The 57,671-nt window shown below is 45.0% G+C and carries 53 protein-coding genes, 3 tRNA genes, 1 other RNA gene and 1 other annotated feature (2 of these 58 only partly in view); of the genes, 24 read left to right on the top strand and 33 right to left on the bottom strand.

Annotated features, from left to right (window positions below; genetic code table 11):
* The 16 genes from dnaX to asnB form a co-directional block, all read right to left on the bottom strand.
* Window positions 1-671, bottom strand: partial view of a DNA polymerase III subunit gamma/tau gene (dnaX, locus tag CHX35_RS02575; RefSeq protein ID WP_091833353.1) — the 5' portion only. Its footprint begins 1,084 nt before the window's first position; the window shows 671 of its 1,755 coding nt (coding positions 1-671); it begins with the start codon at window positions 669-671; its stop codon lies beyond the left edge, outside the window.
* Between the two features lie 136 nt (window positions 672-807).
* Entirely contained in the window at window positions 808-2,310 is a 1,503-nt protein-coding gene (locus tag CHX35_RS02570) for an ATP-binding protein (RefSeq protein ID WP_140413525.1), read from the bottom strand.
* A 251-nt stretch (window positions 2,311-2,561) separates the two neighbouring features.
* An RNA gene (gene ffs / locus CHX35_RS02565) (signal recognition particle sRNA large type) lies at window positions 2,562-2,828 on the bottom strand.
* Window positions 2,829-2,981: 153 nt separating this feature from the next.
* The gene (locus CHX35_RS02560) at window positions 2,982-4,634 is read right to left on the bottom strand and encodes a S8 family peptidase (RefSeq protein WP_245838587.1); all 1,653 of its coding nucleotides are present in this window, start codon (window positions 4,632-4,634) and stop codon (window positions 2,982-2,984) included.
* Window positions 4,635-4,970: 336 nt separating this feature from the next.
* Window positions 4,971-5,063, bottom strand: a tRNA-Ser gene (locus CHX35_RS02555).
* A 58-nt stretch (window positions 5,064-5,121) separates the two neighbouring features.
* Window positions 5,122-5,604 (bottom strand): tRNA adenosine(34) deaminase TadA, encoded by a 483-nt coding sequence (gene tadA / locus CHX35_RS02550; protein ID WP_091833348.1) that lies wholly within the window; start codon window positions 5,602-5,604, stop codon window positions 5,122-5,124.
* A gap of 12 nt (window positions 5,605-5,616) precedes the next feature.
* Window positions 5,617-6,048, bottom strand: coding sequence for a Fur family transcriptional regulator (locus tag CHX35_RS02545; protein ID WP_091833345.1), 432 nt, complete (start codon window positions 6,046-6,048; stop codon window positions 5,617-5,619).
* A 13-nt stretch (window positions 6,049-6,061) separates the two neighbouring features.
* Window positions 6,062-6,928: a metal ABC transporter permease gene (locus tag CHX35_RS02540; RefSeq protein WP_091833342.1), complete on the bottom strand. Its 867-nt coding sequence runs from the start codon at window positions 6,926-6,928 to the stop codon at window positions 6,062-6,064.
* Window positions 6,929-6,995: 67 nt separating this feature from the next.
* Window positions 6,996-7,763, bottom strand: coding sequence for a metal ABC transporter ATP-binding protein (locus CHX35_RS02535; RefSeq protein ID WP_091833481.1), 768 nt, complete (start codon window positions 7,761-7,763; stop codon window positions 6,996-6,998).
* Window positions 7,764-7,913: 150 nt separating this feature from the next.
* Window positions 7,914-9,989: a YhgE/Pip domain-containing protein gene (locus CHX35_RS02530; RefSeq protein WP_091833338.1), complete on the bottom strand. Its 2,076-nt coding sequence runs from the start codon at window positions 9,987-9,989 to the stop codon at window positions 7,914-7,916.
* A gap of 94 nt (window positions 9,990-10,083) precedes the next feature.
* On the bottom strand, window positions 10,084-10,680 hold the full coding sequence (locus CHX35_RS02525; protein ID WP_091833335.1) for a TetR/AcrR family transcriptional regulator: 597 nt from the start codon (window positions 10,678-10,680) through the stop codon (window positions 10,084-10,086).
* A gap of 206 nt (window positions 10,681-10,886) precedes the next feature.
* Window positions 10,887-11,345 (bottom strand): hypothetical protein, encoded by a 459-nt coding sequence (locus CHX35_RS02520; protein WP_140413524.1) that lies wholly within the window; start codon window positions 11,343-11,345, stop codon window positions 10,887-10,889.
* A 134-nt stretch (window positions 11,346-11,479) separates the two neighbouring features.
* Window positions 11,480-12,046, bottom strand: a complete 567-nt coding sequence (locus CHX35_RS02515) for a class I SAM-dependent methyltransferase (protein ID WP_091833329.1) — start codon at window positions 12,044-12,046, stop codon at window positions 11,480-11,482.
* Window positions 12,047-12,257: 211 nt separating this feature from the next.
* Window positions 12,258-12,333, bottom strand: a tRNA-Arg gene (locus CHX35_RS02510).
* A gap of 158 nt (window positions 12,334-12,491) precedes the next feature.
* Window positions 12,492-12,635, bottom strand: a complete 144-nt coding sequence (locus CHX35_RS17380) for a hypothetical protein (RefSeq protein WP_176391833.1) — start codon at window positions 12,633-12,635, stop codon at window positions 12,492-12,494.
* 230 nt (window positions 12,636-12,865) lie between these two features.
* Window positions 12,866-14,710 carry an asparagine synthase (glutamine-hydrolyzing) gene (gene asnB, locus CHX35_RS02505; RefSeq protein ID WP_091833326.1) on the bottom strand — a complete coding sequence of 615 codons (1,845 nt, stop codon included), beginning with the start codon at window positions 14,708-14,710 and terminating at the stop codon, window positions 12,866-12,868.
* Window positions 14,711-14,931: 221 nt separating this feature from the next.
* On the opposite strand from asnB, the gene CHX35_RS02500 reads away from it, so the two are divergent.
* Both CHX35_RS02500 and CHX35_RS02495 read left to right on the top strand, forming a co-directional pair.
* On the top strand, window positions 14,932-15,411 hold the full coding sequence (locus CHX35_RS02500; protein ID WP_091833323.1) for a glutathione peroxidase: 480 nt from the start codon (window positions 14,932-14,934) through the stop codon (window positions 15,409-15,411).
* Between the two features lie 15 nt (window positions 15,412-15,426).
* Complete coding sequence (locus CHX35_RS02495; RefSeq protein WP_091833320.1) at window positions 15,427-15,876, top strand: MarR family winged helix-turn-helix transcriptional regulator; 450 nt, start codon at window positions 15,427-15,429, stop codon at window positions 15,874-15,876.
* A 415-nt stretch (window positions 15,877-16,291) separates the two neighbouring features.
* Here the strand turns inward: CHX35_RS02495 and CHX35_RS02485 are convergent, their stop codons facing one another.
* On the bottom strand, window positions 16,292-16,780 hold the full coding sequence (locus CHX35_RS02485; RefSeq protein ID WP_091833313.1) for a cysteine hydrolase family protein: 489 nt from the start codon (window positions 16,778-16,780) through the stop codon (window positions 16,292-16,294).
* Window positions 16,781-17,183: 403 nt separating this feature from the next.
* Here CHX35_RS02485 and CHX35_RS02480 point away from each other — a divergent pair, with 403 nt between their 5' ends.
* Complete coding sequence (locus CHX35_RS02480) at window positions 17,184-18,350, top strand: hypothetical protein (protein WP_091833310.1); 1,167 nt, start codon at window positions 17,184-17,186, stop codon at window positions 18,348-18,350.
* Window positions 18,351-18,393: 43 nt separating this feature from the next.
* Window positions 18,394-19,566, top strand: coding sequence for a hypothetical protein (locus CHX35_RS02475; RefSeq protein ID WP_091833307.1), 1,173 nt, complete (start codon window positions 18,394-18,396; stop codon window positions 19,564-19,566).
* Window positions 19,567-19,617: 51 nt separating this feature from the next.
* Here CHX35_RS02475 and CHX35_RS02470 read toward each other — a convergent pair.
* From CHX35_RS02470 to guaB, 6 genes are all read right to left on the bottom strand, one after another.
* Window positions 19,618-19,707 (bottom strand) — tRNA-Ser (locus CHX35_RS02470).
* 189 nt (window positions 19,708-19,896) lie between these two features.
* Window positions 19,897-21,177 (bottom strand): serine--tRNA ligase, encoded by a 1,281-nt coding sequence (serS, locus tag CHX35_RS02465; protein ID WP_091833304.1) that lies wholly within the window; start codon window positions 21,175-21,177, stop codon window positions 19,897-19,899.
* Between the two features lie 44 nt (window positions 21,178-21,221).
* Window positions 21,222-21,445, bottom strand: a binding site (T-box leader).
* 11 nt (window positions 21,446-21,456) lie between these two features.
* Window positions 21,457-22,044: a pyridoxal 5'-phosphate synthase glutaminase subunit PdxT gene (pdxT, locus tag CHX35_RS02460; RefSeq protein WP_091833300.1), complete on the bottom strand. Its 588-nt coding sequence runs from the start codon at window positions 22,042-22,044 to the stop codon at window positions 21,457-21,459.
* A 19-nt stretch (window positions 22,045-22,063) separates the two neighbouring features.
* Window positions 22,064-22,963, bottom strand: coding sequence for a pyridoxal 5'-phosphate synthase lyase subunit PdxS (gene pdxS / locus CHX35_RS02455; protein WP_091833297.1), 900 nt, complete (start codon window positions 22,961-22,963; stop codon window positions 22,064-22,066).
* A 96-nt stretch (window positions 22,964-23,059) separates the two neighbouring features.
* Window positions 23,060-24,295, bottom strand: a complete 1,236-nt coding sequence (locus CHX35_RS02450) for a D-alanyl-D-alanine carboxypeptidase family protein (protein ID WP_140413523.1) — start codon at window positions 24,293-24,295, stop codon at window positions 23,060-23,062.
* A 135-nt stretch (window positions 24,296-24,430) separates the two neighbouring features.
* Window positions 24,431-25,888: an IMP dehydrogenase gene (gene guaB, locus CHX35_RS02445; RefSeq protein ID WP_091833291.1), complete on the bottom strand. Its 1,458-nt coding sequence runs from the start codon at window positions 25,886-25,888 to the stop codon at window positions 24,431-24,433.
* A gap of 247 nt (window positions 25,889-26,135) precedes the next feature.
* On the opposite strand from guaB, the gene CHX35_RS02440 reads away from it, so the two are divergent.
* The 4 genes from CHX35_RS02440 to CHX35_RS02425 all read left to right on the top strand — a co-directional run bounded on the left by CHX35_RS02440 (window position 26,136) and on the right by CHX35_RS02425 (window position 29,370).
* Window positions 26,136-26,852 (top strand): hypothetical protein, encoded by a 717-nt coding sequence (locus CHX35_RS02440; RefSeq protein WP_091833289.1) that lies wholly within the window; start codon window positions 26,136-26,138, stop codon window positions 26,850-26,852.
* A 17-nt stretch (window positions 26,853-26,869) separates the two neighbouring features.
* Window positions 26,870-27,289 carry a GntR family transcriptional regulator gene (locus CHX35_RS02435; protein WP_091833286.1) on the top strand — a complete coding sequence of 140 codons (420 nt, stop codon included), beginning with the start codon at window positions 26,870-26,872 and terminating at the stop codon, window positions 27,287-27,289.
* Complete coding sequence (locus tag CHX35_RS02430) at window positions 27,282-28,169, top strand: ABC transporter ATP-binding protein (protein ID WP_091833283.1); 888 nt, start codon at window positions 27,282-27,284, stop codon at window positions 28,167-28,169. The genes CHX35_RS02435 and CHX35_RS02430 overlap by 8 nt, the downstream gene beginning before the upstream one ends.
* A gap of 127 nt (window positions 28,170-28,296) precedes the next feature.
* On the top strand, window positions 28,297-29,370 hold the full coding sequence (locus CHX35_RS02425; RefSeq protein WP_091833280.1) for a YaaC family protein: 1,074 nt from the start codon (window positions 28,297-28,299) through the stop codon (window positions 29,368-29,370).
* A gap of 61 nt (window positions 29,371-29,431) precedes the next feature.
* Here CHX35_RS02425 and gyrA read toward each other — a convergent pair whose 3' ends face one another.
* The 7 genes from gyrA to dnaA form a co-directional block, all read right to left on the bottom strand.
* Window positions 29,432-31,891: a DNA gyrase subunit A gene (gyrA, locus tag CHX35_RS02420; RefSeq protein ID WP_091833277.1), complete on the bottom strand. Its 2,460-nt coding sequence runs from the start codon at window positions 31,889-31,891 to the stop codon at window positions 29,432-29,434.
* 30 nt (window positions 31,892-31,921) lie between these two features.
* Complete coding sequence (gene gyrB / locus CHX35_RS02415; RefSeq protein WP_091833274.1) at window positions 31,922-33,838, bottom strand: DNA topoisomerase (ATP-hydrolyzing) subunit B; 1,917 nt, start codon at window positions 33,836-33,838, stop codon at window positions 31,922-31,924.
* Between the two features lie 10 nt (window positions 33,839-33,848).
* Window positions 33,849-34,145 (bottom strand): extracellular matrix regulator RemB, encoded by a 297-nt coding sequence (gene remB / locus CHX35_RS02410; RefSeq protein WP_091833271.1) that lies wholly within the window; start codon window positions 34,143-34,145, stop codon window positions 33,849-33,851.
* Window positions 34,146-34,149: 4 nt separating this feature from the next.
* Complete coding sequence (gene recF / locus CHX35_RS02405) at window positions 34,150-35,268, bottom strand: DNA replication/repair protein RecF (RefSeq protein ID WP_091833268.1); 1,119 nt, start codon at window positions 35,266-35,268, stop codon at window positions 34,150-34,152.
* 18 nt (window positions 35,269-35,286) lie between these two features.
* Window positions 35,287-35,502, bottom strand: coding sequence for a S4 domain-containing protein YaaA (yaaA, locus tag CHX35_RS02400; protein ID WP_091833265.1), 216 nt, complete (start codon window positions 35,500-35,502; stop codon window positions 35,287-35,289).
* A gap of 78 nt (window positions 35,503-35,580) precedes the next feature.
* Window positions 35,581-36,717, bottom strand: coding sequence for a DNA polymerase III subunit beta (gene dnaN / locus CHX35_RS02395; protein WP_091833262.1), 1,137 nt, complete (start codon window positions 36,715-36,717; stop codon window positions 35,581-35,583).
* A 315-nt stretch (window positions 36,718-37,032) separates the two neighbouring features.
* A complete protein-coding gene (gene dnaA, locus CHX35_RS02390) occupies window positions 37,033-38,379 on the bottom strand; it encodes a chromosomal replication initiator protein DnaA (protein WP_091833259.1) in 1,347 nt (448 codons plus the stop codon).
* A 559-nt stretch (window positions 38,380-38,938) separates the two neighbouring features.
* Between dnaA and rpmH the strand changes: the two genes are divergently transcribed.
* From rpmH to CHX35_RS02340, 9 genes are all read left to right on the top strand, one after another.
* Entirely contained in the window at window positions 38,939-39,073 is a 135-nt protein-coding gene (gene rpmH, locus CHX35_RS02380) for a 50S ribosomal protein L34 (protein ID WP_091833253.1), read from the top strand.
* Between the two features lie 97 nt (window positions 39,074-39,170).
* Window positions 39,171-39,548 (top strand): ribonuclease P protein component, encoded by a 378-nt coding sequence (rnpA, locus tag CHX35_RS02375; RefSeq protein ID WP_091833249.1) that lies wholly within the window; start codon window positions 39,171-39,173, stop codon window positions 39,546-39,548.
* A complete protein-coding gene (gene yidD, locus CHX35_RS02370) occupies window positions 39,545-39,754 on the top strand; it encodes a membrane protein insertion efficiency factor YidD (protein WP_091833246.1) in 210 nt (69 codons plus the stop codon). The genes rnpA and yidD overlap by 4 nt, the downstream gene beginning before the upstream one ends.
* A 137-nt stretch (window positions 39,755-39,891) precedes the next feature.
* Window positions 39,892-40,587: a membrane protein insertase YidC gene (gene yidC, locus CHX35_RS02365; protein ID WP_091833478.1), complete on the top strand. Its 696-nt coding sequence runs from the start codon at window positions 39,892-39,894 to the stop codon at window positions 40,585-40,587.
* A gap of 5 nt (window positions 40,588-40,592) precedes the next feature.
* A complete protein-coding gene (gene jag, locus CHX35_RS02360; protein WP_245838586.1) occupies window positions 40,593-41,213 on the top strand; it encodes an RNA-binding cell elongation regulator Jag/EloR in 621 nt (206 codons plus the stop codon).
* 203 nt (window positions 41,214-41,416) lie between these two features.
* Complete coding sequence (gene mnmE / locus CHX35_RS02355) at window positions 41,417-42,793, top strand: tRNA uridine-5-carboxymethylaminomethyl(34) synthesis GTPase MnmE (RefSeq protein ID WP_091833241.1); 1,377 nt, start codon at window positions 41,417-41,419, stop codon at window positions 42,791-42,793.
* A 13-nt stretch (window positions 42,794-42,806) separates the two neighbouring features.
* A complete protein-coding gene (mnmG, locus tag CHX35_RS02350; RefSeq protein ID WP_091833238.1) occupies window positions 42,807-44,693 on the top strand; it encodes a tRNA uridine-5-carboxymethylaminomethyl(34) synthesis enzyme MnmG in 1,887 nt (628 codons plus the stop codon).
* A gap of 112 nt (window positions 44,694-44,805) precedes the next feature.
* Window positions 44,806-45,525 (top strand): 16S rRNA (guanine(527)-N(7))-methyltransferase RsmG, encoded by a 720-nt coding sequence (gene rsmG, locus CHX35_RS02345; RefSeq protein ID WP_091833236.1) that lies wholly within the window; start codon window positions 44,806-44,808, stop codon window positions 45,523-45,525.
* 258 nt (window positions 45,526-45,783) lie between these two features.
* Window positions 45,784-46,434 carry an NAD(P)-dependent oxidoreductase gene (locus CHX35_RS02340; protein ID WP_091833233.1) on the top strand — a complete coding sequence of 217 codons (651 nt, stop codon included), beginning with the start codon at window positions 45,784-45,786 and terminating at the stop codon, window positions 46,432-46,434.
* A 190-nt stretch (window positions 46,435-46,624) separates the two neighbouring features.
* On the opposite strand, the gene CHX35_RS02335 is transcribed toward CHX35_RS02340, so the two are convergent.
* Both CHX35_RS02335 and CHX35_RS02330 read right to left on the bottom strand, forming a co-directional pair.
* Window positions 46,625-48,328, bottom strand: a complete 1,704-nt coding sequence (locus CHX35_RS02335) for a hypothetical protein (RefSeq protein WP_091833228.1) — start codon at window positions 48,326-48,328, stop codon at window positions 46,625-46,627.
* 162 nt (window positions 48,329-48,490) lie between these two features.
* Window positions 48,491-49,684, bottom strand: a complete 1,194-nt coding sequence (locus CHX35_RS02330; RefSeq protein ID WP_091833225.1) for a ParM/StbA family protein — start codon at window positions 49,682-49,684, stop codon at window positions 48,491-48,493.
* 1,604 nt (window positions 49,685-51,288) lie between these two features.
* Between CHX35_RS02330 and noc the strand changes: the two genes are divergently transcribed.
* The 6 genes from noc to CHX35_RS02295 all read left to right on the top strand — a co-directional run bounded on the left by noc (window position 51,289) and on the right by CHX35_RS02295 (window position 56,574).
* Window positions 51,289-52,110 (top strand): nucleoid occlusion protein, encoded by an 822-nt coding sequence (gene noc / locus CHX35_RS02320; protein WP_091833218.1) that lies wholly within the window; start codon window positions 51,289-51,291, stop codon window positions 52,108-52,110.
* Between the two features lie 56 nt (window positions 52,111-52,166).
* Window positions 52,167-52,931 carry a ParA family protein gene (locus CHX35_RS02315; RefSeq protein WP_091833215.1) on the top strand — a complete coding sequence of 255 codons (765 nt, stop codon included), beginning with the start codon at window positions 52,167-52,169 and terminating at the stop codon, window positions 52,929-52,931.
* Window positions 52,921-53,784: a ParB/RepB/Spo0J family partition protein gene (locus tag CHX35_RS02310; protein WP_091833212.1), complete on the top strand. Its 864-nt coding sequence runs from the start codon at window positions 52,921-52,923 to the stop codon at window positions 53,782-53,784. Before CHX35_RS02315 ends, CHX35_RS02310 begins: the two co-directional genes overlap by 11 nt.
* 126 nt (window positions 53,785-53,910) lie before the next feature.
* A complete protein-coding gene (locus tag CHX35_RS02305; protein WP_245838575.1) occupies window positions 53,911-55,059 on the top strand; it encodes an aminotransferase class V-fold PLP-dependent enzyme in 1,149 nt (382 codons plus the stop codon).
* A gap of 51 nt (window positions 55,060-55,110) precedes the next feature.
* Window positions 55,111-55,653: a DUF4446 family protein gene (locus CHX35_RS02300; protein WP_245838585.1), complete on the top strand. Its 543-nt coding sequence runs from the start codon at window positions 55,111-55,113 to the stop codon at window positions 55,651-55,653.
* Window positions 55,654-55,689: 36 nt separating this feature from the next.
* Complete coding sequence (locus tag CHX35_RS02295) at window positions 55,690-56,574, top strand: diacylglycerol/lipid kinase family protein (protein WP_091833202.1); 885 nt, start codon at window positions 55,690-55,692, stop codon at window positions 56,572-56,574.
* 176 nt (window positions 56,575-56,750) lie between these two features.
* On the opposite strand, the gene yyaC is transcribed toward CHX35_RS02295, so the two are convergent.
* Window positions 56,751-57,341, bottom strand: a complete 591-nt coding sequence (yyaC, locus tag CHX35_RS02290) for a spore protease YyaC (protein WP_091833198.1) — start codon at window positions 57,339-57,341, stop codon at window positions 56,751-56,753.
* 96 nt (window positions 57,342-57,437) lie between these two features.
* Between yyaC and CHX35_RS02285 the strand changes: the two genes are divergently transcribed.
* Window positions 57,438-57,671, top strand: partial view of a YkvI family membrane protein gene (locus tag CHX35_RS02285; RefSeq protein ID WP_091833195.1) — the 5' portion only. The gene runs 819 nt beyond the window's last position; 234 of the gene's 1,053 nt are visible here — the first part of the coding sequence; it begins with the start codon at window positions 57,438-57,440; its stop codon lies beyond the right edge, outside the window.

Raw genomic sequence — 57,671 nt, 5'->3', positions numbered from 1 at the left:
ACCTGATCCAACAAACTAAGTGCATCCCGCATTCCACCATCAGCTGTTTGCGCGATGGCAGCCAAGGCTGCATCCCCCGCCTCCACTCCTTGTGCTTCACATACCCGGTGAAGGCGAGCAAGCAGGTTCCCCAAAGTATGGCGGCGGAAGGAAAACCGTTGACAACGGGAAAGGATGGTTGCTGGTAACTTATGAGGTTCTGTCGTTGCCAGGATGAAGACCACATGATCCGGCGGCTCTTCTAACGTTTTCAATAAAGCGTTAAAAGCCTCTGTCGTTAACATATGAACTTCATCAATAATATAAACTTTATACCGCCCTTCACTCGGGGCATATTTCACCTTGTCCCGCAAATCTCTGATCTCGTCTACCCCTCGATTAGAAGCCGCGTCAATTTCAACGACATCCATCAGAGATCCTTCTGTAATTTTGCGACACATCTCACATTCATTGCAGGGCATGGGTCCTGGACCGTGTTGACAATTAATTGCTTTTGCCATGATTTTAGCAGCACTTGTTTTTCCTGTTCCACGTGGGCCGCTAAAAAGATAGGCATGAGAAATATGCCCTTCAGAAAGAGCATTTTCTAATGTAGTTGTCACATGCTCCTGCCCCACAAGATCTTCAAATGTTTGAGGCCGCCACACGCGGTAAAGCGCCCGATAAGTCACGAGCAACACTCCAAATCCTCGAACCGACACCTACAAAGGGACGATCTGGGACAGTTTGATACTCCCATCATACTACAGTTTTAACCGATTTTCCAAAGGCCTCTTCCAACAAAAAAACGCCGCAACAGCGGCAAAATTACTTCACTAAAGCAGGGATAAGTACGGTAAACGTCGTTCCCCAATCACCCGAGGATACATGAATGGTTCCCCCCATGTCATGTACTATTCGCTGACAAACGGACAGACCCAGTCCTGTCCCCGTTTCTTTCGTAGTAAAGAAGGGATCAAAGATCTTCTCCAAGGCATAAGTCGGGATTCCGGGGCCCACATCAGCCACTTCAATCCCTAATTGCTCTTCTTCTTTTAACCACCGGATACGAATGGTAAGAACTCCTCCATCCCCCATTGCTTCAATTCCATTTTTGCATAGATTAAGAAATACCTGTTTCAATAATTCTCCATCAGCCATAATTTTAGGGAGATCATCTTCAAGCTCTTCATAACGTACTTCTGTATTATGTAAAATGGCTTCATTTTCAATCAAAGGAAGGAGTTCTTGCAATACATCGATTACCTGGACCGGATACATTCGCGCACTACGGGGCTTAGACATGAGAAGGAATTCACTCAACAAGTCGTTGATTCGATCAATCTCTCGCAGCATGATTTCTGTATATCCCTGCTCTTTTAGATCCCCTTTCTCACGAAGAGCATGTTTCATTACTTGCAAAAACCCTTTAATCGAAGTCAGTGGATTGCGAATTTCATGGGCCGTTCCCGCGGCAATTTGACCAATCATCGCCAAACGATCCGTTCGCCGTAATTGCATTTCCAACGTATGAAGGTCGGTAACGTCGCGAATCATCAAGTAGGATCCCACTCTATCGCCTGAAGTATGATCGATGGGCTGATAATCAATAACCGCTTCAATGTGATTGTCAGCCACTTCCCAAGCCGTTGAAAAATTCCGGAAAAATTCTCCCTGTGTGCATTGATCAAAAAGTGTTGATTGAGATGCTACAGGATTCACATTACAAAAAAGGTCACGCACGGTTTCACCGAGTACTTGTTGCCGCCGAATCCCTAGCAACTCGCAAGCAGCTAAGTTAATTTCCACTACAGAGCCTGCTCGATCAAACACCACAACCCCTACACACAAATCAGATAAAAGCGCCTCAGCGTGTTGTTGCACAATCGTTAAAGGCTGTGACTCAAACGTGAACAGGAGAAGATGATACCATCCACTCCGACTCCGTCCACTGATCAATTGTATGACCACTGGAGGCGGAGGGGATAATCCCTTGACTTGAAGGTTCCCATGAACCGAAAGCATTCGATTCTCTATATCGGTTGTTCCCTCTGTTTGAGTAATATACTTCTCCACTTCCTGTGGCAAAGTAACGAAGCGGGTGCAAGGCCGCCCCAGGATCTCATCCCGTTCAGACCGAAGAGTATTCACCAACTGGTGATTAACTGCCACCACCCCTCCCTGGTCATCCACGAGCATGACAGCTTGAGGCATCCGTTCCACCCAGGATGTCAACTGATCGAGCTCCATGTCGAGATGAAACGCGATGGGCACTTTGTTATCGCCTCCGTCCTCCTCAAACTTTTCCCCAGCACCCTCTCCACCAATCATCCTCTATTACTACGCGATGGTAGAAATTAGCTGATGATCCAATACACCGACATCTTCATCCATATTTTCACCCTTGATTTTTTATTCGCGTTTATCCTTTGCTCTTCCTCCCCTCTCTTGGAAATTTTCTATAAAGATAGGTGGTTTTTTTAAATTTTAACAAATTAAAAAGAACCGATGCCCCTTCTCTACAAGGCTTCGGCTCTTATGCTAAAACGTTCCGTTAACGTTTGAAATGTATGTATAGGATACCGTGCACCTGCCATCGACACGATCTCCCCGGGTGGGCTCCATGTGGTCAGCTCAGATCAGGCGCCCCTGCGGCACACGGAAAACACTCCTTAGTGCTGCTTCCGTCAGGACCTGACACGGTTCAAAGGTTCCCGTTGCGCAGGACCTGTTCGTCAACACCTTCCACATGGACCAAACCCCGCAAAGATCGAACCTCGGGCAGGAATTCAATCCCGTTATAGCGGATTACGGGTTACAGGGCACCGCTAACTCCCCATCTAGCACGGTTCATTCATTGTAACATAGAGCAAACTAGATTTACAAGGAATGGGTTGACAGCCTGGTGACAACACAGTACTCCCTTTCACCTCATCAATGCTAGAGGAGCCATCGCATTTGGATGGCTCCTCTGATGGCTACTTCACTTCGATCTGACGATCTTATTGATCGTCTCCAACCAGATCAAAGGGATAACTATAGGCACTAAGATCAATATTGTAGTTTCCACTTCCTGAAGTGGTCGTTACCTGCGCTTTATATTCGCCCTTTTCCGTTGGCTGATAAACCAAATTCAGCTGTGGACTACTACTTGAACTACTCTTGACCAACTTGCCAGATGGATCATACAGATTGACACGGTAAGTGGTAGAGGAAGATGTCCAGTTCGGCACAATGACCGTCAAGGAGATCGGAACCCCTTCTTCTAACTTTTGTACATTCATTCTCCATGTATCTATTTTTCCTGTAGCCGGGATATCCTCTGCACCAAAATGTAAGTTGGTTGAGAAGAGTCCCTCCGTCTCTTTGCCATATTTGGCAACTTGGACGGCACCAAAGGAATTTACTTTCCCACCACCGTAATAGATATCGACCCCTTTGGGTCCCATATCGTGGGCCGTGGACATGAGAATGGATTTTACTTCCGCAGGGGTCAGCGAAGGATTTGCAGCAACCATCAACGCCGCTGTTCCCGCTACATAAGGAGAGGACATACTCGTTCCACTATAAGCAACATACTTATCATGGGAATTCGCCTTTGGAGCGATGATACCCACACCCGGCCCACTCACATCGGGTTTAATGCGACCATCTGCGGTCGGTCCACGACTCGAGAAGGTGGCCAATGTAAAACCACCTCGGGTAGGATCAGACATGGCTCCTACAGTGATGGCGTCCTTTGCTGCTGCAGGTGATCCGATGGTTTTTTCACGGGAGCCACTATTCCCTGCGGAAACTACAGGAACGATCCCCGCTGCTGCTGCACGATTGACTGCGAGTGAAATTGAATCTTGACCATTTGAGCTACCAGCTAAGCCCAAACTCATGTTAAGCACATCAATCCCATAGGTATCCTTATTGGAAATGACCCAGTCAATCCCTGCAAGTACTTGGTTCATCGAGCCACTCCCAAAGGCGTTAAGCACTTTAACCCCTACAAGGGATGCACCTGGAGCTGCGCCTTTATTTTGTTCCCGAGACCCCTCACCTGCTGCAATTCCTGCCACATGAGTTCCATGCCCCTGATCATCATAGGGAGCCGTACGACCATTTACCGCGTCGTGCCAACCAATCACTTTCCCACCATCGAGATTGATATGGGTATTATCGATTCCCGTATCAATAATGGCAACGGTTGCATCCTCTTTGGAATAATGGGTGGGATCCCCATCTCCATCGCCAGTAATATTGAGGCGATTGGCTTTATTTACTTCATGAGAGCCAAACCAAATGGTCGATTTATACATATGTGCCTTTACCGTCTCATCATAATCAATGCGCTTTACATTGGACATCGCAGCCAACTGATTCACTTGATCCGCCGTTACATTCGATGCAATGGAAGGAAGATTCTTATATGCCTTTCCTCCAGAGAGGCGAGAAACTTTCTCCTTCTGATCTCTAGAGTTTTTCTTCAGAGTGATAATTACGGAAAGCTTACCATTTTTGCTTTTTTCCTTCATTTTTGCTTGCAAAACCTTGGAAAGCTTTTGTTGCGGTGTTGCTGTTTTGACAGTTGATGCAAAGGTGAAGTTCGTAAAGGTGAGTCCAAATACCAACAACATGACTGCGCCAATCCACAACGTACGACCCATCTTCAAAATTATCACTCCTTTTCAATTTCCCTGTTTACCCTATGAAGACAAAAAGCTTGTTATTCAATATTTTTTTAAAAATTAAAAAATATTAAATAACAGAAGGCGACCTTTCAAGGGAAACCACCCGTGAAAAGTCATGCCGTTATTAGGAAGCAAAGGGCAGGCAGGACCTAATATTCCGTGTTTGTAACCATCATTAGCTAAGACCATCCTTTTAAAAACTGCCAATACACCACTAGCAAGTCATCCACAGCACTTATTACAACCCTAATATAATAAGAAGCCGCCCAAAAATTTGGACAGCTCTCTCTTTTTAACCTAGACCCCTTGATTTGGCAGAGAGGGTGGGATTCGAACCCACGGTACGGGTAAACCCCGTACAACGGTTTTCGAGACCGCCTCCTTCAACCACTCGGACACCTCTCCATAATTATCCTCACAAACTCCATTGTAACCAATCCATTATAAATCGTCAAGATTGATATCAAGGGGATTCACTCGCGTCCTTTGCCTTTCTCTGGGATCGCAAGTGGCGAAAAAAATTCCTCAATAACACGCCACATTCTTCTTCCATCATGCCATCCATCACAGTAACTTGGTGATTAAAACGGGAGTCGGTCAGTAAATTCATCAACGTTCCTGCACATCCACCTTTAGGATCATAGGCTCCATAGACCAAGGTTTCGATCCGAGAGAGCATGATGGCCCCTGAGCACATTGGACAAGGTTCTAAAGTGACATACAACTGACAGCCAGACAAGCGCCAATCCCCTGTATGCTCTGCAGCTTGACGAATAGCAATCATCTCTGCATGGGCGGTAGGGTCATGATCCGTTTCGCGCAAATTGTGTCCGCGGCCAATAATTTCTCCATCCTTTACCACGACCGCTCCAATGGGAACTTCTCCGATTAACTCTGCTTTCTTGGCTTCTTGTATCGCCTCTCGCATATAGATCGCTACACTCATCGACTCACCCCCCTACGCTTTAATTTCTCCCTTGGATTCACAACGACCACAGAATCCATAGATTTCAAATTTATGACCCGTAATACGAAAGTCCTCCGTCTCATTCAACAACTCATTCATTGGACATTGATGGAGGGGTCTTGTCTTCCCACACTCGCGGCAAATCAAGTGGTGATGGTGATTCTTTCCTCCGCAATGTAAGCGATAACGGCGTTCCCCTTCCCACTCGGTTCCTTCCACAATCTCCAATTCCTCAAACAGTGATAAATTCCGATATAACGTATCCACCGATAAACTAGGGTACTCCCCTTTCATTTCTGCCAATACCTCTTTTGCAGAAAGATAGCGATCCTGCTCGCTAAAAATTTCTACCATCTTCTCCCGCTTCCCCGTGTATTTAAATCCTTTCGCTTTTAATCGATCCAAGGCTTGTTGCAAATCCATCACAATCGCCCCACTATCCTGTAGTCAGATTGTCTTGTCGCTTTCGCATCCAAATAATTAATCGCTTCATCCCCATCACACAAAGCAGGATCCCTACAGCCACTAATACAATCGTTCCACCCGATGCCCAGTCAAGATAAAACGCTGCCACCAATCCTGCAAGCACCGAAATTTGTGCAAAAATCACGGCATAAACGATCGCTTGTTTAAAGCTATTGGCTAATTGAAGACTTGCTGCGACAGGTAGGGTGATTAGCCCAGAAACCAGTAGAATTCCTACCACGCGAATTGATGCGGTTATCACTAGGGCGACAGCAAGACTAAACAAAAGGTTAATCCCATGACGAGGAATCCCTGCATAAACCGCACTTTCTTCATCAAAGGAAAGAGCAAATAGTTCTTTATAAAAAAGAAACACAATGACCAGTACAAAAAGACCTGCACCTACAATCGCCAAAATTTCCGATTTCCCTACGGCAAGAATACTTCCAAATAAATAACCCGCTACATCCACATTAAACCCATTCGCCGCACTGATCAATACAACCCCTAAACCGATTCCACCGGATAAGATAACAGGAATTGCTAACTCTTGATACGAACGATACAAGCGCCGTAGTTGCTCGACAAAGACTGAGGCCACCATGGAAAAAGCCATCCCCATATATAATGGACTCACCATCGCAAAGGCGGCTACATATTTTTGCAGCAACAGGCCAGCCGCCACACCCGAGAGGGTAACATGAGCCAACGCATCGGCAATGAGAGACAAGCGGCGAACCACTAAAAACACGCCCACAATTGGCGAAATTAAGCCGATGATCACCCCTGCAATTAATGCCCGTTGCATAAATCCATAATGCAAAAGAATTTCAACCATAGCTGAATCGACACCCTCGGTGCCTCCGTCCCCCTTCCTTCCATCTCTCTCCTATCCACTTTCATGTTTAATGATCATGCTCGACCACTTGAACTTCATGACCATAGGAGTCCGAAAGAATCTTTTGTTGTTGCGCGACAAATTCCTGGGAATCTCCATGGAAATGAATTCGTCGATTTAAGCAAGCCACTCGATCAATATAGGTGGTCACAGCACCTACGTCATGAGTGACCAGTATTAAAGAAAGGCCCTGTTCACGATGGTAATGGGAGAGCAGTTTATAAAACTGTTCCGCCGAATGAGCATCTACCCCAACAGTCGGTTCATCTAAGATCAACAGTTCGGGATCAGAGACAAGTGCTCTAGCGATAAATGCCCGCTGTTGTTGACCCCCAGAAAGCTTTCCGATGTTACGACTGGCATAAGGGGTTAATCCTACCTTCTCAATCACTTCATCCACCTTGATACGATGGGCTTTATTGAAGCGCCGGAATAATCCCATCTTGCCATAAAGGCCAGATGCCACGACTTCCCATACCGTTGCTGGAAATCCCAAGTTAAAGCTATTCGCTTTTTGTGAAACATAGCCAATCCGAGACCATTGGCGAAATCGACGGATCGGCTGCTCAAAAAGACGTACTTCCCCGCGATCCGGGCGATAAGAGCCGAGAGCAATCTTAAGCAAGGTGGATTTCCCTGATCCGTTAGGCCCAACTAAGCCTAAAAATTCCCCTCGTTGCAATGACAAGCTCACATCTTCCAACACCGTTTGGTTTTCATAGGAGAAGTAAATACCCGTTAATTCCAACACGTTTTCGATTGATTTCACCCCCATCCATGTAGCCAATATCCATTCCTTCTGTTTATTCCATCGTGGATTAGAATGCCCTAATTATAGCGAAGGCCTCCACCTTTGTAAATCGAAAAGATTACGTTTTGTTCCCCTCCAAAAAAAAGCCGACCTGAGGTCGACTTTAGCCATCTTTTATTTTTCTTCGGTACGAAAACGAAGGCTGACTCGATCTTTTAACCAATCGAAAAGGATCTTTATCCCATAGGCACTCGTTGCGTATCCGATCAAAATCCATAGATTATGCGTTAGGATCGCTTGACCATGAGAGGAGACCGCTTCCCTCAACCCTTCAACAGAGTACGTCATTGGTAAAATGGTGTGAAGAGACTGGAAGAAATCAGGTAACATCTCAACTGGATAGGTTCCTGCACTCGATGTGAGTTGAAGCATTAGAATAATAATGGATATCATCCGTCCTGCATCCTTAAATACCGTGACAAGAAGATGGTTAATTGCTGTAAAAGTAAAGGCGGTAATAACCGTAAAGAAATAGAACCATCCCGTCTGTTCAGGTTGAATTCCTACTAGATAAATGAGCGCTGTCACCAACAATAATGCTTGGATGGTTGCCACAGCCAATGCCGATCGTATCGCAAGTGGCCGTTCGTCATTTAGCACGGGTCGTTTTAGATCAACAACAGTAAAGAACAACATGGCGCCTACCCAAAGGGAGAGCGAAACAAAGTACGGTGTAAAACCAGTTCCATAATTGGGTACATGGTCAATTTCTGATTGATCCACAGTGACAGGGTGTGACATCTGATCCGCTTTGTTATCTTTCCCAACAAGGGCGTCCTTGGTTTCTTGTACACCCTTCCATAATCCCTCTGCCAGTTCACCCTGACCATCTTTAATTTTGCCAAGGCCGGGCTCTAACTTCTGAAGTCCCTGATCAATTCGCGTTAATCCATCAATCAAGGGTCCTGGTGCTTTAGCAAGCTCCTTAATCCCAGAATTTAATTGCTTCGTTCCATCAAGAAGGTCATGCTGGCCTTGATTGAGACGATCAAGACCATTTGCCATCTTATGTGCACCGGCAGCTAACCGATTAACACCGTCGACCATCTTATCGAAATCAAGTAGTTTTTGATATAAGTCGTTTACTTTCGAACGAATCGCATCCCAGATATCATCGAGTTTCCCAGCCGCATTGAAAAGTGATTGATTTAAATCTTTTTTATCTTCAATTTTTCCACGGATCGCTTTAATTTCTGGATTGTCCTTCAACTCTGGATTTTTTTGTACCAACTGATCCAAGTGATCTTCAATCTGATTATCCTTTTGGTCAATTTTATCAATGCGATCTTTTAGTACATCAGAGGGCTTTTTCCACCCAGGTTCATCTAAAATATCTTTCAGTTTTTTTATTTTATCTTTAATTGGTGCCAGTTTTTTTTGCACCTTTTTCACTTCTGTTTGCAATGTACCGAGGCCAGAATCAATCTCATCGGCTCCATCTGCCAATTGACTGGTGGCTTGCGTGGCTTTCTTTTGCCCCTGTAGTAATTGTTCACTCCCCTGGTCTAACTTGGCGATACCCGGCGCAAGCGGTTTAACCGCCTTTAAAATCTTTGCCGTACCGTCCTCCAGCTTACCAGTCGCCCCCTTTGCTTTCCCTGAGGCATCTTCCAATGTATCGGCTCCATCTGCTGCCTTAGCTAAATCCTTTGCGGATTTACCCATTCCTTCAAACACCTTCATGGCATAAGTACGGCTCAATTCACGCTCTATTTTGGTCTGTAATGAAAGAATTGCTCGTTTGCCAATTTGTGATGAAAGATAGTTCGAACCCTCGTCCGCATAGTATTGGATTCTGCCTTTATGGGGGTGAGGTTGATCGACACTGGCTGCATTCTTGGAAAAATCTTCAGGAATAACAATTCCCATATAATAGCGATTCTTCTTAAATCCATCACGCATTTCTTCTTTATCCACGAAGGTCCACTTTAATTTATGATCATCTTTTAACTCATCCACCAGGTCTTTCCCAACGTTTAACTTCTCATGATCAATGGTTGCCCCCTCATCCTCATTGACAACCGCAACCGGTAAATCGTCCATTCGATCATACGGATCGAAAAACGCCGTGAGATAGATCCCACTATATATGAGGGGGACGATAAGAATCCCGATCATAACACTGATCAAGGGTCGGTGCTTTACAATGTCGTAGAGAGCAAGTCGTGTACTCCTCTTCCGTCTCAACATCTTTATCGTCTCCTTTCCACCAAAACTAAACTGACCAGTCAGTATAAAAATGATTATACTTACTTCATGCCACTTTGGAAAGCCTACTTTTGACCTAGTTCTTTAGAATGCCTTGATGTAATAACATTTCTAACATATCGACAACAGGAGTCGTTCTTGTGTTAGCCAATTCCTCGCCGGAAAGGTGGATATCTCGAAACACTTCCTGCAAAACGGTTACACTCATCGCTCCAAAAATGGCGATGGAGGTCTCTGTGGCATTGATTTCACGGAAATCACCCTCTTGAATACCCACTTCCAGCACTTCACGAATAATGGATTCAAGTTCGTGGATATGCGCGCGAAATTCATATTGGCGTTCGTTGGAGCTCCACACTTCAGCCAGAAGAAGCTTTGCAAAGGTACCGTGTTGAAATAAGTACGACACTTCTGCTTCTAATAGACCTCTTAATTTTAACGTGGGCTGTTTTACTTCATCCATTCGCCGTCGAACATATTCCTTCATCTTCTGCAACCCATGATTCATTAACGCAGTAAAAAGTTCATCTTTGCTAGTAAAATGGTAATAAATCGTCCCTTTTGCTACTCCTGCCTCACGAGCGATATCATCCATTTTTGCCCGATCGAATCCCCGTTCAGCAAACACTTTTACAGCCGCTTCAAAAATCATTCCCACTGTTTCACGACTCAAAACCAGTTCCTCCTCTTTTATCTACCATAAAAAACGTCCTCCCCCCGGATATTGCTTAGGGAAGACGTTTTGATCGCTAATAAAAGAATGCATACCTATTTTAAAATGCCTCACGTTCTCAAAACTTGCTCCCATTTATTATATGCACGAAAGGAAAGACGAAGCAAGCACTATCGACTCCCATCCACGTAACCCTACATCGATCGCTACCTCAATTTTCTTACCACTTCTCGACTTTCCTCTCCACGAACTAACAGGGTATTTTCATCCACACGCGTGATCACTGTCGTATGAACGGTTGCCTCTGTTTCTCTTCTTTGGGAAGGAGAAATCGTTCTACGAACATCCGCATCAAAATTAATATAGGTCGATCCAGCTGCTGTTGGAAAATCCCTAGCTCGTTGCGAGGTAAGTGGCTGTGGAGTAGATGACCCAATTAAAAAAGCATTGGTGGTTCGCGCCGCTCGATTCGTAAACGCACGATTTCTTTGTGCTGGTGGTAAATGTGCTGCAAACAGTGCACTCCCCACTAAAAAATAGGACTTTCCATATTGTTGTACGGTTAACGTTAATCCATCCCTTGTTCGATACATCCCCGACAAATTGTCTGTGCCCTGGGAGATACGCAATTTTCGTGATCGGAGATTTTTTTTGTCTGATTTCACTTCATCAGCTCCACTTGTTTTTGCCAGATTATGCACCTCCCTATCATTGGATTGGATGATTACCTAGCAACCGGTAGATTGGATTAGCATGGAAGAATCGATCCCCCACGCCTTATTTAATTAATTAAAACCCTTCAATTATCAAACGGCGTAGGCTTTATCGCATCCACCATTAACGATGCGAATTCCCCTGTTCGTATACGGGGATCCACCGGCAGAGAGCGATAGATCACACCATCCTTTTCATCCCAGGATTGATGATGAAATTGTCCTTGCTCATCGTAGTACTCTAATAACGTGGTTTCAAAACCAGCCATGGTAAACATCGCTATCAAGGTATGATAATTGTATACAATTTGATGGCTAGCAGCAGGATGATCCCGAGGTCCAGGGCCCCCTACCTGCACAGCCTGTTGATATTCGGGATTCGGGCAAAAGGCATCCGGCACAGCACATCGAATATGTCCTCCTGGTTTTAAATACTCAAAACACAACCGTGCCGCTTTGATTCCCTCTTCATAGGTGAGATGCTCCCATACATGCTCCGCTAGAATGGCCGTCACACTCTCCCTTTGAAACTTGCGCGACCAGTCTTCCCGCTTCAGTAAGTTCAAATCCTCCGCTTGGGTGTGAATCCATCCGGGATTATTGATATACGGACCCGCTCCCACCACTACACGAATTTCTTTATCAGATATCATTAAACCATCTCCTTTCTATCACATTAAACCAATATTGGAATTTCATCAAAGAAAAGCATGTCATAATATCGTACATGGAACATCGTTTTCTCAGTATTCAGGCGCGTTGTTTCTCCTACCTTCAAGCGCCTAAACTGATAAAGAGATCAACTGAGACAACACCAAAAAATCACCCTCCATTAACACATGAAGGGTGATTTCACATAAAAAGTGGCGCACCCGAGAGGAATCGAACCTCCGACACGTGGTTTAGGAAACCACTGCTCTATCCACTGAGCTACGGGCGCATAAGGTTACTTCGTTTACTCTTCATTGTATCGTAGCCTAAGTGAAAGATCAATCATTCCCCCGTCTGAATCGTAGTGATGGCCCCGATCGGTTCATTAAACCTTTCTTCTCGATCTGAAAAGGCCCTCCGTCCTTCATGGATGACCTTTCCTTCATGTTATGACGCATTCTTTTTTTTGCGCCGCCCACTTCTTTTACGCTGACCAAGCTGTTTTTTCCATCGCATCAGAACGTCTGGGAGCTCCATCAGTAATCGCAACAGTGAGGCGACAGCAACGATCATTTGCACCCACTTTTCCATCGGTATTCCCCCTTTTTAAGAGGCGGCTTACGGGTGGGTAGGTGAAAGGCCGTCCGTTATGAGTATTATAGAACATACGTTCTGTTTTGGGTAGGTATTCGACAAAAATAGACCTTCTTCTTCAAGAAAAATTTATAGGGTCCCCAATAACTCTTGGGACCCCTCAGATCGCTTTTTTCTTTATTTTATTTAATGGATAACTTTAAAGGTTGACTTTAAATCGGTAGTCCCTATGTTAACCGTACTCTGTACTCTCTCATCCATTGATCCAATTGCATCACCCACGCAAACAATTGAGGAACATTCATTAATTGGCCGAACCATGGCAAGTGGGCATTTGATAAATCTTGTGAAGCAAATGATTTCACCGCCTGCTTATCGATCAATTGTCGGACAGGTGAATCTCTCTCCGCTAATACATGGAGAGCCTTACTACGAACAGCAGCCAGATAGTCTGGGTTATGGGTTTTTGGATAGGGGCTCTTTTTTCGCTGCAATACATCGTGGGGAAGAATCCCTTGTAGCGCTCGTCGCAACAATCCTTTTTCTCTTCCGTCGATGGCTTTCATCGACCAAGGAACATTCCATACGTATTCCACCAAATGATGATCACAAAAGGGCACGCGAACTTCTAAACCTACTGCCATACTCATACGATCTTTGCGATCCAGCAACGTTGGCATCCACCTCGTAAGGTTGAGATAAAAAATTTCTCGTATGCGCGCCTCTTCCTCCCCTTCTCCATCTAACCGTGGCACCTCATTTAACGCCTGTTGATAACGATCCGCTACATATTCTTCCCCGCGAATCAGCTCCTTGGTTTCCCCGGTGAAAAAGCGCATCCGCTCGTGTAAAAAGCGCGACCAAGGAAATGTATTGGCTCCGACCATCTCGGGTCGATGAAACCAAGGGTAGCCTCCAAAGACTTCGTCTGCACATTCTCCAGATAGAACCACCGTGGACCGTTTTTTAATTTCCTGACAAAATAAATATAAGGAAGCGTCAACATCGGCCATCCCCGGTAGATCCCGGGCCGTTGTTGCCACTGTCAGCGCCTCTACCAACTCTGGAACCTGTACAATCACGTTCTGATGGTAACTACCTAGGTAGGATGTCATTCGTCGGATCCAAGGGGCATCGGGGTTGGGCTGAAATTCATTGGCTGTAAAATAACGCTCATTATCCTGATAATCAACGGAATAGGTATTTAACACACCCCGTCCTGTATTACGATAGTGCTTTGCAGCATATGCGGAAATCGCACTGGAATCAAGCCCTCCAGAAAGCATCGTTCCCAAGGGAACATCGGATACCAGTTGCCGAGTCACCGCATCTTGAAAAAGATATCGCACCCGCTCCACTGTATTATCAAAGGAATCGGTATGGGGACCGCTTTCCAATTGCCAGTAAGACCGAGTGATGCATTGATCCCCATTCGTTTTTAACCAATAACCCGGGCGTAACTCTTCCACTCCTTTAAAAACACCATGACCTGGCGTGCGTGAAGGGCCTAGAGCAAGTACTTCCGCCAACCCTTCCCCATCAACAATCGGTTCTACGGCTGGGTGGGCCAGCAAGGTTTTTAATTCCGAAGCAAAGAGAATCCCGCTTCCTCTACGAGCAAAAAACAATGGTTTTACCCCGATCCGATCCCGTGCCATATATAAACTTTCTTCCCGTTCATCCCATATGGCAAAGGCAAAAATCCCATTTAAATGGGTAGCTACTTCTACCCCCCACTCATCATAAGCGGCCATGATTAATTCGGTATCGGACCGTGTCTGCAAGCGATGTCCACATTCAATCAATTGTTGCCTTAACTCATCCATATTATAAAGCTCACCATTATAAGTAATCACACGATGACGTCCCTCTAAGTGACGCACCATCGGTTGTGCTCCACCCTCAGGATCGATCACACTGAGACGCCGGTGACAAATACCTGCCCGCCTGGAAAGCCAATATCCTTCCGCATCCGGGCCACGGCATACCATCGTTTCATTCATTCGTTCCAACAGCTGCCGCTCTTGGCTAACATCACGTTCCCAATCGATCCAACCGGCGATTCCGCACATGAAAACGACCCCTCCCCATCCGGGTATATTCTGATTCCCAACGCACATGATCCATCCAAATAATTGGATAGATGCCCAGTACAGTCTATGTAAGGATTCAGTAAAGGTGAGTCATTCTCAGTGATCTCACATTGACAACCTGATGAAAATAATACTATACTCTTTGTGCATAATTTAATTTTGCACAAATTATTTAGGGTGGGGAATGGGAGGCTAACTAAGTGAGTGTTCATACTTTTACAGCCACCACGATCAATGGTGAAGAACAGTCCTTATCGATCTATCAAGGTAAAGTACTCCTTATTGTAAATACCGCAAGCAAGTGCGGATTTACTTTTCAATATGCTGAACTTCAAGATTTGTTTTTGACATACCGTGATCACGGATTTCATGTACTCGGCTTTCCCAGCAATCAATTTTTGCGTCAAGAACCCGGTACCGATGATGAAATTGAAGAATTTTGTCAATTAAATTATGGGGTATCCTTTCCGCTATTCTCAAAAATTGATGTAAAAGGACCAAATATGCATCCGCTATACCGTTATCTCGTGTATAATGCACCTGGGGTCTTTAACAAAACAATAAAGTGGAATTTTACCAAATTTCTCGTCGACAAAAGTGGGAGCGTGATTCAGCGCTACTCTCCCATGACTAAGCCGTGGGTGATTCGTGATGATATTGAAAAAGCACTGGCTCAATAGTGAGGTGAACTAGCCATGTCCTCTAAACCGCGTATGCTACTAAGCGACCAACTCTGTTTTGCCATATATGCCTGCTACCGCGAAATTTGTCGAATCTATCGCCCTTTGCTCGACAAGCTGGATCTTACCTACCCACAGTACTTAGTTTTACTTGCGCTATGGGAACATGAAAAGCTCTCCATCAAAGAGCTAGGACAGCACCTTCAGCTCGACTCAGGAACCCTTACTCCGATGCTGAAACGAATGGAGTCTGCAAACCTTGTGATCCGTAAGCGGTGCCTAGAAGATGAACGGAAAGTGTGGATTACCCTCACGGAAAAAGGCATTCAGCTTGAAGAAAAAGTCGCTTGCATTCCTGAAACCCTCATTGAAAAGAGTGGGGTTCCTGAAGAACAGTTTCTACATATGCGAAACCAACTACAGGAGTTACAAGCCCATCTCCATCAAATGAGTAAAAGCGAATAAAGCAAGGCTCTCTATAGCGGGAGCCTTGTTTTTTTAACAACAAGATTATAATGTTACATTACAAGGAGGAAATATTATGAATAACTTTCGGTTGTCCATATGGGGGTATGGTAGTTTTCTTTTTTCAATTATGGTTCTTTCCTTATATCTTATGAATATCATTGCTGAAATGGGTAATTTTTTTGGCACATCGCTTATGATTTTCTCAATCGTGAATGGGTTCTTATTCAGTGGATACAGCATATCTAAAAATAAACAATTATCTCCTTCAATCCTTACCCTACTCATTAATATCTTTTTATTCATCATGCTTGCCTTGGGATTTCTCATTACTTCCATGTAATAAAAGGAGGGGAAGCTTACACGCCCCTCCCTATTGTCTACAACACTAACTTTTCCGTTTACAATACGATATTCATCTCATCATATAATCAATCGCGGTATATGAAAGTACGTGGCGATCCCGATAAGTCTGATCCACTGACTCCCTTTTGGTACTGATGATTCCATTTTGTAAAATTACGGGGTTAAAACCTCTCTCCATCGCACCGTTATATGTAAATAACACACAATATTCAGCAGCGAAACCCGCTACAATCACGAAATGAACCTCTTTCTCAAGTAAATACTGTTCTAATTCCGTTTTCCAAAAAGCATTCGAGTATTCCTTTGTAATCAAGAGATCAGCCGAATCCACCTTTATTTCCGAAACAACATCCTCTCTATCAAAGTCCGTTTGGGCACGCCCTTCCACATCTTGAATGTGAACCACCAGGTGTTCTTTTCCTCGCAATGTGTTCGCCACATGATTTATATACTCACAAGCCGCAGCCACTTGAAGCGCTTCCTTTTGCTCCTCTAAAAATTCCTTTTGCATATCCACAATGAGAAGTGCAACTTTCATTGATGATCCCTCCAAATTATCATTTCTTTCACACTCCTTATTTATTGAGAAGTGTACTTCATTATATCCCATCATTTTAGCAATTTACATTTTAAAATATCTTACACTCTATGGATAGATCAAATAAGAGAACTGTATATCCCCTAATCTTACTTTATTATTCATAAATTTACTCAAACCAGGAAGATTTATAAATTTTTTTATTTTAACTTTTTATGGAAATTTAGTTAATTATCGATTATAATTATTTCCGTTACATTTAAAATACATTGCAAAGGAGACATGAAATTTAAATTAATCAGCTCCATTTTAGCAGGTCCTCTCAAGAAAATTATCTGATAATCAGCGGATAGCAATCAATCTGTATTGTTTATTTACCACCTACCCAAGAAAGGTATTTAATATGAAAAATAAAATAATAGCTGTTATCTCTACCATTATTGTCATTATAATCGGATTTTACTATTTATTTTTAAATAACAATTTTTTAGCTAATTTATTATTCTTAGATGCTGAAAAAATCAAGGACCCCAGCTTTTTAAAAGACAAACAAGCCGTACTTTATTATTCTACACCCAATTATTCATTGATGGGATTTAGCTATGCCATCTTTGTAGACAATAAGGGAGAGACACAAGGAATTAAAATGCACGAACTTGACTGTGGAACTGTGACAAAAGGGAATCATCGTGTATTTCTCGAGGAAGCAGATAGAGTACGAATTATCGGAAAAAACTACAAGGAGTTTCCCATGAAAGTAGGTCAGTATCTTGGTCATCAATCCGGGTATTTAAAAAGGAAGGATCTGTTCTTCAGTCTCTATAATTCAGGATTACATGATTCCTATATACGATATGGAAACGAAAAGGGCTTCCATACAGAAAAGTTCCCAGGTTCTATCGAGGCCTCCGGTCTATTTGATGATCATATTTTTGTAGTAACAGAAAATTTAAATGAAATTGATGATGAAGTTGACAACAGTAAATATGAACTCATTGAATTAAAAATTCAAGACGAGGTAAAGACAAAGCCTATAAAAACGTTAAAATTCAAAGGCGAACTTAACCCCTCAACGATTCATGCAGATGAAAAGTATGTGTATATCATTATGACTGTAGATAAAGACGATCATAATGGAAAAGTGCTCTTGATTCGAATTAATAAAAAGACCCATCATCAAGATCAATTCACTCTTGCCAACTACAAAGGAATTGATGACCTCTATCAAACGACTACATATAATGATCAAAGAGCTGCTCATATGTGGAAGGATGACTTATATTACATTGACGGATTGGGAGATGTTTACACCTTTAACACGAAGACTGAGAAGAGTAAGAAAGAATTTTCACTCCAAGAGTCTCATTTGGGTGAACAAACTGCCTTCCGTGGAAAGTACCTTTACTTATATAAATTGAATGAGAAAACTCATCAGCACAGCATAGACAAGTACTATCTAAAGACGGGAAAATTAGTAAAAAGAATAAGAATCAAAGGGATAGATACAATTTTTTTAACCAATGTTTTTGGTGATGGATTTGGTTTATATGATTTTGAAGTTCTAAAATAATGTGCACGCAATCTCATTCACTCCCATGGAGAGGACGAATTTTATGAATAAAAAGATTACCATAATAATCGCTTCGATAACCATCTTCATTTCTCTGGTTCTTGGTTTGTCCTGGTATGTAGTCCATGCAGATGACGCTTGGATCATCGATGAAGATGCGGTCAAGAAGCCTAATTTCTTAAAAAACCAACGGGCGGTACTTTACTTCTCTCCCCCTGATTATGCCGATATTTTTCAAACGGGTTATCGCTATGCGGTGTTTGTTGACAAACAAGGCGAGGCCAAAGGATTGCGGATTAACGCCATGGATACGGGTACCGTTGTGACAGGGGCACATCGTCTATATGTTGATGAAAGCGACAAAGTACGAATCATCGGGGATCGGTATAAGGAATTCCCTGTTAACGGACAGGGAATGGGTGGCGGAGCCGGTTATTTAACAAAGAAGAAAATGTTCTTTAGTCTGTATCCAGATAACAACAACACCCAAATACGATATGGAAACGAAAAGGGCTTTCACACCAAAACTATTCCCTATTTCGTTTCAGCTTCCGGGTCCTCGGATGATGCTATCTATATTGTCACGGAAAATCCCGATGATGATAAAAATGATCACTATGGGATAAAAGAAATACACCTCGATCAACACGGGATGAAGGTCAAGGCGATCACCACCTTACGGATCAAGAATGAACCCTCCCCCATCACGATACAAGCCGATCACCAATATCTCTATGTGTTAATGTGTGTTGATCATGACGAGCGTAACGGTAAGGTTTCATTAATTCGGATCAATAAAAAAACGCATCAGCACGATCAATTCACGCTGGCCAGCTACAAGGATGTCTCGGATATCTATAACATCACAATGGCTTACGATAGAAAAGCAGCCTACTTAAGGAATAATAAATTAGTTTATGTGGACGATTTAGGTTATATGTACACGTTCAATACAAAGACAGAGAAAATGGAAGATAAAATTTTACTTAAAGATTCCCAATCCGGTGAACTGACCACCTTTCATGGGGACTATCTCTACCTTTATAGTCAAGATGAAAAGACTCGTAAACATAGCATTAACCAGTATCAACTTCAGACGGGTCAGTTGGTAAACCACCAAGAAATCAAAGGGATGGATAAGATTTTTTCAACCAAAATAATTAATTTCTATCGTAATGCCACTTTGTATAGTTATGATTTTGAAATAATTAACTAATTAACACAAAAAAAGAGCTTCCTATTAACTCGGAAGCTCTTTTTTATACGTTGGCAGAGAGGGTGGGATTCGAACCCACGGAGGGCGTGAACCCTCGACGGTTTTCAAGACCGTTGCCTTCAACCACTCGACCACCTCTCCACGATGATCCAATCCTTATGTTACTACTTTTTGCGATCTCTTTATTGATTATACGGGGGATGCTTTTATTCGTCAAGTAGCATGATTACTTTCTAATATTTAAGAGACGATGATCGTACGAATGCCCATTTTACTTATTAAGTAAAAGAAGCTATCCCGTTTCCTATAGCTTCTTTTACTTAAATGGATTTAATCCTTTGTTATTTTTTCAAGTCCTCCCAGATACGGGCGTAATACTTCGGGTATGAGGATACTGCCGTCTTCCTGCTGATAATTTTCAATTAATGCGGCAACGGTCCGACCAATAGCCAATCCAGAGCCATTTAAGGTGTGAATAAACTCCGGCTTACTCCCCACTTCCCTACGGAAACGGATATTGGCACGACGTGCTTGAAAATCTTCAAAATTACTGCAAGAAGAGATCTCACGATAAGTGTCAGAGCTCGGTAGCCAAACTTCCAGATCATATTTCTTAGCTGCTGTAAATCCAAGATCTGCTGTGCACATCATCAACACTTGATAAGGGAGTCCCAAAAGTTGCAGTACTTTCTCTGCATTCTCTACAAGGCTATCTAACTCATTATAGGAATCCTCTGGGCGAACCATTTTAACTAATTCAATCTTGTTAAATTGGTGCGTACGAATCAACCCTCTGGTATCACGTCCAGCAGATCCGGCTTCCGAACGAAAGTTGGCACTGTACGCGGCAAATTTTTTCGGAAGATCCTTGGCGTTGAGAATCTCATCTCCATGAAAGTTCGTCACTGGCACTTCAGAAGTAGGAATCAAAAAGTATTCGGTTCCCTCAACTGCAAAGGCATCCTCCGCAAATTTAGGAAGCTGACCCGTGCCGGTCATACTTGTTCGGTTCACCATATAGGGAGGAATCATTTCAGTATATCCGTGCTCTCCCGTATGAAGATCCAGCATAAAGTTCATCAATGCACGTTCTAGCCGAGCTCCTAATCCTTTGTAAAACACAAATCGCGAACCTGTCACCTTCGCTGCTCGTTCAAAATCAAGAAGGTCTAGCTCCTTGGCCAAATCCCAATGGGGCTTTGCCTCAAAGGTAAAAGAGCGGGGTTTACCCCAATGCCGAACAGGAACATTCTCCTCTTCACTTGCACCCACCGGTACACTTTCATGGGGGATATTTGGGAGCGTAAGCAAGGTTTTATGTAGCGACTCTTCTACCTGTCGCAAATGACCATCCAATTCTTTAATGCGATCCCCAACCGTCCGCATTTCTAAGATGCTCTCTGATGCATCTTCACCGGCTTTTTTCTTTTGAGCAATCTCCTTCGAAACGGTATTTCGCCGACTTTTTAATTCCTCTGTTTCTTGTAAATAACGACGGCGATCCTTATCCAATTGCATGATCGAGTCCAGTCCGCTAATATCTTCACCCCGATGGGCTAATCTTGCTCTGACTGTTTCCATATCACTTCGCAATACTTTGATATCCAACATGGATTCATCTCTCCTTTGATCTAACAACACAAAAACCCCCCATCCCAAGGGACGGAAGGTTCCGCGTTGCCACCCTAATTTAATCGAGGAAACTGCCCTCGATCCTCTTCTGTGCGGGATCACGGTCGCTAACCGGAGACGCTTTAGGGATCGAGCCCTTTCACGCCCAGCTCCGAGAGGGATTCCCCAGTAGAGTAGAACGGTTCACACCAACCACCGTCTCTCTGCACCACCCTCACTGGGTACTAATTCTCATCGATGCTATTCATTGTATATTCATTAAGCACTGCGCTTCCGTTGTGCCGCCTTTACCATTTCGACAAAGTATGAGTGCAACCGTGCATCTTCGGTCAACTCAGGGTGAAAAGATGCCCCGAGGAGATGACCTTGCTTTACAACGACGATGCGTCCATCAATTTCACAAAGAACGTCACTCGCATTCCCTACTTCGGTAATCAATGGGGCTCGAATAAATACGGCTTCAAAGTCTTCAGCGACCCCTTTAATTGCGAGCTTCGCTTCAAAGCTTTCCCGTTGACGACCAAAGGCATTACGCTGAACCGTAATGTCCAATAGGCCAAGGTGAGGGGTATCCGTCCCTTCGATGCGGGCAGCCAGTACGATCAAGCCCGCACATGTGCCAAAGAGCGGTACACCCCGACGCCCCATCTCTTGAATCGGTTCCATTAAATCATACAAATGCATCAGTTTTGCAATGGTTGTCGATTCCCCACCGGGAATGACCAAGCCATCAAGCCCCTCGAGCTGTTCTTTCCGTTTGACGAGAAAGACCTCCGCTCCTGCCTTTTCTAACATTCGTACATGTTCTTGTACTGCTCCTTGAAGAGCGAGTACTCCAATCTTCATACGATACGGCCTCCTTCGCTTACCAGCCCCGCTCTTGCATGCGTGCGGAAGGTTCTAGGGAAGAAATCTCAATCCCTTTCATGGGAGCTCCCAATCCCTTTGATAGTTCAGCGATCAGGGTATAATCTTCGTAGTGGGTAGTCGCTTGTACAATCGCACGTGCAAACTTCTCAGGATGATCCGATTTAAAGATACCCGAGCCAACAAAAACGCCATCGGATCCAAGTTGCATCATGAGAGCGGCATCCGCTGGAGTCGCGACCCCACCCGCCGCAAAGTTTACAACAGGTAATTTCCCTGTTTCATGAATTTGCAATAACAACTCATAGGGAGCACCGATTTTTTTCGCTTCTGCCATCAATTCGTCCCGTGACATTCCTTGAACTTGGCGAATTTGGCTCATCATCATACGCATATGTTTCACAGCCTCAACGATGTTTCCTGTACCGGGTTCACCCTTGGTACGAATCATCGAAGCCCCTTCACCAATCCGACGCAATGCTTCCCCAAGATCCCGAGCTCCACACACAAAGGGAACGGTAAAAGCATTTTTGTCGATATGATAGAAATCATCAGCAGGGGTCAACACTTCGGATTCATCAATGTAGTCCACACCCATCGCTTCGAGGATACGTGCCTCTACATAATGTCCAATCCGCGCTTTTGCCATAACCGGAATACTGACCGCCTTCATGACTTCTTCGACAATTGTCGGATCTGCCATACGCGCAACCCCACCTGCCGCGCGAATATCGGATGGAACCCGCTCCAGTGCCATAACGGCTACAGCACCGGCTTCTTCCGCGATTTTAGCTTGTTCCGCGTTGACAACGTCCATGATGACGCCACCCTTTTGCATTTCCGCCATCCCACGTTTCACGCGATTCGTTCCTGTAGCGATTCCATTAACTTGGCTCATATCTTTCATCCTCTCCCATTCCCTTATATCCGTACTAAAAGGTTTATTTTCATTGTATCGAAATGGTGAATACCTGACAACTCAGTCCCTCTTCCGTCAGTCTTCCCCGAAAAGGGATCGAAACAACAGTCTCCACCAACTTGCTTTTTCGACAGATTTCCCTGCGATCAAATCGATGGATTTCACCGCGGGGATTCCTTTTCCATCATACAAAATCTTTGCCTTTCCGACCACTGTTCCCTTGTTAATGGGAGCTTGTAATTTTTCACGAAAGGTAACCTGTATCCGATACTTCCTTTTCTCTTCAGGGATGATTGGTAAGGTTAACTTTTCTTTGCTAATTGCAGGAACTGACAAACTTTCCCCGTCTTTGATCGGGGCATTGGGATGATTTGTCACAACCTGATGTCGATGGATCATTTCCACCTGCTGATAACGGGAAAATCCATAGTCCAGTAATTTTTTTGTCTCCACAAAACGAGCAGACTTTGAACGGGTTCCCATCACCACAGATACCAAACGGAATCCCTTTTGCTTTGCACTTCCTGCAAAATTATATCCCGCCTCCCGGGTATAACCGGTTTTAAAACCATCCAGCCCCTTATAAGCATAAGCAAATCCAGGGAGCATTCGGTTCCAATTTAGCAACATACGCTCGCCCGTTTCCCCTTGACGAAATACATAACGGGAATGGGAGACGATGGGTAATACCTCCTCATGATCCAGAAGAATTTGTCGTGTTAATCGTGCTACATCTCCTGCCGACATCACATGTTTGCCTTGAACATCTGGGTAGTCGGGATAACTTCGCTTGGGTAGACCCGTACAGTTCGTAAAGTGAGAGGAGGTTAATCCAAGTTTCTTTGCTTGTTGATTCATCAAGGCAACAAACTTCGTTTCGCTGCCGGCAACATGTTCAGCTAAAGCAACCGCAGCATCATTAGCAGAGTATACGGCCATTGCTGTAAACAACTCACGGATACTCCGCTTTTCACCTGCTTTCAAATACACCTGCGCCTCATCGATCCGCTCCGCATTCTTTGAAACCCGCACTATATCGTCCCAGGATAACTTTCCTTGTTTAATCCTGTCCAACACGATGTATTCCGTCATAATCTTCGTCAAACTGGCGGGTGCATACCGTTTTGATGCTCCCTTTTCAACCAGTACACGACCGGAATTTTTATCGAGCAAAATATAAGAGCGCGCCTTGACATCGATGGGAATCGCTGATGAAGCTGCCTGTGCAGTTTCCACCTGCGCAATCCATCCGATACCACCTATCAGCAAACTCAGTAATAGAAGCATCACTTTGTTGTTACGTCGGATCACAAGTGCATCGCTCCGTTCATTCAATCATTAGAAAAATATTCCTGAAGTTATCGCCTTATCAGTCTACTAGAATGGGGTTTTGAAGTAAACGCCCCATAAAAAAACACCGGATCCGACTCCGGTGTCGCCGTGTCATTATATGTTATAGTTAGGCGCTTCTTTGGTGATTTGTACATCGTGAGGATGACTTTCTTTTAACGAGGCATTTGTAATCCGAATAAAACGGGTATTGTTTTTTAATTCTTGTAAATTACGTGTGCCACAATACCCCATACCGGCTCGTACCCCACCCATTAACTGATACACCGTATCTGCCAAGGGGCCTTTGTAGGGGACTCGGCCTTCGATTCCTTCTGGAACGAGCTTTTGTTCGTTCTCTTGGAAATAACGATCCTTGCTCCCCGCCTTCATTGCGCCGATGGAACCCATCCCACGGTACACTTTAAACTGTCGCCCTTGGTAAATTTCCGTTTCACCTGGAGATTCCTTTGTACCAGCAAACATGCTCCCCATCATCACCACATCGGCTCCTGCAGCAAGTGCTTTGACAATATCTCCAGAGAAGCGAATGCCTCCATCTGCAATGATCGGCACGCCATACTGACGCGCAACCGAGGCACAATCATAGACAGCGGTTATCTGGGGAACCCCGATACCGGCTACGACACGGGTTGTACAGATGGACCCGGGACCAATTCCTACTTTTACAACACTCGCCCCTGCCTCAATCAGTGCGCGGGTACCATCGCCTGTCGCCACATTTCCAGCGATAATCAATAGGTCTGGGTACTTTTCTCGGAGTGCGGAGATAGTATTGAGAACACCTTGGGAATGACCATGCGCGGTATCCACAGTGATCGCATCCACTTCTGCCTCGACCAATGCTTCCGCTCGTTCCATCGTATCCGCGGTAACCCCCACAGCAGCTCCTACAAGAAGACGTCCTTGACCATCCTTTGCTGAATGGGGAAAGAGCGTCGCCTTCTCGATATCTTTAATCGTAATAAGCCCCTTCAGATGACCTTCACCATCTACAAGGGGAAGCTTTTCAATCTTATGACGTTGTAAGATCTCCTCAGCATCCTTCATTGTTGTACCCACCGGAGCGGTAACAAGATTGTCCTTGGTCATCACTTGTTCAATCGGAATGGAGTAATCATGGATAAAGCGAAGATCCCGGTTGGTCAAGATCCCGACTAATTTCTCTTGCTCATTTACAATGGGAACACCCGAAATCCGATATTTCGCCATCAAAGACTCGGCGTCATAGACCTGATGATTTGGATGAAGATAAAAGGGATTGGTAATGACTCCGCTCTCTGAGCGTTTCACTCGATCCACTTCTTCGGCTTGCTCATGTATGCTCATATTCTTATGGATGATACCTAACCCACCTTGGCGAGCCATCGCAATCGCCATCGGTGCCTCTGTCACTGTATCCATTCCAGCACTAATCAAAGGGGTGTTCAGGTGTACACGATCCGAAAGGCGGGTGGAAAGATCCGTATCCCGGGGGAGGATCTCCGATTTCGCCGGAACGAGCAGTACATCATCAAAGGTTAAGCCTTCCTTGGCAAATTTATCTTCCCACATAAACGCGCCAATCTCCTTTATCCGCAGGTTTTTTCTAGCACCCCGCTGAGGTTTTTGGAAAGTCTATCAAACGCGAATAACCCTGTCAAGTTGCTACACTACAGGCGTGAAGCCCTTAATTTATTCAGAGAAAAGCCCCTTTTTCAAAAAATGGGGTTGATTGGTAATGTCCACACTGTTAATATCATTATACACAGTATAAACAATGCGGTAAGCAACAGCCGCTACACTAGAGGAGGAAATATGAATGAGCATCCGGCAAGAAATCCTTTATTTGATCCGTTATGAGTTAAAACGCTCCTGGCCAGCTTTAATTGGCACTTTCCTTTTCACATCCATCTTTGGAATAGCAACCATTATTTTATTTAATTCTAATATCAACAGCGGGTTTTCACTAGATTTTATCTTTATTACCGTACTCCCGTATTTTTGCACCCTATATGGAGCGAAGGAATACTGGTCGATCAGCAAATTAAAACAAGATCCCTTTACCCAACAATTAGCTTGGTATCGGACACTCCCCATCTCACTCCATGGTTTCACAATGTCCCGTATGGTACTCAGCCTTGTATTGGTTTTAGTCATGTCCACTAGTTTTTTCCTCTCCATCTACCCATTCTCTAAACCAATTCATTCGATGGACGCCGGTCACTATCTCTCCTTTGCCCTGATGTGGACGGCATATGCCTTTAGCGTAGGCAGTGCTTATACCTATTTGGAATGGTGCAAACGTGGGATATGGATTTTTTGGGGACCGATCATCGTCATGACAGTTATCGTCTGTCCCATTATTTTTTGGTTAAACGTCTTTCGAGTTAATGTTGTCCAATGGACAATTCATCTCTCCATCACTCACCCCATTCTCTCTGTACTCATTGCCTGGATGAGTGCCGCATGCCTCATCATTGGTTGGTTCTTCGTTATCAAAAAACAAATCCATACCCGCGATTTAGCAATTGATTAACAAAGGAGAGTATTCCAATGCCATTACCTATTCACCTCTCCGCTGATACAGCTATACCCATCTATCGCCAAATCACGGATCAGCTTCAAGAACTCATCCTTAGCGGAATCCTCCCCACAGGAACTTCCCTTCCATCCATCCGTACATTGGCTAAGGATCTGGGATGTAGTGTGATAACCACCCGGCGTGCATATCAAGATCTTGAGGGCGAAGGTCTCATTCAGACACGACAGGGATTAGGTACGTTTGTTACCAGGGTGGATCAAGAAGAACAGGATACCCATCGTTTATCCACAGTGGAAAAAGATTTGCGGAAAACCATCGAGAGTGGTTTTCGTATGGGAGTGACCGAAGCGCAATTGACCGAGTTGTTTACACACTTATTAGTGAAAGTGAAAGCCGAATTGACTTCACGAGGAGGAACTCTAGATGAATAATATTCCTGCTATTCAGCTAGATTGCGTCAGTAAGTCCTATAATGATTTCATGTTAGAACCCCTCTCCATCTCCCTAGAAAAGGGACTTTCCTATGCTCTGATAGGTCCTAATGGTTCGGGTAAAAGCACTCTTTTTCGTATCTTAAACGGACTCCTGCAACCCAGTACAGGATCCATCCAGATTGCTGGGCTCACTCCCAAACTAGCGGATGTAGACATTAAGATGAGAGTCGGCTATGTACCCGAAAGCCCTACAGATCACGGACAGGTGCGTGCTTCCGAGGTGATTGACTTTATCTCCCGTCTCTATCCACGCTGGGATGGAAAATTGTGTGCCGATCTTCTGGAACAATGTGAAGTATCTACCGATCAATCCTATAATCGCATGTCTAAGGGAATGAAGAAGAAACTTTCCTTTGTTCTCGCTTTATCCGCCCGGCCTGAGATTCTCCTTCTCGATGAACCCATGGATGGACTTGACTTCTTTGCACAAAAATTTTTCACGGAACAAATCCATCACGTTCTTCAACAAGAAGGAACTTCGGTGTTGATGGCTACCCACCGCGTTGAGGATATCCGCCGGATCTCGGATGTCATCCTTCTTTTGAACAAAGGGCGATTCCTTGGAGAATTTGAAAAGGATCACCTTCTGGATCAGTGGAAAACCCTGTGGATAGACCGGCTACCCCCTCATCCACAGGAAATCGCTGGTGTCGTTGAATGGGAAGAGGGGCCTTTGCATCGTCTCGTTACCCACAATCACATGCAAACAGTGGAATACCTTGCCGCATCCGGTATGTCGATCACACGGTCCACTTCCCTTGAATTGGACGAAATTCTAACCATCATGCTTCGGAATCCCCATATTTGCTCCTCTTAAATTCCCTAGGGAAAAAGTTATCCTATGTTGTCCACAAGTTATCCACAGGTGTGATTAATTGGATTCCCAACTTCTGTCATAAGGAACCCGCTCTTCAAGCAGACTACATAAGAGATGAGGTGATCCTATGGAGATCGGGGGAATCCGACGCATTCCCTGTGAGTTCCCGGAACGAAAAATGTGGAATCTTTTTTTACTGCTAGAGAATGATGCCATGACCAAAGGATACCTGCGGGATAAATATGCACAGGTGGGTTTGGATCACCCGGATCGTGCCGCATTTCGTGCATCCCATGCCATGATGTCTTATGTGCGGCAAGCACGCGAACTCTATCTGGCTGCACGACAAAGTTCACCCTTTGTCAGTCCATTACTGACCTACTATGGCACGATGAGCCTGGCGAAAGTGTGGATGCTTTCCTTTGATCCTGATTATCCCCGCAATACCTTTGTACTTCGACATGGGGCTTCCACACGTCGACGCAAACGGAGTGATTATCGTCTTGCCGAGGATACCATCCGTATCCAACCCGAGGGACTTCTTCCCGAATTGATGAGATCCTCAGGATGGGGAGCCTTATGTAATACATCCTGGTCCATGAAGCAGCTTTTCTCCCTATTGCCGGATATCCAAGATAGTTACCGCCAAGTATTTCGTGAAACCAGCTTGTATCCCATCGCCATCGATTCCAATCCCATCGAAGGGGCTCCATCCATGTCTTTTACCCTTGAAGAGAAGGTATTGGATCAGCTTCACCTTACCCCAAGAGGTTTCGCAGAACGACTCACCCGTACGGTTGTCGAACCCGGTCCACAATTTACTGTGGATAAGTCACCTACGCCCCGTGGATGGATACGATTTCATTGGCAACATTCGGAATCGACCCATGTAGACTGTTGGAATCGAGGATTTGCTCATCCGTGGTTTAGAGAAGATGTACGCGGTGGGTATTACCTCTATCCCCCCAATCGGGGAGACTCCCTAGGCGTAATGCCAGAGATGTTTGTCCACTACCTCCTCTTATTTTCCTTAAGTATGTTGTGTCGCTATGAAGTTCCCTTATGGGGAGAAATTGTGGATGGAACGGCTGCGAAAGAAGCGGTGTTAATTGAGGAATTCCTACAAGTGACACGCCGTAAGTTTCCTAATCTGATTTTAAACACATTGTTCGAAGAAAAAATCCTGTTTGTACGCGAGTAAAAAAAGGGCTGACCGATCGGCAACAACCGAGGTCAACCCTTTTATCAATGGAGCGATCCGATTAATCTTCGTCGCTGTTTTCTTCTTCTTCCGGGACTTCTTCCCGTTCCACACGAGCCAGGGTAGCCACTTCCTCTTCATCCCTAAGATTCATCAACCTCACACCCTGAGCATAACGACTCATCGTTGAGATGCCGGAGATGTTCATGCGAATGATTAATCCCGAGGTGGTCACGATCATCAAGTCTTCCTCTTCGGAAACCACTTTAAGACCGACCACTTTCCCTTTTCGCTTCGTTATATTTTGCGTCTTAATCCCTTTACCACCGCGGGATTGGCTACGGTATTCGGAAAGTGGCGTCCTTTTTCCGTACCCTTTGGATGTCACGATCGCCACATCCCGGCCAGGAACGACCACTTCCATACCGATGACGATGTCCTCATCACCTAGAGCAATTCCCTTTACTCCTGTAGCGGTACGGCCCATTTGACGAACATCCTGCTCAGGGAATCGAATCGACATCCCATTTTTTGTCCCCAAGATAATTTCTTGTTCGCCATCCGTTAAGCGGACACCGACCAGCTCATCCCCTTCACGGAGATTAATAGCAAAGAGACCATTGCGGCGGATGTTTCCGAAATCCTCAAGTGCCGTTTTCTTTACTACCCCAAATTTAGTACCAAAGAAGAGATAGGAATCCGCCGTAAATTCTTTCACAGGGATAATCGCTTCGATGTATTCCCCTTGTTCCACTTGGATCAAGTTGATAATGGCAGTCCCACGGGCTGCTCGTCCTAATTCGGGTACTTCATAGGCCTTCATCCGGTACACTTTCCCTTTATTGGTGAAGAAGAGAAGGTGATTGTGGGAACTCGTGACAAAGAGATGCTGGGTAAAGTCGTCATCCCGCACTCCCATACCCGAAACGCCTCGTCCTCCCCGGCGTTGTGCACGATAACTCGAGGGAGCCATTCGTTTAATATACCCGCGATGGGTAAGCAAAATGGCCACTTCATCCTCTGGAATCAAGTCTTCATCCGCAATCTCTTCCGCACTAAAGGTGATGCGCGTACGCCGCTCATCCGCATATTTGTCACGGATTGCTGTCATTTCTTCCTGGATAACGCCTAAAATCCGCTCCTCTGAGGCAAGGATGGCCTTCAACTCAGCAATCGTTTTAAGCAATCCTTGATACTCATCCTCAATCTTCTCGCGCTCTAATCCAGTAAGGCGTTGGAGACGCATATCGAGGATCGCCTGCGCTTGCTCTTCGGATAGACCAAATCGATCCATCAGACCATCACGAGCATCCTGGGCGGTTTTAGAGGCGCGAATCAATTCAATCACTTCATCGATATGATCAAGCGCGATTCGTAAACCTTCGAGGATATGGGCACGTTCCTCGGCTTTGCGTAAATCAAACTCCGTGCGCCGGCGGATAATGACCTTCTGGTGTTCAAGGTAGTGGAATAACACTTGCTTTAGGTTTAAGACAAGCGGTTTCCCATCGACTAGGGCAAGCATGTTAATCCCAAAGCTTGTCTGTAGAGACGTGTGCTTATACAAATTGTTAAGGAGCACCTTCGGATTAACATCCCGGCGTAACTCGATAACCACTCGCATCCCATTCCGATCCGATTCATCACGGAGATCGGTAATCCCATCGATTTTTTTATCTCGCACTAATTCAGCGATTTTTTCTACTAGTTTAGCTTTATTCACTTGATAAGGGAGCTCTTCGATAACAATCCGCATCTTGCCATTGTTGGCTTCCTCAATACGGGTTTTGGCTTGTAGACGAACACTCCCACGACCCGTATGATAGGCTTTTTTAATACCTTCTCGGCCAAGAATCAACCCAGAAGTCGGAAAATCGGGTCCCTTAATGTACTTCATTAACCCATCCACATCAATATCCGGATCCTCAATCAAAGCAAGGATGCCATCAATCACTTCTCCTAAGTTATGGGGAGGGATATTGGTCGCCATCCCAACAGCAATCCCAGCTGCCCCATTGACGAGAAGATTAGGGAAACGGGAAGGGAGTACGAGGGGTTCTTCCAGTCGACCATCGTAGTTTTCACCAAAATCAACCGTTTCCTTTTGGATGTCACGGAGCAACTCTTGGGTAATCGGTGCCATTTTTGCTTCCGTATAACGCATCGCGGCAGCAGAATCCCCATCGACGGAACCGAAGTTCCCATGCCCATCTACCAACATATACCGATAGGAGAAATCTTGAGCCATCCGAACCATCGTGTCATACACCGAGGCATCCCCGTGAGGATGGAAGGAGGCGAGCACGTTCCCAACCACGTTCGCCGATTTTCGATACCCTTTATCTGGGGTCATGCCTAACTGATGAAGGGTATAAATAATGCGACGATGCACCGGCTTTAGGCCGTCACGAACATCCGGCAGCGCCCGGCTGACGATGACACTCATCGCGTAGTCTAGGAACGAGTTGCGCATTTCCTGACTAATATTAATTTCCTTTACTCTACTTATTTCTTCAGGCATTCGCTTCACTCCGCTCTTTCAGACGTTCCATCAGATATCCAAGTTGCGCACCTGACGGGCATATTCCTGGATAAAGTCCCGGCGAGGTTCTACTTTATCACCCATCAGGGTTTCAAATACTTGGTCAGCATCCATTGCATCCTCTAGGGCCACTTGCAAAAGGGTTCGACTCTCTGGATCCATCGTGGTTTCCCACAATTGGGTGGCATTCATTTCACCTAACCCTTTGTAACGCTGGATCTCGATCTTCCCTTTCCCGGTGAGTTCACTTGTCAACTTCTCTTTCTCACGATCATTAAAGGCATAGAGCTCTGTTTTCCCCTGTGAAATCTTATAAAGGGGTGGCTGGGCAATATAGACATATCCCTCTTCAATCAGCGACCGCATATAACGATAAAAGAATGTGAGAAGCAACGTACGGATATGAGCACCATCCACATCCGCATCGGTCATGATCACAATTTTATGGTAGCGCGCCTTCTCTAAATGAAAATCATCACCAATTCCAGTTCCAAGCGCCGTAATGATGGTTCGTACCTCTTCATTCGAGAGAGCCTTATCCAACCGGGCCTTTTCAACATTGATAATTTTACCGCGCAGGGGAAGAATCGCTTGAAACATCCGATCCCGCCCTTGTTTGGCGGTTCCACCAGCAGAGTCCCCCTCAACGAGATACAGCTCACTAATTTCTGCTTTTCGTGAGGTGCAATCCGCTAATTTACCAGGAAGGGAGCTCACTTCCAGAGCATTTTTCCGCCGAGTGAGTTCCCGTGCTTTCCGGGCAGCTTCCCGAGCCCGTGCAGCCATGACAGCTTTCCCAATCACCTTTTTGGAAACCGTCGGATTCTCCTCTAGGAAGGTAAGGAAACGTTCAGCAAATAATGATTCCGTCGCTTGACGGGCTTCTGAATTCCCTAACTTGGTTTTTGTTTGCCCTTCAAATTGTGGATCTGGAATCTTAATGCTGATAATCGCAGTCAAACCTTCCCGGGTATCATCCCCGGAGAGGTTGTTATCGTTTTCTTTTAAAAGGTTATAACGACGAGCATAATCGTTCACAACCCGGGTCAGCGCTGATTTAAAGCCTGACTCATGGGTTCCACCCTCATGGGTATGGATGTTATTCGCATAGGAATAGAGATTACTAGAATAGCTATCATTATATTGAAGGGCAATCTGAACGATAATATCGTCTTTTTCTCCTTCAAGATAGATCGGTGGCTCATGAAGGGACTGACGGTTTTTATTCAGATGCTCCACGAAGGAGAGGATCCCACCATCGTATTTGTATTCACTCACTTTCTCTTCATCGCCACGGGAATCGGTCAAAATAATCCGTACACCACTATTGAGAAAGGCAAGTTCACGCAAACGTGTGGCGAGGATTTCGTAATCATAGACGGTGGTTTCAGTAAAGATCTCAGGATCAGGCTTAAAGGTCGTCGTGGTTCCTGTCTCGGATGTTTTTCCTACAACAGCAAGATCCTTTTCAGGGACACCTTTAAGATATCGTTGTTGATGGATTTTCCCATCGCGATAAACTTGTACGTCCATCCATTCGGAAAGAGCATTCACTACGGATACCCCTACCCCGTGCAATCCGCCTGAGAATTTATAACCTTCCCCGTCAAATTTACCTCCAGCGTGAAGAACCGTCATCACTACCTCTAAGGTAGAACGGCCCATTTTGGGGTGAATTCCGACCGGAATCCCACTTCCGTTATCTTGTACGGTAATGCTGTTATCTGGGTTAATCGTTACACGAATGGTGTCACATCGTCCAGCAAGGGCTTCGTCAATACTGTTATCAACAACTTCCCAGACCAAATGATGAAGGCCTCGGCTACTTGTTGAACCAATATACATCCCTGGCCGTTTACGTACCGCTTCCAAACCTTCGAGGACCTGAATCTGTGACTCATCGTAATTGGAGTTTTGTTTAGACACTACCTGTCACCTACTCTTGTTCCTTTTTGACTTCCTTTATGCTGGAAATACCTAAAGCCCGGTTCCCTCCAAGTTGTGCACGCTTGAGAAGTGTCAGTGATGAAATGGGTGATGCATAGATGGTTGACTCGGTCACCACATAGGATTTGATCTCCTCCTGGGTAGTAATCCACTCCAGACGGCCCAGATTACGAGCCGTCTCAAGAAAAGGAGCTAATGTAGAGGGAGACCGTCTGGGTCCCGCATCTAAGATGGTGACGACTTCACTGACCCGAATCATCTTGTTGCCGCCTAGATGGATAAACATCGTCTCACCCCTGCTCTGTAATACTTCCTTGCTGAACGCGATAGATGCGGGCTCGATCACATGTTTCTTGATCGATCCCCTCCAACCCGGTTGCAGTGACAAAGGTCTGTACTTTGCCGCGAATCGCCTCTAACAAGTGGGTTTTGCGAGAATCATCCAGTTCAGAGAGAACATCGTCTAAAAGAAGAATCGGATAAGTACCTGTTTCTTGGTGGATCAGTTCAATCTCCGCTAACTTAAGCGATAACGCTGCTGTACGTTGTTGTCCTTGGGAACCAAAGGTGTGGATATCCACATCATTTGCAAACAACCGCAGATCGTCACGATGGGGCCCCGTTAAGGTCGTTCCCCGTCGTAACTCCTGTTCTCGCAAACGAAGGAGTTCTTTTTCAATAGCCATCCGATAGCCTGCTTCATCGGTTACGCCCTGTGTGGGTACTGCCGATTGGTAATCAATCGTAAGGGTTTCCTTTGCCTGTGTGATCGACGTGTGGATATCTTGCGCCCACTGAGTTAATTGCTTAATAAATGTAACCCGTTTTTTCCACAGGCTTGTGGATAAGTCGATCATCTGTTCGTCTAGGACATCAAGGAATGCATTGATCCGCTCACGTCGATTTCCCATGTCTTTTAATAATTGATTTCGTTGGAGAAGCAGTTGATTGTACCGTGTTAAGTCATGAATATACGACGGACTTACCTGACCGAGTTCCATATCGATAAAGCGACGACGCACCTGAGGACTTCCCTTAACAATTGTAAGGTCTTCAGGTGCGAACAGAACTGCCGTAAGTGTACCAATATAGGAGGAGAGTCGACGTTGTTCCAGCCCATTTTTCACAACTTTTTTCCCGCGAGGAGTCAGGCGAATATCCAATCGGTGATTCCCAAACTCGCCACTCACACGCGCTTTAATCTGAGCTGCATCAGCTCCCCACCGGATCAGTTCTTTATCTTTTCGAGTCCGGTGGGATTTACCCAGGGCTAACACATAAAGCGATTCAAGGATATTGGTCTTTCCCTGGGCATTCGGTCCTACAAATAGATGGAGTGACTCTGGGCAATTCAGTGCCAATCGATCAATATTGCGAAACTGGGAGAGTTCCAGTTCTTCTACTTGCACAGTGGAATCCCTCTCTTCTTATGACCGAATCAAGCGGAAGGGTGCCATCCCCTCAATTTCCACAGTATCCTGTGGATAAAGTTTTCGTCCACGCCGTGATTCCTCTTCGCCATTAACCAGTATGGGCGTCTCTGCAAGAAAAATCTTGGCATGCCCACCCGTCTGTACAAGTTCCAATTTTTTAAGCAATTGACCAAGGGTGATCATGTCGGTGTGGATAGAGACGGTTTGCATAGCTGATTCTTCCTCCTTAAGCCTTTCTCCACAGGGGTTTCATCTATATTGTAACCCTCCTCCTCATCCTTGTCCGATTTACCTTGTGCGGATGGGGACAATTAAGTGGAGGGAATCCTCTCTCTCTGCGGGTTGAATGATGAAAGGAGTCATGGTACCGGTCAGGAGAATGCGAATTTCATCAGAATCGACCGTCCGCAGGGCATCTAACATATATTGCGCATTGAACGAAATACTGAGCTCTTCTCCTGTAACTTTTGCGGTCACTTCCTCGAGCACACTCCCCACATCCTGGGCAGCAGAGTGGACCTGAACGGTTCCTTCTTCCTTCATCGTCCATTTTATCACATTGTCGCGTCCATCCCGGCTAATTAAAGAAGCCCGATCAACGGATTGTAACAATTCTTTGGTTGCTAACACAATATCAGTCTTTCCACCTTGGGGAATGACACGATTGGTATCTGGATACGTCCCCTCTAAAATGCGGGAGAAGAAGAGAAGATGATCCGCCCGTACCATGATCTGATTATCTGAAAGAACGACATCGACCCACCCGTCGGTATCCTGCAAAATCTTTGCTAATTCAGACAAACTTTTTCCTGGCACAATGACATTTTCAACGGAGAGATCCTTTGGCGCTTCTACCTCTGCTTTTTTTCGAGACAGGCGATGACTATCGGTTGCCACAAAGGTTAAGGTCCCTTGGGAAAGTGTCCACAGTACACCGGTAAGTACCCCTCTTGCTTCTGAGGCCGATACAGCAAACCCCGTTTGTCGGATCATCGATTTTAACAGCTCTGCAGGGAGACTGAACATCCGGTCTTCTTGAAGTTGTGGAATATGTGGATATTCTTCAGGATCCAGTCCCTTTAATTCAAATTGAGCTTGCTTAGAGCGCAGCGTGGTTTTCCACCGTTCATCCACAGTGACTTCCACATCATCTCCAGGGAGCTTACGCACGATATCTGCAAAAATCCGACCCGGGAGAACGATACTACCCATTGTTTCCATATTTACCAAATTCTTATCATCCTGTTTGGTAGGAATGCAGACTTGGATCGTCAGGTCAGAGGTACTTCCCATCAACCAACATCCTTCTTCGTCCACAGACAAGTGAATCCCTGTCAATATCGGGACCGTCGTCTTTTGCGATACGGCTTTGGAAACAGAGGCGACTGCTTCCGTTAATGCACTTCGAGAAATACGAAATTTCATGATTGTGTTGTCCTCCTCAAAAAGGGATTTTCCCATTCCTAAAGATAAAGAGCCCCCTATGACTGAATGATTCTTAACCTACCACCTACCGACATGAATCTGGTGGAAATCAATGAAGCAAAAGAGTCATATTGGGGCTATCGATACATATCTATATAGTTTAAAAAAATCATAGTCATAGTAATAGGGGCTGTGAATATGTGAATAAGTCCATTTTTCCCATGGTATCAAAGGGAATGGCGCTGTTGACAACCTGTGAAAAGATGAATAGTAGTTGTCCACATTGTTCACAAGACATCCATGCAAACGAAGAAGTTATCCACGTTGTAGTTTTTGTTTAATATCCTCGATGGCCTTTTGAAGACTACGATCCATGGATTGGGTCCGAGTAATCTTTTCATGGGCATGTATAACGGTGGTGTGATCCCGTCCACCAAATTCCTCTCCAATTTTCGGCAGGGAGGAATCCGTGAGTTCGCGTGATAGATACATGGCAATTTGACGGGGAAGGGCTACGGTTTTCGTTCGTTTCTTTCCTTTAAGATCTTCTACGCGCATATGATAGTAGGCACTTACGGTTTGTTGAATCTCTGGAATGCCAACGATTTTAGGCTGTGCATTGCCAATGATGTCCTTTAGTGCCTCAGCTGCAAGCTCCGTGGTCACTGGTTGATTCATCAAGGCAGAGTAAGCCACTACACGAATTAACGCACCTTCCAATTCACGGATGTTGGTGTCGATACGATCCGCGACGAAGGCCATCACTTCACTGTCGATATCTAAATTATCCGCAATCGCCTTTTTTCGTAGGATGGCAATTCGGGTTTCTAGATTTGGGGGTTGAATATCCGTAATGAGTCCCCATTCAAAACGAGAGCGAAGGCGATCTTCTAATGTAGGGATTGCTTTTGGTGGTCGATCACTAGAAATCACGATCTGTTTGGATTCTTCGTGAAGGGCGTTAAAGGTGTGGAAAAACTCTTCTTGCGTTTGTTCCTTGCCTGCTAGGAACTGAATATCATCAATCAACAGGATATCCACATTGCGATACTTGTTTCGAAAGTCATCGGTTCGATTATCCCGGATGGAGTTAATAAATTCATTGGTAAATTTCTCTGAAGAAAGATAAACCACGCGGGTATGTGATGGATGCGATTGTACATAGTTGCCGATGGCATGCATGAGATGGGTTTTACCCAGGCCCACTCCGCCATAAACAAATAGGGGATTATATGCCTTTGCGGGAGCTTCAGCGACAGCGAGGGAAGCGGCGTGGGCAAAACGATTGCCCGATCCAATTACAAAGGTATCAAAGGTATAACGGGAGTTCAGCATGGTTTTCGGAGCCTCTGGCTCCTTTGGGGGCATATCCTGGGGAGTTGATTTTTCTTCATCAACTTCTGGCCGGACGGCAGAGTGTGTAATAAATTGTACACCAATCACTGAACCTGTCACTTCCTGGAGGGTATCCCGTACTAGATTGGCATAGCGAGATTCCAACCAGTCTCGAGCAAATTCATTCGGAGCAGAGATTACGAGGGTGTCTTCGCGATAATCCACAGCTTCTGTTGCTTGCAGCCATGTTTCAAAGCTCGGTTTGGACAACTTTCCTTGGATATGTTCCAGTGCTTGTGCCCATAGTTCTTGAATGTGAGTCTCCATCAGGTGCCTCCTTTCAATCCGATTCTTTTTTCAACAGGGATATCCACATCGTCTCCTGTTTATTTTGGGTGGAACTTCGAATTCTACACAATTTCCACAGGGTTGTGGAAACTTTTTTCCCCAAGAACCTGTGGATTGTCCACACACTTGTCCACAGACTGTGTATAACTTTGTGTCGAAAAAACAGTTATCCACTGTGGAAAACACACATATCTTATCAAATTTATGGAGGGATCACAACGGATCTCGCAATCTTTACCCAGGATCCACAGGGTGTGGGTAACCAATCATTCACAGCCGTGAAAATTGTGGATAATCCGGGGATATTCTTGTGGATGAAAAAAAATAAACGAAGTTATCCACATGTGGATAGTGCGGGAGCCTATTTCTTGACAACCTTTTATTTACACCGCTATAATGAATAAGAATGTCATCCGATGGATTCGGTCTGACGAAATCTGGACACCGGAAAGGAGGCTACCTGGTCTGTAGAGTTGGAAAAGTATCCGGGTAGCGGATTATTTGATCCCATCTACACGAGAGATCAGGTGTAACCATAATGAAACGGACATATCAACCAAGCAATCGCCGTCGTAAAAACGTGCATGGTTTCCGTGAGCGGATGAGCACGAAAAATGGCCGCAGAGTATTGCGTAATCGTCGTCGTAAAGGCAGAAAAGTATTGTCTGCATGAGGCCACTTGTTCATAGTGGCTTTTTTTTCATATGGGTATAGGGTGGACAAGTCCCGCCTTATACTGGTAACGAAGTCCGGCGGAGAGGGGGATTTCCGTGCAGCGTAGGTATCGTTTAAGGCGGCGGAATGACTTTCGGCGGACTTTCCGTCTGGGAACATCGACAGCAAATCGCCAGTTTGTGGTCTACCGAAGTCGAGGAGCAGGTCCTGATTCGATTCGAATTGGGATCTCTGTCAGCCGTAAAGTGGGGAATGCTGTCGTAAGGAATCGCATCAAACGATTGGTAAAAGAGGTTACGCGGCAATGGATCGATCGGTTGCCTAACAACCTGGATTTAATTATTATTGCCCGCAAACCTGCGGCAGAGATGGATTATCATCAGATCGCGTCCAGTTTGCGTCATCTTTTACGTAAAGCACGTTTGCTCAGTAAGGAAAATGAAGCGATGCGAAATCGGGGGGACGATGGATGAAACGTCTGGTCCTTGGATTAATCCGATTTTATCAATATTTCTTATCCCCATTGAAACCACCCAGTTGTCGGTTTGCTCCTACTTGCTCTCAATATGGATGGGTCGCCGTCTCCCGTTATGGAGTATGGAAGGGCGGGTGGATGACAATCAAACGTATTTTAAAATGTCACCCCTTCCACCCCGGAGGATATGATCCAGTACCTTGATGATACAAGTTTACTTATGATCGAGTCGGACGCATATGAAATTATGAAATGTGGAATCGAACGGTTTGAAGGAGGAATCATCATTGCGGAGACGTCGTGTCATCGTGGCGTTGGTGCTAATTGTAGCGGTACTAGCGATGGCGGGTTGTTCGCCAGCCAGCCAGGTACAATATAAACCAATTGATCCTGACAAAGCGGGTTTTTGGCAAAAGTATTTTGTTTACCCGTTAGCCTATACATTAGATGAGGTTTCGAAGTCAATTGGTGCAGGACTTGCTATTTTAGTCGTTACTGTGGGAATTCGGCTAATTCTTCTGCCGCTTACCTTGAAACAAATGAAAAGTTCGAAAGCAATGCAGGCGATACAACCGGAAATGACCAAACTGCGGGAAAAATATAAGAACAACCAACAGAAAATGCAAGAAGAGACGATGAAGCTCTTCCAAAAGCATAACGTGAATCCTCTTGCAGGTTGTTTACCGATTATCGTTCAGATGCCAATCCTAATTGCTTTTTATCAAGCACTCAGTAGTAGTGGAGAGGTCCATGGCGCTAGTTTTCTATGGTTGCATCTAAGTGCTTCTGACCCCTATTACATCTTACCGATTCTCGCTGCGGTTACCACGTTCTTGCAGTCGATGGTTATGGGGATGGGGGACAATCCGCAGGCACGTGCTTTTCTCTTTATTATGCCGATCATGATTTTTGTACTTGCTTTCAACTTCCCAGCCGCACTCGCTCTTTATTGGGTGTATGGTAACTTGTTTACGATGATTCAGTACTACTTCATCGGGGACAAATTTAAGGCGAAACGAGAGGGTGCAGCCGGTTGAAAAAAGTGACCGTGACGGGTAAAACGGTGGAGTTGGCAGTGGAAGAGGCCCTCAGTCGCCTTGCCGTATCGCGGGATCAAGTGACAATCACCGTCCTTGAGGAGCCTAAGAAAGGGTTTCTTGGTTGGATTGGTGCGCGGGATGCAAGTGTGGAGGTGACTCTTCTACCGACTCCATTGGAGGAAGTCGAGGGTTTTTTGCGCGAAGTGCTAGATGCGATGGGGCTTCCTACTGTGCAGTTAGTGGTAAAACAACAGTCGGATTATGTACTCGTCAATTTTGTGGGAGATGAGTTGGGAATTCTGATTGGTCGCAGGGGACAAACCCTGGATGCGCTACAATACTTAACTAGCATTGTTGCCAATAAAGCCCCTGGCACCTATATTCGCTTTATCTTGGATGCAGAGGGTTATCGGAAACGACGAGAGGAATCCCTCTTACGACTTGCTGATCAAGTTGCGCAGAAAGTTTTGCGACTGAAGAAATCGATCACTCTTGAGCCGATGAATCCCATGGAGCGCAAAGTGGTCCATACCCGGATACAAGAGCAAAAGGAACTAACAACCAAAAGCGAAGGCGAAGAACCCTTTCGCAAAGTGGTCGTTAGTTGGAAGAAGACCATGTAAACCCGTTACGGTTCACGAAAAACTCCCACTAGGGGAGTTTTTTTCATAGATGGGGTTTGTTTTCTTTTCCAATAACCGTATGCTATGATAAATTGTTAGGAATGAAGAAATGATGAGGTTGAATGCATGCAATTTCTCTGATCTCGTTGATTCACTGTGGGATAAAAAATAATGATCGTTAGATATGTTTTGAGGTGAAGGAAATGGAAACGGACACCATTGCGGCGATAGCGACGACGGTGGGTGAAGCAAGCATTGCGGTGATCCGGGTAAGTGGTCCAGAATCGATCGTGATGGTGGATCGCCTCTATCAAGGAAAACATTCTTTACAGGAAGTAGAAACCCATACCGTTCGTTATGGACATATCATCGACCCGTTGTCCAACCATTCCATTGATGAGGTATTAGTCACGGTGATGCGTGCTCCACGTACCTTTACGCGGGAAGATGTGGTCGAGATAAGTTGTCACGGGGGCATGATTCCTGTACAAAAAGTGCTGGAAGCACTGCTTGCAGAAGGGATGCGCTTAGCGGAACCTGGGGAATTTACCAAACGGGCCTTTATGAATGGTCGCATCGACCTCTCTCAAGCGGAGGGTGTGATGGATCTCATTCGTTCTAAAACCGATCGAGCGGCCCAGGTGGCAAGTCAGCAAGCGGATGGCCGATTATCTCGCTTAATACAGCGCTTGCGACAGGATATTCTGGAAAGCCTAGCGCATTTGGCAGTGAATGTGGACTATCCGGAGTATGATGCGGAACAACTGACCGCTGAACGAATGTTGGCAAAATCCAGGGAAGTGGAGCAGGCGATTCAAGAGTTGTTGACAACGGCACGTCAAGGAAAGATCCTTCGTGAGGGAATTGCAACGGTGATTATTGGACGACCCAATGTGGGGAAATCTTCCCTTTTAAATGCCCTCGCCCATGAGAATCGCGCCATTGTAACGGATATTCCGGGTACCACTCGGGATGTCATTGAAGAATTTGTGAATGTACGCGGGATTCCCCTGCGTTTAGTGGATACAGCTGGGATTCGTGAGACGGAGGATATTGTCGAAAAAATGGGCGTCGAACGGTCCCATCAAGCGTTAGCGAAAGCCGATTTAGTTCTTTTACTACTCAACCATTCCGAAGAGTTAGAGGAAGAGGATCGAAAGTTGATCGAGTTAGCTCGACAACATGCTACGATTGTCGTTGTCAATAAGACGGATCTCCCCCCACGGCTGGATATGAAGAAGGTCCGCTCCTTTATTGATGATCTTCCCTTGATCACCACTTCGGTGACAGAGGAACAAGGATTATCGGAATTGGAACAGGCGATTGCGGATCGCTTCCTTGGAGGCGCGATCCAATCCGTGGATGCGACCTATGTTACCAATACCCGTCATATTCATCAGTTAAAAGAAGCACAACACCATGTTCGGGATGCCATTGAGGGCATTGAACAGGAAATGCCTTTGGATATGATTGAAATTGATCTAAAGAATGCCTGGGTAGCTCTAGGGGAAATTATCGGTGATGCGGTTGCCGAAGATTTGATTGATCAGATTTTTTCCCAGTTTTGTTTGGGCAAGTAAGGAGGCGATTAGAATGCCTGTTTCCGGAGAGCGTTATGATGTAATAGTGATTGGGGCTGGTCATGCAGGTTGTGAAGCAGCACTTGCCTCGGCGCGTATGGGATGTAAAACCCTGTTATTGACGTTAAGTTTGGATACGATTGCGTATATGCCCTGTAACCCTTCCGTAGGGGGGCCCGCTAAGGGTCATGTCGTGCGGGAAGTGGATGCCCTTGGTGGGGAAATGGGGAAAACGATTGATAAAACCCATATTCAAATGCGGATGCTAAATACGGGGAAAGGTCCGGCTGTGTATGCATTAAGAGCACAAGCCGATAAAGTGCTTTATCAACAAGAGATGAAAAAGGCACTTGAAATGGAGCCGCATCTGACGCTACATCAAAATATGGTGGAGCGCTTGATTGTGGAAGATGGTGTATGTAAAGGAGTCGTTACCCGTACAGGTGCATCGTATTATGGGACAGCTGTCGTGTTAACCACGGGCACTTACTTACGTGGGAAAATTATTATTGGGGATCTCTCCTATGAAAGTGGTCCCAATAACCAACAACCAGCTATCCAGTTGGCCCACCATCTGCTCGAACTTGGATTTCAGACGGTTCGTTTTAAAACGGGGACTCCGCCGCGGGTCAATAAACATACGGTGGATACGGATAAAATGGAACTCCAACCTGGTGATGCAGAGCCGCGCGCTTTCTCCTATGAAACAACGGAATATATTACGGATCAACTACCTTGTTGGCTTACGTACACCAATGAGAAAACCCATGAATTTATCCGTGATAACCTTCATCGGGCACCGATGTATTCTGGCAAAATTGAAGGACAGGGGCCGCGGTATTGTCCTTCTATTGAAGATAAAATTGTTCGATTCGCTGATAAGAATCGCCACCAGATCTTTTTAGAGCCAGAGGGACGCGACACATTAGAGATGTATGTTCAAGGTCTCTCCACCAGTTTGCCTGAAGATATTCAACAGCCCCTTCTGCGGACGATTCCAGGGTTGGAGCAAGCTGAGATGATGCGGACGGGTTATGCGATTGAATATGATGCGATTGTCCCGACGCAACTATGGCCGAGTCTTGAAACTAAAATGATCGAGGGACTTTTCACTGCAGGGCAAATTAATGGCACCTCAGGTTATGAGGAAGCAGCGGCACAAGGGATTATGGCGGGGATGAACGCAGGTCGAAAGGTACAAGGAAAGGAAGCGATCATTCTTGATCGTTCCCAAGCGTATATCGGTGTGTTAATTGATGACCTTGTAACAAAGGGAACCAATGAACCCTACCGGCTGCTGACCTCACGTGCTGAGTATCGGTTGTTGTTACGACATGATAATGCAGATCTACGCTTGACCGAGATAGGAAGAGAGGTAGGTCTGATCTCAGATACGCGTTATGATCGCTTCTTAGCGAAGAGAGAGGCGGTGGAGAAGGAAATTGACCGCTTACGTGTAACCCGGGTGAAGCCCTCTTCTGATGTACTCACATTGTTGGCTGAGTTGGGCTCCAGTCCCATTGATAATGCAGTCGAACTTGCACAGTTAATCAAACGTCCGGAGATTCGCTATGAACATATCCTTCAGATGGCTGCTGCTGAAGTTCCCGTTACGGCTGATGTGGCGGAACAAGTAGAGATTCAATTGAAGTACGAGGGATATATTAAAAAATCCCTCCAGCAAGTGGAAAAGATGCGTAGAATGGAGAATAAGCGGATTCCTGAGGGAATGGATTATACCTTGGTATCCGGTTTATCAACAGAAGCCAAGGAGAAATTGTCCAAGGTTCGCCCGCTCTCTCTAGGGCAAGCCTCACGCATTTCGGGAGTAAATCCCGCCGACATCTCCATTTTGTTAGTTTATATTGAGCAAGGCGTCAAACGTCGTGCGGGTGTTTGACTGATTGAATCGTCCGCCATAGAGGCGGACTTTTTTCGCTAGGTTGCTCTCTTTCATGTAATCAGATGGGTGTATTATCGGTGTTGAAGTTTGGAGTGGAGGGAGTAGGAAGATGGATCGTCGAGAATGGTTACAGGAAGCCGCGGCTTCCCACTTACACATTGCTTTGGATGCGAAGCAACTGGATCAATTTGAAATCTATTTGAACCAGTTACTTACTGTGAATCAACACATGAATTTAACGGCAATTACAGAGGAGAAGGAAGTTTACATTAAACACTTTTATGATTCCCTTTCTCTTGCGGCTCACGTTGAGATGAAGGAGATTACTTCCATGATGGATGTGGGTACGGGAGCGGGATTCCCTGGTCTCGCCTTAAAGATTGCGTTCCCGCATATACGCTTGGTGCTGCTGGATTCTCTCCAAAAGCGGGTTAATTTTCTAAGAGAAGTCGCGGATGCTTGTGAAATGAAAGAGGTAGAGGCCCTTCATGGGCGAGCGGAGGAAGTCGGACGCCAATCGATGTACCGGGAAACCTTTGATTTAGTGACGGCTCGTGCTGTCGCCAAACTAAATGTTCTCTCTGAATACTGTCTTCCCTTTGTGAAAGTGGGGGGGCACTTTGTAGCGATGAAGGGACCCGACATTCAGGAAGAATTGTCAATGGGAAAAAGAGCGGTCACGAAGTTAGGAGGAAGGATTACTGAGGAACATGTGTTAGCTCTACCTGAGGAGAAGGGGGAACGCTCAATCATCCTGGTCCAAAAGACATCCTCTACACCCAAGGCATATCCTCGCAAGGCAGGAACTCCCCAACGGAACCCTCTCTAGGTTCCATTAATTTTTATTCGTAAATTTGTTGATGATAGAGCCGTGTGGGAACAAAAAGTGCTTTGGGCGTTAAGTTTAGTTTGATGAGGCAGAATGTCCAGGGGAAAGATTATTTTTTCTTGTGTGATCCTCTGCTATTTTAGCCGGGTTTGATGAGCAATGAACACGATGATGTAACGATGCACCCATTACGTAGTCGACACGATGGATTGGCTACGTAACGGGTGCATTTGATAACCAGGTTCACTGGAGGGTGTTATGGAACAGAGGAAAAGGATTGTGGTATTTGGAGCAACGGGTCGAACGGGTGAACATGTACTGACGCAGTCATTAGAAGAGGGTTATGATGTGATTGCCTATGTGCGAAATCCAACCAAACTCTCGCTCCAGCATGCGCGTTTAACAATCATGCAAGGGGATATTTTTAATGAAGAACAAGTCCATCACGCGATTGAGGGAAGTGATGCTGTCCTATGTGCTTTAGGTGTTCCTATGGGCTCTAAATTACCGGTTTGTTCTGTGGGCACGCAAAATATCATTCAAGCGATGAAAAGAAATGGTGTGAATAGGCTGATCGTCATTACAGGACTCGGTGTGAAACGGACACGAGGGGATATCAATTGGTTTGAACGAGCTTTCCTTACTCTCTTTTTGTGTTTGGATCAAGCGGCTGCGGATGATAAAGAAATACAGGAGGACCTGATTGAAGAAAGCCAGTTAGATTGGACGATTCTTCGACCGCCATGGTTAACCCATGGTAAAAAAACGAGCCGCTATCGTGTGGGTATGGGAGAAAGTGTCCATCCCACGCTAATCAGTCGCATTTCCAGACGAGATCTCGCCGAATGTATGGTTCAACAAATCACGGACCGGACCTTTATTCGCCAGGCACCCTATGTCATGTATTAACCATCTCGTTCCAACATTTTGATTGGTGAGGATGTGCCTTGAGGGATTGTCGTATCCTTGGTATTTTGCGGAAAGGATTCGGCATATTTCCTGGGAAATAAGTAGAATCGAAACGTGCTCTTTTCGTAAGGGTCTAGAAATGATGAAACCGCCCGATTGTTGTCAAAATGGGCGGTTTCATCATGGGGGATTACCCCAAATTATTAATGAGATTGTGTAGACCTCTAAGTGCGATTTTTCGCTTTTCCAGTTGTTCGGACTGGGGATTATTTTGTGCGAAGGGTTCCAAAAGATCCTCATACGATTGTCCATAGGGATCCTCAATATCGATGCTGTCCCGTTTGAGCTCCGTAGAGTTTTGCAAGATCTTGCGAGCGGCTTCACCCATAAATGGGGAAAGTCCTTTGTTGGATGGGGATGGTTCCAGGGGCTCTTTTTTTTGGTTGGTGGGTGTTTTAGGGTTGTACGATGAATTTGCTGATACGGATGAATCTTGGATAACGGATTCCAATGATTTTTTCCCAGATTTCGGTGTGGGTTGAGTGGAAAGGGGGCCCTTTGCCTGGGAGTGCTGGGAACCTGTTTGGTTTTTGCGATTTCTAGAAAAGGGTTCGTAAGTCATTTTTTGAAATGACGAGGATGACTCCTCAGCTACCGATGTGTTTTTATTGACGGATGACGAGGAACCTGCTGAAGATTCATCCTGATGATCCTCATGTTTTTTCCTATCATGTGGATGGGAAGGTGCTTTCCATACGATCGAACCCGCAATATGTTCTTTATCTTGTGCTGGTAGCGATGATTGTTCTTTTTTACGAGCAAAGGGTTGTAGATTTCCAGTAGGCTTTCGTGGATTGAGCTTAAAAGGAGCCATTTTTTGAACGGGTTCTTTTTGTATTAATTCATCATGGTTCGACTCCATGGAGGTCACCGATGGAGTTTGTGGCTCAGCCTGTCCAGATTGCTTGGGTGACACCTTAGAAGTTTTGGACTCGTTGGTTGGCGGTGTACCCAGTGATGATTTGGTTAACTCCCAATCATCGGAGATGGATTGAGTAGGCGAAACCGGTTTTTCTTTGAGAGAACGCTCTTGGAAAGGAAGAGTCGAGGGACGTTTTTTCTGCTCCCGTTTCCATGTGACTGGTTCATTAGGAAGCTCATCCTTTTCGGATCGAATAGAAAAAGAAGGTTCCTTACGTCGATAGGAGCCAGACATCCGTTTTCGTAAATTAAGCTCTCGTTCCTTAAAGACGGGTTCGGATAATAACGACGTGGTATGGTTTTTGGTATATAAATGATTCGATGGTGCTGATTCTGATAGAGGAGTCTCATTCTGTGTAGGTTCTGCGGTTGACGGTTGTTGGTGATTTTTAGGAGTGCGGTGAATCAACCGACGACGGTTGTGGAGCTCCCTTTCACGTAATAATTCGGAACCGGTCACAGGTGGGATGTCTTCTTCTTCCTGATGTGATTCCGTATTCGTTTCAAGGGAGGTTTTTTCCTCGTGGGTATCTTCGGGTTCCTCGAGGGGAAAGTAGGTTTCTCCCTCTTGTAGAAGATTTTCGAAGCTACGTTCTGTCGATGATTCTGTCGATTGCAAAATATATACAGAATGAGGCGATGTGGTTTCAGTGGAATGCATGGGTGTCGTAGAAACGCTATCGAATTGGGTATCATCGGGCTCGATAAAATAGGCTTCTACTCCCTGGCTGGAAAAATTGGAGATATCGTACCCTTGAACGGGGGTACTACACATTACCGATGCGATCGCCCCGGGATGCAATTGAAGTAATAGTGCACTTTTTCCGGAGAGAGCGGCCTTCTTTGCTGCTTCGACGCCTGTGGAATCGGTGCTAATCACAATTAAATCGTAGTCAGTACCTGAATGAGCCATGATAGGTTCCCCTCCTTTTTTCCAGGGTGTAAAAAAGCGATTCCCCCTGTAACCAAAGGTTAGTGGGGTTCCATGGCATGTCGCCGGAGTAATTCCAATGATGATGGAATCCCCCAGAGCGTATGCCCTGGGGGAATTTAAATATCTCTAGGTGTGGGGCTCTTATTTCTTAACGGCTTGTTTGTCACGTTTTACAGGTTTTTCAGCGGATGCTGGTACCGTAAACTCTTCTTGAATGGTGGAGGCCACTTCTTGTTGAGATTTACTTGGTACGGAGCGGGACTTTGATTGGGTAAATTTGCAGAGTCCAAAAGCATTGGCGAATTGGGCATCAATTCCATAATCCTCAGCAAAGATCAATTTATCTCCAAATTGCTCCCGGTAGTGGGTTTTAAATGGAATGGAAGAGCCACCCGTTAGAATGATATAGGTGATGTCATCTGCATAATCCAATCGAGTCCAAACTTCTTCGACAAGGGAGCTTCCTACTTCTTCGATGGATTCTTTTACGATATCGGATACATCGTAGACGGTCCCTTTAAAACTAATTTCATTGGAGCGTATAATCCGATTTAAACTCCAGATCGGATAATCTTTTCCGGTCTTTTCTGGATCGACATCCCGTGTAAACTCATGGAGTCTCTGGGAGAGAAGTTGATAGACGTTAATCATTGCATGACGGGATGTGAAGCTTTGACGTTTGATGATGGTTTCACCATGAAGCGTTTCCACATCCGAGGTACCAAATCCGAGGTCGTTAATGCTTACTTTCTGGATAAAGAGATCTTCATTCAGAAGCTGACCTTCTCTATCGAGTGCAATGTGGAAGAGGGTTGCCATCGGCTGACTGATTACGTACAAATTTTCACGTTTGATTTCAAATTCAATCTTCCGATACGGAAGGTTGCCTTGCTTAATTTCAAAGCTATGTTTACCGATTAACCGCCGTTTTAATTCTTCTTTATAATCAATGTAACTGTCCGTAGGGAGTGCGACGGAGACGACTGGTTCTGCATCAGGGTTTCCCTGAAGCATTAGCCCGGTGCTGACACGGAACATGATGAGATACTCTTGTTCCCGGAACCATGTTGGGCTAAATAAACGTCGTTCGTGGGAGTCAAATAGTTCGTCGTCAGCCGATTGCTCGATGGCTAGTTTTCCAACAAACCACTCTCTGTCGTTACTATTTTCCCGATACATGATGTTATGAGGGTCATTGTTGTAGGTGATTTCTCCTACACGATTGGGTACCACCATGTTCCGAATAAACATTTTGAGAAACTTGTCATTGTTGCGACTTACCACTTTGGTGCCATAATACCCTTGGTCGTTTCCGATATATATAGGTGTACTCATCTCTTTTACCTCCCCTTTGTTGTCGAAGGGCGTCACTTTTGCTTCAATCTTAATTTTATCAGTGCATTATAAGCAGGGTCAATAAAAAAGGCGACATACTCACCTTATTTTTGACGAAATATGACATAGTATTAATCATATTTGTCGATTTATGTATCCTATGTATTTTTAAATAATAAATTTATTGATTGATTTCTTTGCCGAATATTACCCCTTTTTCATAGGATCGTATTTTTATTAGGAGATTCTTTGCAGAATGAAAAATGTGGAGCAATATTGCTAAGGTATGAGGATGTTTATATTTATCGTAAACAGAAAGACGTTTCGTTTCAAGAGGTTATTTTCATAGAGAGGGAAACTGCGGAATCAATGTGAGAATGAAATTGATTCGCTTTCCCTTTGGGGGAGCGTGAATCCCATACTTTTCATTCACCAAAGAATAACATGGAGTGGGTTCACTTGTTATTGTAAATAGGAAATAAGTGTTTGGATAAGAAGATCAATGATTTGCAGATGACAGGACCGTTGAGGAGTTGTATCACTTACGCATGCAATTGTTTAGCCCAAAGAACTCGAAGGGTAGTAGGGCTTGCTAGGAAGTTAGGGGATAAACATCGCTATAAGAGCGGCAACAATGTGGATATATTTACCTCTTCCATGTAAAGGTGGAGTTGTTTGAAAAATAAATGATGAGAGAATGAACGTTAATAAGGTTATTGGATGAAGAAACATTGCCATGCGAATCAGCCCAATATTGTTCCACGTGAAACATTTATGATGAATGATTAAGGATTCCTGGGATTGGCATGGAGGATGATAGGGAATTGGCAGGTTCTTTGTTCTTCGAGTCGAATAAGTAATACAGTAAATAACCTGGTGATGAAATGTATTTTCATGTTGAGTAATCAATGGATAGGAAAGGGCTTCTTTTTCCCAATAAATCCATAACCCTGTTATTTCAGCATGATAGAAACAAAAAAACTTTCTATGGATGCTCACTCGTATTAGTACCTCGATCACTTTTGTTGAGCGAAGTGGGATTGATTAAGGGGATCTGTTAGTTGCTTGAATCGTAAGTCGCTACTCCCGTATCCCTTCCGAAATCGCTGATACTCAGAAGTTATTAGCATCCTACTTATCCACTAATTTGAGAGAGCCGGTTCTCAAGCGATTATCGATCTCCTAACGAAAGAACAACCATACAAAGCGAAGGAGATTGCCGAATGGGTTAGCAAATGTTTTTCCATTATGCACAGGAAGTGATGTAGTATGAATGAAGGAGAACCTTTGTTAACTGAGATGAAGAGGTTAAGGAAGTGTAACTTCCTCTCAAAGGGTTTTCATCCATCTGCAGGCGCGGGGAAGCGATATGCCAGTGTTTTTGATTGCCTAACGTGAAAGAGTAGTTGGAAAGGCAGGATCCATTGAAGTTGTAACCATAGGGATTACTGGCTACCTCATAAGAAAAGGTTTTGAACCTAGCTGGGGGTAGAAGAAGACAAGAAATCAAACCAAGAAAGAAGTAGGCAACCATACGGAAGGTTGCTAGGGTTTTACGTAGTGATGGTATGAATTTGATACCAATATAGGTGGTGTCCACAAGTATGAGAGAGCCGTTTAGTCGCCTATTTGGCATAGCGGATAAAGAAGAACAAGATAGGGACGAGGTTAAGCAACTAGCGGTTCATCTCATTCAACCCAGTCCCTATCAACCTAGGACGATTTTTGATGATGAACGAATTGAAGAATTATGTCAAACTATCCGTACACATGGTGTCATCCAACCGATTGTGGTCCGAACGACTCTTGGTGGCTATGAGTTAATCGCTGGGGAAAGGCGCTTACGTGCAGTAAAAAAAATAGGCTTGGATACGATTCCCGGAATTGTCCGGGAGATGAGTGATACGGAAGCGGCTTCAGCTTCTTTAATTGAGAACTTACAACGAGAAGGCCTTACGGCAATTGAGGAAGCGTTAGCTTATCAGAAATTGATTGAATTGCATGAGTTGACCCAAGAGAGCTTGGCGCAACGCCTTGGAAAAGGTCAGTCAACCGTTGCAAATAAACTACGGTTATTGCATTTACCTGAGCCAGTTCGTCAGGCGCTAATGCGCCGTGAAATCACAGAGCGGCATGCCCGAGCGTTATTGATCCTTAAAGAAGCAGAAGCGCAGCTGATGGTGTTAGCAGAGGTTATCGAGAAGGAATTAAATGTGAAACAGACCGAAGAGCGGATCCGAAAGTTGATGGAAGCCCAACCTCCTCAACGGAAAAGAAAACGAAAATCCTTTTCACGTGATGTCCGCATTGCAATGAATACGATTCGGCAATCAGTGGATATGGTGAAGGATTCAGGCTTAGCTGTGTCTGCGGATGAACAGGAATTTGATGATTTTTATGAGGTTGTTATTCGTATTCCTAAGTGAAAACCGGAATTCATCGAGTTGAAATCCCATCACAGTCATCGAATTGAGGTGTAAAGATGAGTCATGTCGTTGCGATCGCCAATCAGAAAGGGGGAGTGGGTAAGACAACCACTTCCATTAACCTGGGTGCGAGTTTAGTGAACCAGGGTAAGAAAACACTGATTGTGGATATCGATCCCCAAGGAAATACAACTTCGGGTTTGGGGATTAACAAAGCTGAGGTTAATCAATGCATTTATGATGTCTTAATCAACGAAGCACTGATGCAAGAAGTTGTATTGCATACTTCCATGGAAGGGCTCGATGTAATTCCTGCTACGATCGCACTTGCAGGGGCGGAGATTGAATTAGTAAACACATTATCCCGAGAACTCCGTCTTAAACGTGCACTGCAAAAAATTCGAGAAGAATATGACTATATCCTCATTGATTGTCCTCCATCCTTAGGCGTATTAACCATCAATTCGCTAACGGCGGCAGATGCTGTATTAATACCAATTCAATGTGAATTTTATGCGTTGGAAGGGCTAGGGCAGTTGCTTAATACGGTCCGGATCGTGCAGAAGCATCTAAATAAACGATTGGAAATCGAAGGGGTTCTATTAACAATGTTTGATGGGCGGACCAACTTATCGGTACAGGTAATGGATGAAGTGAAGAAATACTTTCAACAGAAAGTATACCAGACGGTGATTCCACGAAATGTTCGGCTAAGTGAAGCTCCCAGTCATGGAAAACCGATTCTTTCCTATGATGCCCGTTCTAAAGGCGCAGAATGTTATGTAGCTTTGGCAAAGGAAGTGATGGGAAATGGCCAGTAAAGGATTAGGAAAGGGACTGGACGCTCTCTTTCCTACAGCACAAATCGAGGAAAATGAATCATTTAATGAAGTTTCAATTACAGAATTAAGGCCTAATCCATATCAGCCACGTAAACATTTTGACGCTGAAGCCTTGGAAGAGTTGATGGCCTCGATTCAAGAACATGGAATTGTTCAACCCCTCGTTGTGAGAAAAAGCATACGCGGATATGAAATCGTCGCAGGGGAACGCCGATTTCGTGCCGGGAAAGAAGTGGGTTTAGCTAAAGTTCCTGTTGTTATTCGGGAATTTTCCGATGAGCAGATGATGGAGATCGCGCTCATCGAAAATTTACAACGGGAAGATTTGAATTCGATGGAGATTGCTCAAGCCTATAAAAAACTGCAGAATCATCTTTCTATCACCCAAGAAGAATTGGCTGTTCGTGTGGGTAAAAGTCGTCCTCATGTGGCTAATTTCCTGCGGTTATTACAGTTGCCTGTTGAATTACAGGAGAGTGTTTCACGTGGAACATTGTCGATGGGACATGCGCGTGCGCTATTAGGAGTAAAGGATCGAGAGATGATGTTGCACTTAGCGCAGAAAGTGGAGAAAGAAGATGCGAGTGTGCGTCAATTAGAGGAATGGGTTCAACAAACTGCGGGTACTTTGCAACCAAAAAAGAAAAACAAGAAGCGTGAAGAGACTCCTTCTGCATATAAACGGTATGAAGATTTGTTACAAGAAGCATATAGTACACCCGTGCGAATTCGACAAGGACGAAAAAAAGGACGGATTGAAATCGAGTATTACTCTCAGCGTGAATTGGAACGATTGGTTGAGATCTTACATAAGGATCGCATTATTGATTAACGATGGGTTGCGGGATTTATCATCCCAAACCCATGTTGGCGTATCGCTTGACAGGGGTTTGTTTTTTGGATCACAACGACATTCTCTATTGGATGATCCATGTGATTGGAAAAGGGGTTTTTAACCTTGATCTATTTAGACAATGCGGCAACAACGTGGCCAAAACCAACGTCCGTTGTTACAGAGATGGCACGCTTTATGGAAGAGTGTGGTTCCAGTCCAGGTCGTGGCGGACATCGCTTGGCTAGGAAATCAAGAAAGTTGGTGGAAGAGACACGTGCTGCTCTTTCCCGGCTTTTTCATACAGAGGCACCCGAAGATATATGGTTTTGCCTGAATGGAACCCATGCAATTAACCAAGTATGTAAGGGCTGGCTACGTCCCGGGGATCATGTACTTACGAGCAGTTGGGAACACCATGCAGTGGCCCGTCCCTTAGCGATGCTTCAACATGAGATCGGAATTAAAGTTACTCATGTTCCTCCAACTTCTTCAGGATTAATTGATATGGATGCCATGGAAAAAGCGATAACCCCGGACACCAATTTGATTGCGATGACCCATGCATCCAATGTGACGGGGGCGATCCTTCCTATTGAAGAAGTTGGCGAAATCGCACGGCATTTTGGAATACCCTTGTTGGTTGATGCAGCGCAAACCGCTGGACGTATTCCTATCGACGTCCAAGCACTTCCAATTGACTTCCTCACCTTTCCTGGTCACAAAGGATTATTTGGACCACAAGGGACAGGTGGGCTTTATGTACGTCCTGGTATTTCCCTTTCTCCCCTCTTGCAAGGTGGAACGGGTAATCGCTCAGAAGAACTTACCCCATTGAATGAACGCCCTTATAGTTATGAAAGTGGAACGCAAAATGCACCTGGAATTGTTGGTTGGCGAGCGGGGCTTCGCTTTCTTGAAGAGAAGGGAGTGGAAGCGATTCACCAAAAAGAACTGGACTTAATTGCTCGTGTGCGTACCCGACTGCAGGACCTGGATGGGGTGAACCTTTATCTGCCACCTTCCCAAAACGTAGCCATCCTTTCATTTAATATGGACGGCGTGGCGAGTGAAGAGATTGCAACCGTTCTTGACCAAGAGTATGACATTGCTGTTCGATCCGGATTTCATTGTGCACCAATTGCCCATCAAAGCAATGGTACGGGGATGAATGGTACCGTACGAGTAAGCCCAGGATATTTTACAACCGACAAAGAAATTGATGCATTCATCCAGGCAATTGAAGAAATTCATAGGGAATTTGCTGGGTGGTAATCAAGGAATAAGATTTGTAGGATGATGGGAAGGAGAGCCATGGTGGTGGAGATGGATGGGTTAATGAATGAATTACAAGGGGTTTTCCCTGAAGTGATTCTAGCAGGAATTGGTTTGCTTGTGGTTTTAGGTTTTTGGATGATGGTGCTTACTGTGCAAGTCCGTCGTCAAAAGCGGTCGATTCAGCGACTAGAAAGTAAATTGGGGAAGGGAGAAGAATTAAAATCACTCCTCGAATCCGATCAAATCGATGGAGATCTTGTAATTGCCCATTTAGAGGGGATACACACACGCCTTTCCAAGCTAAAAGGACGCATGGGTCTGGTGAGGTACAATGCGATAGGCGAGCGGGCTTCCGATCTAAGCTTCTCATTGGCTTTTTTGGATGAGAATAAAGATGGTATTGTGATCAGTAGTCTCTCTGGAAGCCAAGGGGTTTCGTATAACTACGCAAAGCCGATTCAACAGGGGATATCATCCTATCGCCTTTCTAAAGAGGAACATGAGGCGATTGCTCAAGCTTTACAACCAACGATCGAAATGGAGGATGGAGATAACGCATCTCCACATCCAATGGAAGTCATCCAAAAATGACCAATCATCTTAAATGAATCAGGAGAGGGCATAGGAATGATCGTTTTTATAGTGAACCCGATATCTGGTAAGGGAAAAGCGCGTAAGATGTGGCCGGTGTTGGAACACCATTTGCAACAAAAGAACGTTTCGTATCAATGGTATTTTACCGAGCGACCTGGACACGGTATCGAATTGGCTCAACAAGCGGCCCTAGATCAAGCTGAAATTGTGGTAGCGGTTGGTGGAGACGGTACCGTTCATGAAGTAGCCAATGGAATAAGTGGTTTTGATACGATACTGGGTTATATTCCACTCGGTTCAGGAAATGATTATGCCCGTGCCCAATCGATTCCTTGGAATCCCATCGCGGCACTGGAACGAATTTTAGCGCAGCGTACGACCCTACGGGATACTGCTGACTTTATAGGAACAGAAAAAAATGAAGGGAGGATGGTTAATACTGCGGGGATCGGATTTGATGGCAGTGTGACAAAGTGGGTAAACCAATTTCCGTTAAAGAAGTGGTTGGGTAAGTTGTCCTATGTGGTTGGCGTGCTACGGGTTCTAGGGCGTTTTCGCCCAACCGCCGTGACTATCCATGTAGATGGAAAAGAACATCATTTCCAAAAGACATGGTTAATCGCAGTCGCAAATATTCCTTATTACGGTGGCGGTATGAAGATTTGCCCAGATGCTTCCGATCAGGATGGATTGTTGGATATATGTGTTGTGGATGGCATTAGTAAAGGAATGCTTTTGTTCATGTTTCCTCGTGTATTTCTGGGTAATCATATCCAACATCCTGCGGTTCATATTTTTCAAGCTCGACAGGTTCGCATTGAGGCAAAACATGATTTGATGGTACAAATCGATGGGGAGAGTAAAGGAAAGACACCCATTGAGTTTACAGTGAACCCGTCCTCCTTACGTGCGGGATGAGATCAAATTAGCCGGCAGCTATCCTATTCTTTTATCAAACAAATAAGAAGCCGTTCCGCTAGTGGAATCGGCTTCTTATTTGTTTGATAAAGCATGTTGATTAACCAAAACGGGTGAGTTACTTAAAAGGGATGAGTGAGAGAAATTGATTGTTTTACATCCCCCATGATGATTGCTTAATGAGCAGGTTTTACTAAGCAATTTTGTGTCGCAAGGGATAATGCAGCAGCAATGATATCCGCCATTTTCATAACGACACTTAGACGCGTATTTTGAAGGACAAAGTATTCCATAAAGCCAGCAACATTGACGATCCCAGTAATATGAATTTGTCCTACCTCAGGCAATTGTTTATTGACACCAGCACCCGGCTTTAAAGGACCATTCCCGACTTGTATCCAACCTACACTGGATAACTGACCTAGGCAGGCATCTACGGCAATCACCCGGGGTGAACGAAGTTCTTTGCGCATCTTAAGTAGAGTTTGACGAAGGTTTACTGCGTGTACAGGCTCGTCCAATGTGCCATAGACTTGGATATTGGGAGAGGTGATTTTTTCTAACTGAGAGCCGACGAGAGGTCCAAGAGAATCGCCTGTCGATCGATCTGTGCCGATGCATAGAATCGCGTATTCAGAAGCGGTAGGATAGAGCTGGATGGCTTGAGCTAACCAATTGGCGCATTGGTGTTTTGCACTAGGGTGACTATATTGAATACGAGGGGGACTAGAAAAAAAGGATCCGGATGGTTGAACCGGCTCTCGCATAGTCGTGACCTCCGAGGGGAAATATTTCCTTACCAGTATACGGAAACGGATCGGTAAATATACATGGTAAGGACAACCCGGACAAGGGGGATCGATATGCGGTTCAACTTGTGGCAATCCGTAAAGATTAGCATGACCATCGTGGGCACGACAATCGGAGCAGGCTTTGCATCTGGACGAGAGATTTGGGAATTTTTTGGCTCTTATGGGGAAGGAAGTAGTGGAAGTATCCTACTTGCTACCCTCATCTTTTTTGCAGCCATCGTCACGATCCTCCAGATTAGTTGGAGGAATCATACCAGTCACTATTCAGAGATACTCAAGGTGATT

The sequence above is a fragment of the Marininema halotolerans genome (assembly GCF_900116235.1).
In the GTDB taxonomy this organism is placed as follows: Bacteria; Bacillota; Bacilli; order Thermoactinomycetales; family DSM-45169; genus Marininema; species Marininema halotolerans.
The sequence above is the reverse complement of the archived record's forward strand: the minus strand, read 5'-3'. Positions and strand labels throughout refer to the sequence as shown.

What these genes read in the sequence shown, in the direction of transcription:
- remB (WP_091833271.1), bottom strand. Translation starts at nt 34,145, where the DNA reads ATGTTTATCCATCTAGGCGGCAACAAGATGATTCGGGTCAGTGAAGTC.
- rpmH (WP_091833253.1), top strand. Translation starts at nt 38,939, where the DNA reads ATGAAACGGACATATCAACCAAGCAATCGCCGTCGTAAAAACGTGCAT.
- CHX35_RS02560 (WP_245838587.1), bottom strand. Translation starts at nt 4,634, where the DNA reads ATGGGTCGTACGTTGTGGATTGGCGCAGTCATGTTGTTGGTATTTGGA.
- CHX35_RS02545 (WP_091833345.1), bottom strand. Translation starts at nt 6,048, where the DNA reads ATGGATTTGCAACAAGCCTTGGATCGATTAAAAGCGAAAGGATTTAAA.
- CHX35_RS02480 (WP_091833310.1), top strand. Translation starts at nt 17,184, where the DNA reads ATGAAAAATAAAATAATAGCTGTTATCTCTACCATTATTGTCATTATA.
- rsmG (WP_091833236.1), top strand. Translation starts at nt 44,806, where the DNA reads ATGGATCGTCGAGAATGGTTACAGGAAGCCGCGGCTTCCCACTTACAC.
- noc (WP_091833218.1), top strand. Translation starts at nt 51,289, where the DNA reads ATGAGAGAGCCGTTTAGTCGCCTATTTGGCATAGCGGATAAAGAAGAA.
- yaaA (WP_091833265.1), bottom strand. Translation starts at nt 35,502, where the DNA reads ATGCAAACCGTCTCTATCCACACCGACATGATCACCCTTGGTCAATTG.
- pdxT (WP_091833300.1), bottom strand. Translation starts at nt 22,044, where the DNA reads ATGAAGATTGGAGTACTCGCTCTTCAAGGAGCAGTACAAGAACATGTA.
- CHX35_RS02315 (WP_091833215.1), top strand. Translation starts at nt 52,167, where the DNA reads ATGAGTCATGTCGTTGCGATCGCCAATCAGAAAGGGGGAGTGGGTAAG.
- CHX35_RS02515 (WP_091833329.1), bottom strand. Translation starts at nt 12,046, where the DNA reads ATGATATCTGATAAAGAAATTCGTGTAGTGGTGGGAGCGGGTCCGTAT.
- guaB (WP_091833291.1), bottom strand. Translation starts at nt 25,888, where the DNA reads ATGTGGGAAGATAAATTTGCCAAGGAAGGCTTAACCTTTGATGATGTA.
- dnaN (WP_091833262.1), bottom strand. Translation starts at nt 36,717, where the DNA reads ATGAAATTTCGTATTTCTCGAAGTGCATTAACGGAAGCAGTCGCCTCT.
- CHX35_RS02340 (WP_091833233.1), top strand. Translation starts at nt 45,784, where the DNA reads ATGGAACAGAGGAAAAGGATTGTGGTATTTGGAGCAACGGGTCGAACG.
- CHX35_RS02530 (WP_091833338.1), bottom strand. Translation starts at nt 9,989, where the DNA reads ATGTTGAGACGGAAGAGGAGTACACGACTTGCTCTCTACGACATTGTA.
- CHX35_RS02495 (WP_091833320.1), top strand. Translation starts at nt 15,427, where the DNA reads ATGTCCTCTAAACCGCGTATGCTACTAAGCGACCAACTCTGTTTTGCC.
- CHX35_RS02430 (WP_091833283.1), top strand. Translation starts at nt 27,282, where the DNA reads ATGAATAATATTCCTGCTATTCAGCTAGATTGCGTCAGTAAGTCCTAT.
- dnaA (WP_091833259.1), bottom strand. Translation starts at nt 38,379, where the DNA reads ATGGAGACTCACATTCAAGAACTATGGGCACAAGCACTGGAACATATC.
- mnmG (WP_091833238.1), top strand. Translation starts at nt 42,807, where the DNA reads ATGCCTGTTTCCGGAGAGCGTTATGATGTAATAGTGATTGGGGCTGGT.
- serS (WP_091833304.1), bottom strand. Translation starts at nt 21,177, where the DNA reads ATGTTGGATATCAAAGTATTGCGAAGTGATATGGAAACAGTCAGAGCA.
- CHX35_RS02335 (WP_091833228.1), bottom strand. Translation starts at nt 48,328, where the DNA reads ATGGCTCATTCAGGTACTGACTACGATTTAATTGTGATTAGCACCGAT.
- asnB (WP_091833326.1), bottom strand. Translation starts at nt 14,710, where the DNA reads ATGTGCGGAATCGCCGGTTGGATCGATTGGGAACGTGATGTTAGCCAA.
- CHX35_RS02475 (WP_091833307.1), top strand. Translation starts at nt 18,394, where the DNA reads ATGAATAAAAAGATTACCATAATAATCGCTTCGATAACCATCTTCATT.
- CHX35_RS02540 (WP_091833342.1), bottom strand. Translation starts at nt 6,928, where the DNA reads ATGGTTGAAATTCTTTTGCATTATGGATTTATGCAACGGGCATTAATT.
- CHX35_RS02310 (WP_091833212.1), top strand. Translation starts at nt 52,921, where the DNA reads ATGGCCAGTAAAGGATTAGGAAAGGGACTGGACGCTCTCTTTCCTACA.
- CHX35_RS02300 (WP_245838585.1), top strand. Translation starts at nt 55,111, where the DNA reads ATGGATGGGTTAATGAATGAATTACAAGGGGTTTTCCCTGAAGTGATT.
- CHX35_RS02295 (WP_091833202.1), top strand. Translation starts at nt 55,690, where the DNA reads ATGATCGTTTTTATAGTGAACCCGATATCTGGTAAGGGAAAAGCGCGT.
- CHX35_RS02440 (WP_091833289.1), top strand. Translation starts at nt 26,136, where the DNA reads ATGAGCATCCGGCAAGAAATCCTTTATTTGATCCGTTATGAGTTAAAA.
- CHX35_RS02485 (WP_091833313.1), bottom strand. Translation starts at nt 16,780, where the DNA reads ATGAAAGTTGCACTTCTCATTGTGGATATGCAAAAGGAATTTTTAGAG.
- CHX35_RS02570 (WP_140413525.1), bottom strand. Translation starts at nt 2,310, where the DNA reads ATGATTGGTGGAGAGGGTGCTGGGGAAAAGTTTGAGGAGGACGGAGGC.
- gyrA (WP_091833277.1), bottom strand. Translation starts at nt 31,891, where the DNA reads ATGCCTGAAGAAATAAGTAGAGTAAAGGAAATTAATATTAGTCAGGAA.
- CHX35_RS17380 (WP_176391833.1), bottom strand. Translation starts at nt 12,635, where the DNA reads ATGGAAAAGTGGGTGCAAATGATCGTTGCTGTCGCCTCACTGTTGCGA.
- yyaC (WP_091833198.1), bottom strand. Translation starts at nt 57,341, where the DNA reads ATGCGAGAGCCGGTTCAACCATCCGGATCCTTTTTTTCTAGTCCCCCT.
- yidC (WP_091833478.1), top strand. Translation starts at nt 39,892, where the DNA reads ATGGCGGGTTGTTCGCCAGCCAGCCAGGTACAATATAAACCAATTGAT.
- tadA (WP_091833348.1), bottom strand. Translation starts at nt 5,604, where the DNA reads ATGAGTGTAGCGATCTATATGCGAGAGGCGATACAAGAAGCCAAGAAA.
- CHX35_RS02330 (WP_091833225.1), bottom strand. Translation starts at nt 49,684, where the DNA reads ATGAGTACACCTATATATATCGGAAACGACCAAGGGTATTATGGCACC.
- pdxS (WP_091833297.1), bottom strand. Translation starts at nt 22,963, where the DNA reads ATGAGCCAAGTTAATGGAATCGCTACAGGAACGAATCGCGTGAAACGT.
- yidD (WP_091833246.1), top strand. Translation starts at nt 39,545, where the DNA reads ATGAAACGTCTGGTCCTTGGATTAATCCGATTTTATCAATATTTCTTA.
- mnmE (WP_091833241.1), top strand. Translation starts at nt 41,417, where the DNA reads ATGGAAACGGACACCATTGCGGCGATAGCGACGACGGTGGGTGAAGCA.
- CHX35_RS02425 (WP_091833280.1), top strand. Translation starts at nt 28,297, where the DNA reads ATGGAGATCGGGGGAATCCGACGCATTCCCTGTGAGTTCCCGGAACGA.
- CHX35_RS02535 (WP_091833481.1), bottom strand. Translation starts at nt 7,763, where the DNA reads ATGGGGGTGAAATCAATCGAAAACGTGTTGGAATTAACGGGTATTTAC.
- CHX35_RS02435 (WP_091833286.1), top strand. Translation starts at nt 26,870, where the DNA reads ATGCCATTACCTATTCACCTCTCCGCTGATACAGCTATACCCATCTAT.